The 57671-nt window shown below is 38.0% G+C and carries 59 protein-coding genes, 1 other RNA gene and 2 pseudogenes (1 of these 62 running past the window's edge); 23 read left to right on the top strand and 39 right to left on the bottom strand.

From position 1 onward, the window contains the following. The 12 genes and pseudogenes from MMP60_RS14315 to MMP60_RS14370 form a co-directional block, all read right to left on the bottom strand. Positions 1–440: pseudogene (locus MMP60_RS14315) on the bottom strand (alkyl hydroperoxide reductase subunit F); the annotation flags it as partial. Positions 441–566: 126 nt separating this feature from the next. Then, a complete protein-coding gene (locus MMP60_RS14320; protein ID WP_241337025.1) occupies positions 567–1484 on the bottom strand; it encodes a hypothetical protein in 918 nt (305 codons plus the stop codon). Between the two features lie 27 nt (positions 1485–1511). Then, positions 1512–2636 carry a toxic anion resistance protein gene (locus MMP60_RS14325; protein ID WP_241337026.1) on the bottom strand — a complete coding sequence of 375 codons (1125 nt, stop codon included), beginning with the start codon at positions 2634–2636 and terminating at the stop codon, positions 1512–1514. Between the two features lie 12 nt (positions 2637–2648). Beyond that, entirely contained in the window at positions 2649–3425 is a 777-nt protein-coding gene (locus MMP60_RS14330) for a tellurium resistance protein (RefSeq protein WP_241337027.1), read from the bottom strand. Positions 3426–3548: 123 nt separating this feature from the next. Further along, the gene (locus MMP60_RS14335) at positions 3549–3965 is read right to left on the bottom strand and encodes a PaaI family thioesterase (RefSeq protein ID WP_241337028.1); all 417 of its coding nucleotides are present in this window, start codon (positions 3963–3965) and stop codon (positions 3549–3551) included. 62 nt (positions 3966–4027) lie between these two features. Beyond that, entirely contained in the window at positions 4028–5011 is a 984-nt protein-coding gene (locus tag MMP60_RS14340) for a fatty acid desaturase family protein (RefSeq protein WP_241337029.1), read from the bottom strand. Positions 5012–5112: 101 nt separating this feature from the next. After that, positions 5113–5910, bottom strand: coding sequence for a PaaX family transcriptional regulator C-terminal domain-containing protein (locus MMP60_RS14345; protein ID WP_241337030.1), 798 nt, complete (start codon positions 5908–5910; stop codon positions 5113–5115). 105 nt (positions 5911–6015) lie between these two features. Then, positions 6016–6816 (bottom strand): undecaprenyl-diphosphate phosphatase, encoded by an 801-nt coding sequence (locus MMP60_RS14350; RefSeq protein ID WP_241337031.1) that lies wholly within the window; start codon positions 6814–6816, stop codon positions 6016–6018. Between the two features lie 131 nt (positions 6817–6947). Next, positions 6948–8837: a M48 family metalloprotease gene (locus MMP60_RS14355; protein WP_241337032.1), complete on the bottom strand. Its 1890-nt coding sequence runs from the start codon at positions 8835–8837 to the stop codon at positions 6948–6950. A gap of 103 nt (positions 8838–8940) precedes the next feature. Then, complete coding sequence (purF, locus tag MMP60_RS14360) at positions 8941–10479, bottom strand: amidophosphoribosyltransferase (RefSeq protein ID WP_241337033.1); 1539 nt, start codon at positions 10477–10479, stop codon at positions 8941–8943. A gap of 40 nt (positions 10480–10519) precedes the next feature. Further along, positions 10520–11113 carry a CvpA family protein gene (locus MMP60_RS14365; RefSeq protein WP_241337034.1) on the bottom strand — a complete coding sequence of 198 codons (594 nt, stop codon included), beginning with the start codon at positions 11111–11113 and terminating at the stop codon, positions 10520–10522. Between the two features lies 1 nt (position 11114). Then, entirely contained in the window at positions 11115–12122 is a 1008-nt protein-coding gene (locus tag MMP60_RS14370; protein WP_241337035.1) for a quinone-dependent dihydroorotate dehydrogenase, read from the bottom strand. A gap of 215 nt (positions 12123–12337) precedes the next feature. Between MMP60_RS14370 and MMP60_RS14375 the strand changes: the two are divergent. From MMP60_RS14375 to MMP60_RS14385, 3 genes and pseudogenes are all read left to right on the top strand, one after another. Then, positions 12338–13045 (top strand): annotated as a pseudogene (locus MMP60_RS14375) (hypothetical protein). 235 nt (positions 13046–13280) lie between these two features. Further along, positions 13281–13982: a response regulator transcription factor gene (locus MMP60_RS14380; protein WP_241337036.1), complete on the top strand. Its 702-nt coding sequence runs from the start codon at positions 13281–13283 to the stop codon at positions 13980–13982. Between the two features lie 25 nt (positions 13983–14007). Further along, positions 14008–15261: an ATP-binding protein gene (locus MMP60_RS14385; protein ID WP_241337037.1), complete on the top strand. Its 1254-nt coding sequence runs from the start codon at positions 14008–14010 to the stop codon at positions 15259–15261. Between the two features lie 38 nt (positions 15262–15299). Here the strand turns inward: MMP60_RS14385 and gspM are convergent, their stop codons facing one another. From gspM to MMP60_RS14410, 5 genes are read right to left on the bottom strand one after another with little or no spacing between them, the layout of a single operon-like run. Further along, the gene (gene gspM, locus MMP60_RS14390) at positions 15300–15779 is read right to left on the bottom strand and encodes a type II secretion system protein GspM (RefSeq protein ID WP_241337038.1); all 480 of its coding nucleotides are present in this window, start codon (positions 15777–15779) and stop codon (positions 15300–15302) included. Continuing rightward, positions 15779–16918: a type II secretion system protein GspL gene (gene gspL / locus MMP60_RS14395; protein WP_241337039.1), complete on the bottom strand. Its 1140-nt coding sequence runs from the start codon at positions 16916–16918 to the stop codon at positions 15779–15781. The genes gspM and gspL overlap by 1 nt, the downstream gene beginning before the upstream one ends. 38 nt (positions 16919–16956) lie before the next feature. Further along, entirely contained in the window at positions 16957–17412 is a 456-nt protein-coding gene (locus MMP60_RS14400; protein ID WP_241337040.1) for a phosphoglycerate mutase family protein, read from the bottom strand. Positions 17413–17469: 57 nt separating this feature from the next. Further along, a complete protein-coding gene (locus MMP60_RS14405) occupies positions 17470–18543 on the bottom strand; it encodes an NAD(P)H-dependent glycerol-3-phosphate dehydrogenase (RefSeq protein ID WP_018678027.1) in 1074 nt (357 codons plus the stop codon). Between the two features lie 50 nt (positions 18544–18593). Continuing rightward, positions 18594–19172 (bottom strand): nitroreductase, encoded by a 579-nt coding sequence (locus tag MMP60_RS14410; protein WP_241337041.1) that lies wholly within the window; start codon positions 19170–19172, stop codon positions 18594–18596. A 195-nt stretch (positions 19173–19367) separates the two neighbouring features. On the opposite strand from MMP60_RS14410, the gene MMP60_RS14415 reads away from it, so the two are divergent. Then, positions 19368–19754, top strand: coding sequence for a hypothetical protein (locus tag MMP60_RS14415; protein WP_241337042.1), 387 nt, complete (start codon positions 19368–19370; stop codon positions 19752–19754). A gap of 47 nt (positions 19755–19801) precedes the next feature. On the opposite strand, the gene MMP60_RS14420 is transcribed toward MMP60_RS14415, so the two are convergent. Both MMP60_RS14420 and MMP60_RS14425 read right to left on the bottom strand, forming a co-directional pair. After that, positions 19802–20044, bottom strand: coding sequence for a hypothetical protein (locus MMP60_RS14420; RefSeq protein WP_018678030.1), 243 nt, complete (start codon positions 20042–20044; stop codon positions 19802–19804). Between the two features lie 139 nt (positions 20045–20183). Further along, positions 20184–21371, bottom strand: coding sequence for a phosphoglycerate kinase (locus tag MMP60_RS14425; protein WP_241337043.1), 1188 nt, complete (start codon positions 21369–21371; stop codon positions 20184–20186). Positions 21372–21510: 139 nt separating this feature from the next. On the opposite strand from MMP60_RS14425, the gene MMP60_RS14430 reads away from it, so the two are divergent. The 3 genes from MMP60_RS14430 to MMP60_RS14440 all read left to right on the top strand — a co-directional run bounded on the left by MMP60_RS14430 (position 21511) and on the right by MMP60_RS14440 (position 24413). Then, positions 21511–21894, top strand: coding sequence for a DUF2237 domain-containing protein (locus MMP60_RS14430; protein ID WP_241337044.1), 384 nt, complete (start codon positions 21511–21513; stop codon positions 21892–21894). Further along, positions 21894–22487 carry a Maf family nucleotide pyrophosphatase gene (locus tag MMP60_RS14435; RefSeq protein ID WP_241337045.1) on the top strand — a complete coding sequence of 198 codons (594 nt, stop codon included), beginning with the start codon at positions 21894–21896 and terminating at the stop codon, positions 22485–22487. The genes MMP60_RS14430 and MMP60_RS14435 overlap by 1 nt, the downstream gene beginning before the upstream one ends. Positions 22488–22706: 219 nt before the next feature. Further along, a complete protein-coding gene (locus MMP60_RS14440; protein WP_241337046.1) occupies positions 22707–24413 on the top strand; it encodes a DUF262 domain-containing protein in 1707 nt (568 codons plus the stop codon). Positions 24414–24455: 42 nt separating this feature from the next. Here the strand turns inward: MMP60_RS14440 and MMP60_RS14445 are convergent, their stop codons facing one another. Further along, on the bottom strand, positions 24456–25955 hold the full coding sequence (locus MMP60_RS14445; protein WP_241337047.1) for an MFS transporter: 1500 nt from the start codon (positions 25953–25955) through the stop codon (positions 24456–24458). A 126-nt stretch (positions 25956–26081) separates the two neighbouring features. Here MMP60_RS14445 and MMP60_RS14450 point away from each other — a divergent pair, with 126 nt between their 5' ends. Next, on the top strand, positions 26082–26672 hold the full coding sequence (locus MMP60_RS14450) for a TetR family transcriptional regulator (protein WP_241337048.1): 591 nt from the start codon (positions 26082–26084) through the stop codon (positions 26670–26672). Between the two features lie 109 nt (positions 26673–26781). Here the strand turns inward: MMP60_RS14450 and MMP60_RS14455 are convergent, their stop codons facing one another. The 5 genes from MMP60_RS14455 to MMP60_RS14475 all read right to left on the bottom strand — a co-directional run bounded on the left by MMP60_RS14455 (position 26782) and on the right by MMP60_RS14475 (position 31546). Continuing rightward, the gene (locus MMP60_RS14455) at positions 26782–27195 is read right to left on the bottom strand and encodes a hypothetical protein (RefSeq protein ID WP_241337049.1); all 414 of its coding nucleotides are present in this window, start codon (positions 27193–27195) and stop codon (positions 26782–26784) included. 152 nt (positions 27196–27347) lie between these two features. Then, a complete protein-coding gene (locus MMP60_RS14460) occupies positions 27348–27860 on the bottom strand; it encodes an SMI1/KNR4 family protein (protein ID WP_241337050.1) in 513 nt (170 codons plus the stop codon). Positions 27861–27897: 37 nt separating this feature from the next. Continuing rightward, positions 27898–29151, bottom strand: coding sequence for a beta-lactamase family protein (locus MMP60_RS14465; RefSeq protein ID WP_241337051.1), 1254 nt, complete (start codon positions 29149–29151; stop codon positions 27898–27900). 82 nt (positions 29152–29233) lie between these two features. After that, positions 29234–30088 carry a MaoC/PaaZ C-terminal domain-containing protein gene (locus MMP60_RS14470; RefSeq protein ID WP_241337052.1) on the bottom strand — a complete coding sequence of 285 codons (855 nt, stop codon included), beginning with the start codon at positions 30086–30088 and terminating at the stop codon, positions 29234–29236. Between the two features lie 66 nt (positions 30089–30154). Continuing rightward, on the bottom strand, positions 30155–31546 hold the full coding sequence (locus MMP60_RS14475; protein ID WP_241337053.1) for a 3-oxoacyl-ACP reductase: 1392 nt from the start codon (positions 31544–31546) through the stop codon (positions 30155–30157). A gap of 225 nt (positions 31547–31771) precedes the next feature. On the opposite strand from MMP60_RS14475, the gene MMP60_RS14480 reads away from it, so the two are divergent. Next, entirely contained in the window at positions 31772–33298 is a 1527-nt protein-coding gene (locus tag MMP60_RS14480; protein WP_241337054.1) for an acetyl-CoA C-acetyltransferase, read from the top strand. 82 nt (positions 33299–33380) lie between these two features. Here MMP60_RS14480 and MMP60_RS14485 read toward each other — a convergent pair whose 3' ends face one another. From MMP60_RS14485 to MMP60_RS14500, 4 genes are all read right to left on the bottom strand, one after another. Beyond that, entirely contained in the window at positions 33381–33734 is a 354-nt protein-coding gene (locus MMP60_RS14485) for a hypothetical protein (protein ID WP_241337055.1), read from the bottom strand. A 117-nt stretch (positions 33735–33851) separates the two neighbouring features. Further along, on the bottom strand, positions 33852–34637 hold the full coding sequence (locus tag MMP60_RS14490; protein ID WP_241337056.1) for a glutathione S-transferase N-terminal domain-containing protein: 786 nt from the start codon (positions 34635–34637) through the stop codon (positions 33852–33854). Positions 34638–34648: 11 nt separating this feature from the next. Further along, positions 34649–35161, bottom strand: coding sequence for a ribonuclease E activity regulator RraA (gene rraA, locus MMP60_RS14495; protein ID WP_241337057.1), 513 nt, complete (start codon positions 35159–35161; stop codon positions 34649–34651). A 12-nt stretch (positions 35162–35173) separates the two neighbouring features. Continuing rightward, positions 35174–35839 carry an NAD(P)H-binding protein gene (locus MMP60_RS14500; protein ID WP_241337058.1) on the bottom strand — a complete coding sequence of 222 codons (666 nt, stop codon included), beginning with the start codon at positions 35837–35839 and terminating at the stop codon, positions 35174–35176. A gap of 215 nt (positions 35840–36054) precedes the next feature. On the opposite strand from MMP60_RS14500, the gene rpsT reads away from it, so the two are divergent. Then, a complete protein-coding gene (gene rpsT, locus MMP60_RS14505; RefSeq protein ID WP_018678046.1) occupies positions 36055–36321 on the top strand; it encodes a 30S ribosomal protein S20 in 267 nt (88 codons plus the stop codon). A 110-nt stretch (positions 36322–36431) separates the two neighbouring features. Here the strand turns inward: rpsT and MMP60_RS14510 are convergent, their stop codons facing one another. Together MMP60_RS14510 and MMP60_RS14515 are read right to left on the bottom strand one after the other, a co-directional pair. Beyond that, positions 36432–37163, bottom strand: a complete 732-nt coding sequence (locus tag MMP60_RS14510; RefSeq protein WP_241337123.1) for a histidine phosphatase family protein — start codon at positions 37161–37163, stop codon at positions 36432–36434. Positions 37164–37214: 51 nt separating this feature from the next. After that, positions 37215–38072: a 3'(2'),5'-bisphosphate nucleotidase CysQ gene (locus MMP60_RS14515; RefSeq protein WP_241337059.1), complete on the bottom strand. Its 858-nt coding sequence runs from the start codon at positions 38070–38072 to the stop codon at positions 37215–37217. Between the two features lie 11 nt (positions 38073–38083). Here MMP60_RS14515 and MMP60_RS14520 point away from each other — a divergent pair, with 11 nt between their 5' ends. From MMP60_RS14520 to MMP60_RS14535, 4 genes are all read left to right on the top strand, one after another. Further along, positions 38084–38788: an HAD-IA family hydrolase gene (locus MMP60_RS14520; protein ID WP_241337060.1), complete on the top strand. Its 705-nt coding sequence runs from the start codon at positions 38084–38086 to the stop codon at positions 38786–38788. Then, entirely contained in the window at positions 38772–39200 is a 429-nt protein-coding gene (locus MMP60_RS14525; RefSeq protein WP_241337061.1) for a S4 domain-containing protein, read from the top strand. The genes MMP60_RS14520 and MMP60_RS14525 overlap by 17 nt, the downstream gene beginning before the upstream one ends. A 159-nt stretch (positions 39201–39359) precedes the next feature. Then, complete coding sequence (recA, locus tag MMP60_RS14530; RefSeq protein ID WP_241337062.1) at positions 39360–40406, top strand: recombinase RecA; 1047 nt, start codon at positions 39360–39362, stop codon at positions 40404–40406. A gap of 42 nt (positions 40407–40448) precedes the next feature. Next, positions 40449–40928 carry a regulatory protein RecX gene (locus tag MMP60_RS14535; RefSeq protein ID WP_241337063.1) on the top strand — a complete coding sequence of 160 codons (480 nt, stop codon included), beginning with the start codon at positions 40449–40451 and terminating at the stop codon, positions 40926–40928. Between the two features lie 10 nt (positions 40929–40938). On the opposite strand, the gene ffs is transcribed toward MMP60_RS14535, so the two are convergent. Then, an RNA gene (gene ffs, locus MMP60_RS14540) (signal recognition particle sRNA small type) lies at positions 40939–41035 on the bottom strand. A gap of 319 nt (positions 41036–41354) precedes the next feature. Here ffs and MMP60_RS14545 point away from each other — a divergent pair. Then, positions 41355–42218: a YbgF trimerization domain-containing protein gene (locus MMP60_RS14545; protein WP_241337064.1), complete on the top strand. Its 864-nt coding sequence runs from the start codon at positions 41355–41357 to the stop codon at positions 42216–42218. A gap of 75 nt (positions 42219–42293) precedes the next feature. Here the strand turns inward: MMP60_RS14545 and MMP60_RS14550 are convergent, their stop codons facing one another. The 3 genes from MMP60_RS14550 to MMP60_RS14560 all read right to left on the bottom strand — a co-directional run bounded on the left by MMP60_RS14550 (position 42294) and on the right by MMP60_RS14560 (position 45190). Then, complete coding sequence (locus MMP60_RS14550) at positions 42294–44165, bottom strand: SurA N-terminal domain-containing protein (RefSeq protein ID WP_241337065.1); 1872 nt, start codon at positions 44163–44165, stop codon at positions 42294–42296. 129 nt (positions 44166–44294) lie between these two features. Next, positions 44295–44567: an HU family DNA-binding protein gene (locus MMP60_RS14555; RefSeq protein WP_004661469.1), complete on the bottom strand. Its 273-nt coding sequence runs from the start codon at positions 44565–44567 to the stop codon at positions 44295–44297. Positions 44568–44734: 167 nt separating this feature from the next. Then, positions 44735–45190: a phasin family protein gene (locus MMP60_RS14560; RefSeq protein WP_241337066.1), complete on the bottom strand. Its 456-nt coding sequence runs from the start codon at positions 45188–45190 to the stop codon at positions 44735–44737. 209 nt (positions 45191–45399) lie between these two features. On the opposite strand from MMP60_RS14560, the gene MMP60_RS14565 reads away from it, so the two are divergent. From MMP60_RS14565 to fdx, 8 genes are all read left to right on the top strand, one after another. Continuing rightward, positions 45400–46047: a hypothetical protein gene (locus tag MMP60_RS14565; protein ID WP_241337067.1), complete on the top strand. Its 648-nt coding sequence runs from the start codon at positions 45400–45402 to the stop codon at positions 46045–46047. A 108-nt stretch (positions 46048–46155) separates the two neighbouring features. Further along, a complete protein-coding gene (locus MMP60_RS14570; protein ID WP_004878735.1) occupies positions 46156–46629 on the top strand; it encodes an Rrf2 family transcriptional regulator in 474 nt (157 codons plus the stop codon). 1 nt (position 46630) lies between these two features. Further along, complete coding sequence (locus tag MMP60_RS14575) at positions 46631–47848, top strand: IscS subfamily cysteine desulfurase (RefSeq protein ID WP_241337068.1); 1218 nt, start codon at positions 46631–46633, stop codon at positions 47846–47848. Positions 47849–47927: 79 nt separating this feature from the next. Further along, positions 47928–48317, top strand: coding sequence for a Fe-S cluster assembly scaffold IscU (gene iscU / locus MMP60_RS14580; protein WP_018678058.1), 390 nt, complete (start codon positions 47928–47930; stop codon positions 48315–48317). Positions 48318–48342: 25 nt separating this feature from the next. Beyond that, on the top strand, positions 48343–48663 hold the full coding sequence (gene iscA / locus MMP60_RS14585; protein ID WP_004661460.1) for an iron-sulfur cluster assembly protein IscA: 321 nt from the start codon (positions 48343–48345) through the stop codon (positions 48661–48663). A gap of 81 nt (positions 48664–48744) precedes the next feature. Further along, positions 48745–49263 carry a Fe-S protein assembly co-chaperone HscB gene (gene hscB / locus MMP60_RS14590; RefSeq protein WP_241337069.1) on the top strand — a complete coding sequence of 173 codons (519 nt, stop codon included), beginning with the start codon at positions 48745–48747 and terminating at the stop codon, positions 49261–49263. A gap of 38 nt (positions 49264–49301) precedes the next feature. Continuing rightward, a complete protein-coding gene (hscA, locus tag MMP60_RS14595) occupies positions 49302–51161 on the top strand; it encodes a Fe-S protein assembly chaperone HscA (protein ID WP_241337070.1) in 1860 nt (619 codons plus the stop codon). Positions 51162–51178: 17 nt separating this feature from the next. After that, a complete protein-coding gene (gene fdx / locus MMP60_RS14600; RefSeq protein ID WP_241337071.1) occupies positions 51179–51517 on the top strand; it encodes an ISC system 2Fe-2S type ferredoxin in 339 nt (112 codons plus the stop codon). Between the two features lie 67 nt (positions 51518–51584). Here the strand turns inward: fdx and MMP60_RS14605 are convergent, their stop codons facing one another. The 4 genes from MMP60_RS14605 to mfd all read right to left on the bottom strand — a co-directional run. Then, positions 51585–52352 (bottom strand): hypothetical protein, encoded by a 768-nt coding sequence (locus MMP60_RS14605; RefSeq protein WP_241337072.1) that lies wholly within the window; start codon positions 52350–52352, stop codon positions 51585–51587. Positions 52353–52399: 47 nt separating this feature from the next. After that, positions 52400–53836: an adenylate/guanylate cyclase domain-containing protein gene (locus tag MMP60_RS14610; protein WP_241337073.1), complete on the bottom strand. Its 1437-nt coding sequence runs from the start codon at positions 53834–53836 to the stop codon at positions 52400–52402. 51 nt (positions 53837–53887) lie between these two features. Next, a complete protein-coding gene (locus MMP60_RS14615) occupies positions 53888–54322 on the bottom strand; it encodes an HIT domain-containing protein (protein ID WP_241337074.1) in 435 nt (144 codons plus the stop codon). Between the two features lie 196 nt (positions 54323–54518). Then, positions 54519–57671 carry the 3' portion of a transcription-repair coupling factor gene (gene mfd / locus MMP60_RS14620; RefSeq protein ID WP_241337075.1) on the bottom strand. It continues 309 nt past the right edge of the window, so only the last 3153 of its 3462 coding nucleotides appear in the window; its start codon lies off the right edge, out of view — the gene reads right to left on this strand; its stop codon occupies positions 54519–54521.

Raw genomic sequence — 57671 nt, forward strand, 5'->3', positions numbered from 1 at the left:
TTTGGATTGTAGATTGCAATCAAGTTCAATGCTTGAACCACATCTGGACAGTTATGGCAGCTCAATGATACAAACACATCAAAGTTTGATTTTAAGTTTAAGCCTTTGATCTGATTTAACACCTCATCAGAGACTTTAGGGGCATAACCTGACACTTGTAATAATGCCAAGATCAAAGAAGTGAACTCATGTCCCATTGGCAAACCAGCAAAGAACACACGCGGTTGTTCGCCTGCTTTAGCCACACCAAAACTTGGACGACGAGTATTTAAACCATCAAAACGTGCCGTGACTTGATCAGAAAGTTCTGCAATCTCAGTTACAAGTTCTTTGATTTTTGCAGCTTTGTCCGAGTCATCTAAAGCAGCGACCAACTCGATTGGACTTTCTAAACGTTCTAAGTCAGCTTTTAATTGCGTTTTAATATTTTGATCTAACATATATTTCTCCAAATACTCAGTAGTCTAATCAGTTAAATTCTTTCAATACGGCTATGCTACGCAAAATTATTAAATAGGTAAAACAGTATGTTTTTATGAAAATAATCGGATAAACCGAACATTAATTTATGAAGCATCCAATTTTTGGATAATTCGAACACGACGATTTTTAAAGCTTTTGGCAAGCACATATAAAACTGTACTTAAAGCAACAGCCACTATCATCAATCCACATAAAATCACCTTCACAATCTGAGAAATACGCTCGGCTTGCTGCGCACGGAGATCTAAAGGTTGTGTAATTGAGGTGATACTTTTACCGTAGAGCTGTTGCTGCATGACCCATAATTGCTCAGGCTTAAAATCATATTGTTTAAATTGAACTGGATTACTTTTTTCTGAGTTAATCAACTGGTTCACATAGATATTCGCAGTGTTACGATCAACTGGCTGATGCAGCAATGCGACTTGTGCCAAGACATAAGCCTTTTCATTTGCTGAAATGTTAGCTTGTTGTAAGTCCTGTGCAATCTGACTTTCAACAATATTATTTTGATAACTCATCCATTGCTGATAAGCCTGCTCTGTTTCATCTTTCCAGTTATATTGCAGGTAACTTAGACCCGACCAAAGCAGAATAAAAGCAATCACCCAAGCCAAGATTCGTTGTGACCATGCCTGAAAACGTTGTTGAAAAAACTTAAACTTTTTCACCCAACCAACCAACACAAAAGCCCCAATCAATGAAACAAAGATTTTTAGAAACAACCAACCAAACCATGACAGTAAATTAAAAAAATAATCGACTGGCTGTTTAAATGGCACCAACTCTTGAACATGATAAGGCAAATCTAATGCCTGAACATGCGTGGAAAGATCAAAGAAACGATAGATAAATTCTTTCTGCCAAACCAAAGATGCAACTGTGACAACAACCAAAGTACAGGTCAAAATAAACCAAATCATGAGGTGCCGCTGACGCTTTTTTAAAACATCCAAACGTTGATCAATAGGTTGTACACTAAAATCGTCTATGGGTGACAATGATCTTTCCTTCAAAAATTAGCAATATCAAGATTTAGGTGGTTGGCTATGCTCAAGCACTAAATGATTCAAATTCTCTTGCAAAGCACGTAAGCGCGTGGTGGCTTCCGCACGTTTTTGCATCCCTTCTTTCTGAATTTGAATCACATCATTTACTGTTTTAATGAGGGTATTTTGCACATGTTCAAGGGTCTCAACATCAATCACAGAACGTTGATTGGCTTTAGCAGTGTCAACCGAATTCTGATGCAACAATTCAGCATTGCGGCGCAATAATTCATTGGTGGTGTCATCAATCGCTTTGGCAAGCTGTACACTATTTTTTTGCTCTTGTAATGAGATTGCCAAACTAATCTGATTCTTCCATGCAGGTAAGGTAATATTTTTAATGGCATAAAATTTATCCACCAACATCAAATTATTGGACTGAATAATCCGAATCATCGGCAAAGTTTGCATAGCAGACTGTTGTAAAACATGTAGATCACTGACTCTCTTTTCAAGATTATTGGCAATATGATTTAAATCATAAATCTGTTGTGTGGTTTGCTGATCTTGCTCTTGAGCCGTTAGTGTTGAAATTTTTTGCTGAATGTCTTGCTGTTTCAATTGTCCCGCAGCGATATAAACACCGAGTTGTTTGTATTCATCTTGCACTGCACCAAACATTTTATCTAATGTCCCCACACGTGCTTTGAGACCTGACTGTGAGCTTTCAATCTCTTTGACCAAGACATCAATTTGTTCTTTGGTGGTATTAAAATGTTGATCGAAACTTTGTTTTGCGCCCTTAAATTTACTCAGTAACCCACCCAAGAAACCTGAGTTTTTGGATTTATTAAGAATACTAGAGGTATTCAATTGCTGAGCAACTTGTACCACTTCATTGAGTTTTTGCCCTGTCACATCCAAATCTTTATTTTGAACAAGATTCAACAATTCATCGGTATAGGTTGAAGTCTTATTGGCAATATTTTTACCGTATTCAGCTACCGCAGTGGTACTTATTTCTGCAAGTTCTTGATGTGCGTCCATGACTTCAGCAAAGTCTTGAGGCTGCAAACCTAATTCTTTTAAATTTAGTTGCTCAAAACGCTGCTCTTGCTTGAGTTCAAGCTCATTTGAGCGCTTGCTAAGTTCCGAATCTGACATCTTCTTTCCCTCTTATTTCTGTAATGATTTTTTCAAATTTTGAATTAATTCTTCTCGGCTTTTATCTAGTTGATCTAGTCTAGCCATCGAGTGCGACTCACGACTTTGTTCTAAATGATATTGCCATGCCGGAATCAATACCTGCTGTGCTTCTTTAAAACGGTCAAGAAGACTAAAAGATAAATTTTGTGATAACTGCATTTGTTTCATCGCAATATCATTACTGGTCTGTAAGGTCTGCAAAGTATTTATTTTTTTCGAAAGGCGTTCTACAAAATGATCAAGTGCTGGTTGCTTACTAAATTGGGGATATTCAGCTAAAAATTCATCAGCTGCCTGAATATAAGCAGCCATTTGCGTTCTTAAACCCAATACTTGCTGTAAGCGTGATTGTGACTTCTGAATTTCGATTTGCAATCTTTGGCTTAAATGATTTGCTTCACTGATTAAATGGTCTAAATCTTTGACATATTTAATTTGTCCCGCATCGTATTCAACATCAATACCTAACCATTTCTGCAAAGCATTAAAACGGCGACCGCCTAGGTACTTTTTTGAAGCAGATAATTGCTGAATAATCTGAGTAATCACATCACTTAGTTGCTGATTCAGCTTTGGATCAACACCCTTTAGCAAAACACACTGTGCTTGTACTAAATGATCAGCATAGCTATTCAAACGATGTGTATCGTTGAGCAAAGGCAGTAAATCATTACGTTTAATCGCTAAAATATGTTCTTGATTTGACTCAATTTGCGATAAAGGTGTTAAGTCTGGCGGTAGTGTCATATCAATCGAAAATAGTAAGAACAAATAAATTTGAACAGATTTAGTTTTAGCATGTTCTTACTCTTTCGCATACTTAAATGTTGTTATGATTTTTAAGTGTTTTTCTCAATAAATTTTCAAAACTTATCCCTTTTGTGGTAATGCATAAGTCCCAATCACATGTGCTACAGGCTCATCATCATCAAGCGAGTACAACCACACCTCGCCTGTCACCAATGTTTTACCGACTTTAATTAACTTACACACTGCTTTAATATCTTGATTTCCATTTGGCTTACGGAAAAAGTTAATCGTCATATTGGTGGTCACAGCCATGGCAATTAAGCCTAGATGTCCCATAATCGCAACATAAAGCGCAAAATCGGCAACGAGCATTAAAGTTGGACCTGATACCGTTTGCCCTGGGCGTAAATCATTCTGATCAATTTTATAAAGCAACTGTGCCCCTTTCGGACTTATTTCTTCAATACTCGTTTTTTCAAGTGCTTGTGGAAATTCTTGAGCTAAAAATTCAATGATTTCATGCTTACTTAGTGCCATATCCATTCCTCATTTATTACGCTATATTTTTTAGATTGAGAGTAGAATCTCTAAATAGGACTTCAATCAGCTTGATCTGAAAGTTCATTCAAAACTTGCCAATACGTTGGTGGCTCAGGCACATGCCCACGCTCAAGCAACATTTGATGCATTTTAGGCAATTTAAAATATGGAACTGTTGCCATCAAATGATGTTCTTTATGGTAATTGACATGGATAGGCGCAACTAAAGCACGGGCAAGATAACCAGCCTTTGTGGTACGTGTATTGGTTAAAGCACTATGACTAGTTGGCATACCCGCATGTTCAGCCATAGAACGAATACGTAATAACAATGGAAAAGGCGTTAAATATGCCAATACCCAAAGTGCATACAGTTTAGGATGACCCGCTGCCCACAATACTGAAAATAAAGCAGCATTAGTTGCAATCGCACCACCACTATTTTTTAAGAATGTTTTGGGATAATCTGTCCAATGACGCCCCTCTTGAGAAATCCAACGACGGTCATTTGACACCGTCCATTCCATTTTCTCAACATCCATTAGCACACGTCCAAGTGCAAATTTTAAGCCTGTTACCCCTGAAACATCACGAAAGAATTTACGCATCAACGATTTTTTTGAGGTTGGAAAACCTTCAACAAGCGACAAATCAGGATCATCCACAGTAGAAGTCTTACTATGATGACGTAAGTGATGCGCGCGATATTTTTTTAAATCATTCCAAATCGGGCGGGCGCAGAGCCAATCCGTTGCAATATCATTGAGCCATTTGGTTTTAAATAAACTTTGGTGTGAAGCATCATGCATGATAATAGCCAATGCCAATTGACGACCTGCCAAAATGACTAAAGCCACGATACACAACAATAATTTACCCCAATTCGGTAAATATTCCCAAAAACCTGCAACAGCAGCGAAAGTTCCACCAATCACCGCCCAAGTTGAAAAAACAGCCCAAGTTCCATGTAAATCGGACTTTGCTGTCAACTCAGTGATTTCTTCACGTGTGAATAAATCACTGATTGCTGTGCGTGTATTCATATTCTTACCCATGACTATTTTTATAAAATACATAAATCTAATTTTTATTTTAAATTAAGTAATATTTCTATCAATAGATTAAAAATAGATTTTTGGTAATATTAGGTCAAATTTACGCCATAAAACCTTTGCCATAACTCTAACCCTGTCTGATCCAATTGTTGAACACTCAGAGCAAATTGTTCTCGCAATTGTACATCGACAAAGTCTTCAGGTAACAACGGATCATTCATCAATAAGGAAATCGTTTGACGACCAAGCAATAAAGATTCTTTTGCTGCGTTATCTAAAGTCAATTGTTCAACTGTTTCTAACCATTCTTGAATCATTTGACTATATTTCTTATAGTTTTGGTTTAAAGTTTGAGTTGACCACAACTCAGGAATATTCGCTAAAGTTGTTTCATCAAAATGGCTAATTTGGCAAATTTTAGCACTTTGCTCTAAACCAGAAGCTTGTAATGCTAAAAAGATATCATTAAATGAAATTGCTAAATTGTCAGGACGAATATAAATCCCCTGCTCCAACTCTTTGAAGCCAAAATGTTTTAAGGCTCTTTCTCTGCGGTTTAAAGCTGTACGATCAACCCGCCCTAACTCTCCTGTAAAAACCGCTAAGTATTGCTGTTCCCATTGTTTAGTTTGCTTAATTCCATTTTTACGATTCAACATCACATCAGCCCACTCATGTGATTTAGCCGTGAATTGATACACACCACGTTCTATCGCCTCAATCACACCATCACTAGATAAACGAGTTACAGCGACACGAATACTATTTTCACTAATCTCAAAAAGCTTCGCTGCGATAATAATTTGTTTAATCGAGATCTCTCGACCCTGTAACCCTAAAAGTAAATCAACAATTAAATCTCGGGCATTCATTTTAGCTATTGTCATCTTGCTATCGAACCAATTCTAAAGATCAAAAGGGAAATAAAGGAAAAAGATTTTAACTTAGAATCGCTCCCTTTTAGTAATTTTTCTAAAAGGGAGATTTGATTTTTATAGAAAAATAAATAATAGAATAATACCTAGTACAATCCGATACCAAGCAAATACACGTAAGGTATGACGTTCAACAAATTTGACCAATGCACTGACCACCAATAATGCAGAAATAAAGGCAGCCACAAAACCGACCCCAATATTCAACATATTGTCTTGTGTCAGCACGTCAGCATTTCGAATCAAATCAAAGGTTGCAGCCCCAAACATTGTCGGCATCGCAAGGAAGAAAGAAAATTCTGTCGCTGCTTTACGTGATAAACCTGTAAACATTCCTCCAACAATGGTTGCACCTGATCGTGAAGTTCCAGGAATCATCGCGATACATTGCGCACAGCCAACTAGAAAGGCTTGCTTATACGTAATTTGGGTCGCATCTGTCGTTTTATGCTCAAAATTCTTCGCTTCCACCCAAAAAATCACTAAGCCACCAACAATGAGCGCAATTGCCACCACAAGTGGGCTAAATAATACACTTTTAATAAAGTCGACTGCGAATATCCCAATAATCACAGCTGGGAAAAATGCAATTAAAACACTGAAAGCAAAATGACGGGCTGCTGAATCGCCACTAAAAAAACCTTTAACTAAATCAAAAATCTTTTGGCGATATAACCAATATACAGCCAAAATTGCACCAAGCTGAATGACTACCTCAAACACTCGACCATCATCGGAATGGAAATCAATCATATGACCAAATAAAATCAAATGACCTGTACTTGAAATAGGTAAAAATTCGGTGAGACCCTCAATAAATCCTAAAAATAAAGCCTTAAAAATTTCAATATATTGCATAACTTACTCAAAAACACGTAATACAAGAATAAAATAAAAAGGCAAGCTTACCTTGAAATTAAGCAATTTTATGTGATCGTCACGTAACGTTTTTTACCATTTGCTTGGCAGCAACCCTATAAAATCAATATTTAAATAATCATCAAACTATTTTTCTTTTGCATTTGTTCAACCACTTCACGCGTATCAAAACCTAAACGCCAATATAGCAACTCCAAGACATCCAATTCATCTTGGGTAATAATCCGATCACTCCATAAACATCGTTCTGCAATCGCTAAAATATTTAGACGATCTCGCAATAACAATCCAGAGACATCGTTTAAAATTTCTGCTAAATCAAGTGGTTCATCTGAAATGTCTGCATAGATTCGCATTTCTTCAGGTGCTAAAATTTGTAGTAAAATACGCTCACGAACCTCAAGCTGATTCGGGCTATTGATTTGTTGTACATGCAATAACGCGTCAATCAAATGTACAATTTGCGATTTCACATCTTCAAATGAGGTTGGCAAATGCGCAGGCATAAGATTTAACTCACGCTTTACCCGCTCCAAAAGTAATGCATCGAGTAAGCCAACCTCGCCATCCTCTTGAATAATAGATGCTAACTTAGTCAAAAATTGACGTGCAATACTCGTCGGCATATGCCCAATATTTTTACAAGCATCATGGAAGATTTGCACATGGATTCGACCATCCAAATGCAATAATGAATCAACAATTGCATGGCTGACCGCAGCATCTTGAGGAATAAATTCACGATATTGACGAATCATCAAAATCGCGACCATCACCTCTCTCGAACCTGTTGCTGTTTGCATCGCTCTTTGTATCAATTCTGGGCGTTTTTTATTTTTCCGCATTTCAGAATTTAAAGGTTTAATTGCATCATTTAAGGCAAAACTAATTGGCGATAAGCGTAACAACGGTAAGGGTTGTGGTGAACTCCAAGGTAGGGTCATATCCGTCATTTCCTCTTCCAAAGAGCGAAACAAACTGAATAAAGGTCGGTTACGTAATTTTCTCAGGTTCTCTAATTGCAAATCTTGTAATAAGGTTGGATTCAGCTCATAGATCCTGTCTTTAATACTCGGATGAATATTCATCCAGCTTTGTGGGCTGAGTGAATTTGCAAAACACATATGTGAAATTGATTCTGAATAAGCACTATGAATTTGTGAGCCTGAATGATGTACATAAATACGCAATAAGGTTTGGATATTGGCATTATTGTTCATTAAACGCATAGTTTTTAGATCATTACGAAAGGTTCGACCACTCAAAGTTAAATATTTAATCAACCGTGTAATGAGAATACCTAAGCTACCTGCCAACCAAATAACACCGCCAATCGCAACAAAAATCGTTTCGAATTTGTTTCGATAAGACGTTGCGTAAGGATTATATCCTGCTTGTGCTAACTTACTGCCCCATTGGCTAAAAGTGGTTAAACCACTGTACAAGATTTTTAATTTGGTGTTTTCTACAGCTTCACCAGATAAAATTTGATTAAATTCATAGCTCAATAAACCATAAAGCTCTAATTCATCCAAATTTTGTAAAGCACCCCACGTTAAAATAATGACAATATCTTGAGATTTGAAGCCTGCTGTTAAAGCATTGACCCCCACTTCATCTGGAAGTACATAAACAGCGGGTGTATCTATTTTAAAACTTTGGGCAACCTGCTCTACGACTTTTAATGCAGTACTTTCTTCAGGCGTGCTTTCATCAAAAACGAGACGTCGTGCTTTTAATTGTTTTGCCAGTGAATGACCACCCTCACGCAAAACATACAGCTCAGCACCAACCGACCAAATCATCACAAAGAATAAAAGAAAGATGAAATATGGACTAAGAACATGCCACCAAATGGGTTGAGTATAATCAAAGAAATGAACAACGAGACCCAAAATCAAATTGAGAATAAAAACAGTCGACAACATTGCAAGCAAGCAGAAACTTACCGACCATGCAATATTCTTATTTTCAATTAAATAATGGCTCATTTCTTTCAATGTAAATTTTCCCGATTACATTGTTGATATTAGAGGCTTTGAAGCCTTAAGTATCATAAAATAAAAAAGCGGGAATTTCCCGCTTTTCTACAGATTAAAATGATTACTCTTCTTTAATACCCGTTAAATCAACAGAAGAAGCATCAATGTTTACATCAATATAACCATCTGCTTTCTTTTTTGCTGAGTCATTACGCTTTTGTTCAAGCTTTTTGAGATAGTCACTATCAATCCCACCGGCAACATAGATCCCGTCAAATACAGAACAATCAAATTCTCTTAAATCAGGTACTTTGCTGGTACGCACTGCATTCTTTAGATCTTCCAAATCTTGGAAAACTAAACGATCTGCACCAATAATCTCACGAATTTCTTCAACTGTACGATCTGAAGCAATTAATTCAGATTTTGCTGGCATATCGATACCATACACGTTTGGATATTTCACCATAGGTGCAGCTGAAGCAAAGAACACTTTCTTCGCACCTGAATCACGTGCCATTTGGATAATTTCGTTACACGTTGTGCCACGTACAATTGAATCATCAACCAATAGAACATTTTTGTCTTTAAACTCAAGTTCTACTGGGTTCAATTTTTGACGAACTGATTTTTTACGCTGCTGTTGACCTGGCATAATGAAGGTACGTCCGATATAACGGTTTTTCATAAAACCTTCACGGAATTTTACACCTAAAATATTTGCCAACTCTAATGCAGAAGTACGACTGGTATCTGGAATCGGAATAACGACATCAATATCGTGTTCCTCACCCCATTCTTTTAAAATCTTGTAGGCAAGTTTCTCACCCATTTTTAAACGGGCTTTATAAACTGAAATACCGTCAATCGTTGCATCTGGGCGAGCAAAGTACACATATTCAAAAATACATGGACGATATTCAGGATTTACTGCGCATTGTTTCGTAAATAATTCACCATTAGAGTTAATGAAAACCGCTTCGCCTGGTGCAATATCACGCTCAACTTTAAATCCAAGTGCTGTAATTGCAACAGACTCAGACGCAATAATATATTCGATCCCTTGCTCAGTTTCTCTAGAACCATAAACTAAAGGGCGAATACCGTTTGGATCACGGAAACCAACAAGACCATGACCTGTAATCATGGCAACAACGCCATACGCACCCTTACAACGTTCATGAACACGAGATACAGTGTGAAAAATATCTTCTGGCGTTGGATTCAAAGTACCAATTTTCTGTAATTCATGTGCAAAGACATTAAGTAGAACTTCAGAATCAGAATCCGTATTCATATGACGTAAATCTGTTGTGAACAGGTCATCATGAATTTCTGCAGCATTGGTTAAGTTACCATTATGCGCAAGCGTAATACCGTAGGGAGAGTTCACATAAAAGGGTTGAGCTTCTGCACTACTAGATGAACCAGCTGTTGGGTAACGAACATGCCCAATACCATAGTTACCAAGCAAAGCACGCATGTGACGGGTATGGAATACATCTCGCACCATACCATTATCTTTGCGGAGGAATAAACGTCCTTGATGGCAAGTTACGATCCCTGCTGCATCTTGTCCTCGATGTTGCAACATCGTTAAAGCATCAAATAACATTTGGTTTACTGGCGATTTACCGGCAATCCCAACAACTCCACACATAGCAACCTCGCGACAAGCTAGGAACAGGGTTTAACCCCAATTAATAAAAAGGATTTTTCGTTGAATGATCAGAACGTTGATCTACTGAAGCACGTTCTGACTCATCCATTTCAGTTGAAGGGCGATGTAATAACGCACCTTCAGATGTCATTTGATGTATCGCTTCATTCGCAGCATCTTTGGATAATTCGGTTGCCAAAGGCGCATAAGGCAATAAAACTTGTACAAACTTTGACTGCTTCCAATGTGGTGAACTATTCACCCAAGGACCAACACCCTGCATTGCGATCAAGACAATTAACAAACCTTTTAACGAACCAAATGCACCGCCTGCTAAACGGTTTAATGGGCCCAACCTTAAGCTTTTCAAGAGTCCATTCAGTAAAGCGGTGATAATCCAAGTACAAATCACAATCACTAATACGATAAAAGCAAAAGCTGCAATTTTTTGCACAACGGGGTCTTGGCTCAAACTGCTCATGGCAGGTGCCCATATGACCGCGTATTTTGCCCCGATGACCAATGCGAATATCCACCCGATCAAGTTCGCAAAGGCTTTTATAAATCCTTGACGCAAACCGTTCAGCCCTCCAATGAGCAAGATGATCAGGATGATGATATCAAGCGTGTTCATTTCACACTGTCATCGCATTAACACAATCTTTTATAAGTGTTGGACCTGTATAAATAAGTCCGCTATAGATTTGAACCAAACTTGCACCCGCTTCCTGTTTTACGACTGCTTGATTGCCAGACAAAATGCCACCAACGCCAATTAAAGGAATCTGCCCATCTAAAACATCGGCAAACTGACGTAAACACTCAGTACTTTTTTCAAAAACTGGTGCACCTGATAAACCGCCTGCTTCATTGCCATTCGGTAGGTTTTCAACACCTTCCCGCCCCAGTGTTGTGTTGGTAACAATCAAGCCATCAATCTTAAATTTTAATAATTGTTTGGCAATAAATGTAATATCTTCTGGCGTTAAATCTGGCGCAACTTTAAGAACTAAAGGAACATAATGATTATTTTCTTTAGCAAGTTCTAGTTGACGTTGTTTCAAAGTTTGTAATAACTCTGTAAGTGCATCACCACTTTGTAAACTACGTAAATTTTTGGTATTGGGTGAAGAAATATTAACAGTGATATAAGAAGCGTAGTTATAGACTTTTTCTAAGCAAATCAAATAATCAGAAACAGCATCTTCAACCGCAGTATCTGCATTTTTACCGATATTAATCCCTAGAATACCTTTAAACTGAGCAGCTTTGACATTTTCAATCAGTTGATCAACACCGTCATTGTTAAATCCCATGCGGTTAATAATTGCTTTTGCTTCAGGGATACGAAATAAACGTGGTTGAGGATTACCTGCTTGTGGACGTGGTGTAATGGTACCAATTTCAATAAAGCCAAAACCTAAAGCAGCTAAAGCATCAATATGCGCACCATTTTTATCTAAACCAGCCGCAAGACCAACAGGGTTTGGAAACTCAATCCCCATACAACTTACGGGTTTATGTGCAGTTTTTTGATGCATTAATCCGAATTTATGCGCTGTATCGAGCATAGAAAGTGTGAGTTCATGTGCACGCTCTGGTGCTAAAGTAAACAACAAAGGGCGAGCCAATGAATATAACATACCAATCACAGTCTACTGATTTTTCAAGTAGCCGTATTATAGGCATAGGCTCAACAAAACACCATGCTTGACACAGGCTTATTTTGTAGAGTCTTGGCTTTAGTGCTTCATGATTAAACAATTTTCTGGTTTTATTAGGATTTTTAATCTAAGTGGACTTATCTGTGATTTATCCACATGCATTTTTGATAATACAAAAAAGGAACTAAACTTGGATCAGCTTAGTTCCTTCAATTAAACGCCCCTCGACTTGGGCAACAGTGATAGCCATTGCACCTAAAATTGGCTGTACACCTGAGTCACTTCGAATATGCTATCAAAAGCATTAGATCAACAAAAACCAATGAAATATAGCATCTATTAGCCCAATAAAGTGCTGGAGATTATCGCGTGGAAAGAATAAACGTACAACACATCGCTGTTGTGATCCAAAGCAAGCAGATGATTTGGTTAAACGTAATTTCAACGTCTCCAAACCTTGCGAAGCGATACTGCTCAGAGCTGCTGATTTCACCGATATTCAAACCAATTCAGGCTAGGTTTTACAGTACTTATCATTGATGTCTTTTTACGCGCAATCATAGGATGAAAAATATCGATACGGAGAATAAACATGGTTTTGGGTAGGTTTGAGCAAGCACTCAATGGGCTTGATATACCTAAAGATACAATTCATCACAGTGACAAGAGTGTGGTATTTGTCTATTCGTTATACTGCACGACTCGAAGCAACAAATTTTAAAGCACTCATTGGTATGGCTGGAAAATTTATACAATAATGCTTTGACCGATGTGAACTGGCTACACAAAATCGGGTAGATTGGTTCAATCAAAAAAGTTACATAGCCTGATTGAATATATCTTCATTTCGGTTTCAAGCTATGTATTATGATCAACTTAATTCGTTAGCGCAGATTGCCTAATCTTTAAATCAACAAGCTCCGATAAACTATGTACGATTCATTTTTAACCCCAAGAAACTAAAGATATGACAATCTAGGAAAAATGTTTAGTTAATATTTTTAACATATCTATTTATTATGAATTAAATATCAAACTAAAATAAAAAACCATTTAATCCAATTATCTGACAAAAAAAGTAGAAAATACATAAAGGCTGTTTATAATTGAACATAGCTTCACAACTTGATAATTATTATGATTGAACAAACAATAGAAAAAGAAGCACATTTAGAAACACACATTTCCACATTCGACCTACCAAGACCTGTTTTAATCGTTGAAGATGACCATATTATTCAAAATAGATTAAAAAAATTATTAATAGAGGTTAACTATAAAAATAGTGATTTAATTTCCTCAGATACTTTAGGCAAATCGATTGCAGCAGTAAAATCACAAAATATTGCTTTTGCATTAGTTGATCTCGGCTTACCTGATGGAAATGGCACCAAGCTTATACGAATATTACGCCAAAAAAATCCCAATGTACCAATTTTGGTAATATCTGCTTGGAGTACAAGAGATGCAATATTCAAAGCAATACAAGCAGGTGCAACTGGATATCTGCTTAAAGAACGTGATGATTTTGAAGTATTGATGTCGATCAAACAAATACTAAAAGGAGGTACACCAATAGATCCCTTTCTAGCACAAATTATTTTGGCGAATATGGTAAAAAAGCCACAAAAAATAAAAAACTCTCCTGAAAATTTATCATGTAGAGAATTAGAAATATTAGAGTTTGTTACTCAAGGTCTCAATAATCAGGATATAGCTGATGAGTTAGGGCTATCACGCTATACAATAGAAGCACATTTACGCAATATTTATAGCAAACTAGCCGTTGATAGCCGCTCTAAAGCGATAAAAATTGCATATTCATTCGGTTTATTTTAATAAATTCAGCAAAGAATTCATAAAAATGTCTATTATCCAAAATTTATTTAATCTTTTTATTCCAATATTCATCATTATATTCGGTACTATCTTACTTACAACGGTATTAAGAAGATATCTACCATTATCAATTTTTTGGTTATCCCTTTTCCTCGTGACGTCAGGGGGTACACTCTTAATTTTACATTTAACACCAATCCCCCAAATACCACATTGGATTTTTACTTTCAGCCTGATGTATTTGGCTATATTTTTTTCATTTTCACAATCCATTCTATATAAATTTAACAGCCCTATTTCTTCCAAATTTGGCCTGATTTTGACCAGTATTTTTATACCCACCTTATTTTATTTTTCATATGTAAAGACAAAACTAGAGTTTATATTGGTCGTTTCTTTCTTTTTCTCCACCAGTATTGTCTGCCTGAAGCTCCCAAAAATCTTATCTAAAAATGCGAACAATCTTGTAGACCAGTCAATAAAAATTCTTTTCTTACTCTCAGGTTTAGTGGTTATTTTACCGATCATAGATCAGAATATCACTTTCCAAACAATTCACTCAGACCATGATTGGTTTCAAATACAACTTTGTTTTTTCTTTGTTGTGCTGATTTTTTCAACCTTATTAATTATTAGCAATATAAAAGATATTCTGAATATTCATCAAATTGAATTGGAAAAAATTCGACATCAGGAGCGATTGCAATTTTCTCATGACTTACATGATATTTTAGGCAGCTCCCTCGTCCGCTCTATTGGCGTTATTAGCCAAAGTAAGGAAAATTTTGATAACCAGCATTTCTTATCCATCCTGAAACTTTTGCGAGATGATCTTCGAGAAGTTATTGATAGTGGTTCAAGTATCGCCAGTGAAATTCCCCAAACTCCCATTTTATGGGGAGCACCGATTAGACATAGATTTAGTCAAATTTTCAATGAATTAGGGATTCAATCTGTTTGGGACTTTGCCGAAATCTGGCACGCTCAACCGAGTGCATTGGAATGTTTAACGTTATTAAGAATTACCGAAGAAGCGTTAACCAATGTAATCAAACATAGTTATGCAAAAAAGGTCTTCATTCGTTTATATTTTTCCGATCTCAAACAAATCATTTTAGAAATTGAAGATGATGGTATCGGGTTTAATGTTGAAGAGGTTAATAAAACCAACGTCAATATTGGCTTACGCAGTATGAAAATTCGTCTCGAAAAAATTCATTCTGTTTTAGATGTGCAGTCGAAGCATGGACAAACCATTATTAAAGTGATTCAAAACTAATAATTCCATCATTACGTTCATTCATATACGTGACTTCATCATTGAACGGTTGCGGTTAACTTGATTTGGTTATTGCTTGAGACCATGTCCATTTTTTGGATGCTTAATCCCATCTGCGATAGTTGCATTAAAAAGTTTGCAAGCACAGCATAATTTTGGTGTTCAGCAACAAGTTGTATTTGATCGCCATTTTGCTGTGAAGAAACTGCTAAACCTTGTTGTTGTGCTGTACGTTGAATTTTATCTGCTGCAGATAGTTCAAGATCATTGGCAGGTTTCATCGTTGCAGCATTACTTTGCATCCAAACCGTTAAATCTTTCAATTCATTTAAACGTTTTTGCTGTTGATCTGCCAAGGCATGCATTTTCCATAAGGCAAAGCCAATGATCACAACAACCAAGAAGATCGTCGTAAAAATCACCATTACGCGTTCACGTACAGACAAACCCTGCAAATATTGATTTAGCGCTTCAATTTTCTGATCGAAACTATTTTGTAGACTTGTTAATGCTTTCATTATTTTACTTTTACCACCCCAATCGCACCAACTGAATCCGCTTGGACATTGCCCAATTCAGCTTGGAAACCTTGTTGGTTTAGTTGTTGAGTTAATCCTTGTAAATCATCCGCAGATTTTGCTTTTAAAGACATTGCCAAAGTCGAAGCATCATAATTGACTTGCTGCGCAATAATCTGTTTTTGCATCAAAATCGGCCCAACCCTGCTTAACAGAGAAAGGGCCTGTGTATCACCAAGCTGACTCATGCGTAGTTGGCTTTCAAACTGACTTTTAATATTTTGTTCCGTGACACGACTATTTTCACCAAACCAATATTTATATTGATCCACAGCCTGAACTGCTGTCTGATCTGCAACTTTTTTGAGTTTAGACCAACGTAAGGCATCATAACCTAATTGAACCAAAATCACGGCGAATAAAACCAATGCTGAAGCTTTCCAATAGCCTGACCATTGAACTTCTGCATTCTTTGATTTAGGTAAAACATTAAAAGGATGTTGTTTCGCTTTGAGCAATGGCTGAAATTGGTAACTAAATTCAGTGTATTGATCTTGGCTTGATGCCGCTAGAACACTCGCCAATTCGCTTGAATTGAGATTTGCCAACTTATACTGGGTTTCAGGTGTTTGGAACTCTAGGAACAGACCTAAATCATCGACTGAGTTACCTGACCATTCAGATTCTCTTATCAATAAATGATCATAGAGATTTACAATAACAACCTGATTTTTTTCAGGTGTCGGCAAGATTAATAAATCAGGTAGAAATGCTGCAATTTGGATGGGCAAAAGACTAAGCGCATGCTGCCATGTTTCAATTGTAGATTGAGCAACGCCCATCACATTGAGCTGATCATTTTGAAAATGGTGAACCACTTTCATGTGATCAATCGGCAAAGTGACATATTCTTCTAAGAGATATTTAACCCCTTCTTGCCCCAATTGCTTGTAATGTGCCTTTGTCATAGGCTGTTGTAGCACTTGCGCATTTCGGCTTGGGAAATACACCACAGCTTCTTTCCCATTATGCGCTTGTAAGTCTTGAATCAATTGTTCAAGGCTGTGTGCCTGCAACCAATTTTCCCCAGCCGACCAATACCATGTTCCATTGGTTTCGGGCATCCATATATACAGCATCGGTGTTCAGTACCCTTATCCTATCGCGGATATATAAATTATAATGTTGGTGTAAAACAATTCTTTTGTGTCGATAAGCCATTGGCAATCACAGCTTGATCATAAATACGTACTTCTGCTAATGCAAATGGATTAAAGCGCTCATGAGTCAATTGTTCTGCAATGTGTGCTACAACATTCATATGACATACCACAGCAATAGATTCATAGGGTAGTTTTGATAACCACTCAATTGCATCTTTGGCATCATCATCAGGCTTAATTTTATCGCAAATTAAAACAGGAATACCGTGAAAATGCGCCTTAATATGTACCAAAGTTTCTTGGGCACGTAATAATGGGCTGACAATAAAAATTTCAGGCTGAATGACATCTTTTAAAAAATGCCCTGTTTGCTCTGCTTGCTGATGCCCACGCACTGTTAATGGACGTTGTGTATCATTGCCATTGATTGCTGGAGATGCTTCACCGTGACGAACTAAAGTTAATTGCATAAAATGACCTTATTTTTTATACCTATATCTTAACCATGATTGATGACAGTTTTTTGATTAGACTTCATGGTGCGGTAAAACAAATTCTACATCACTACGATGACCATTTTTCATCAATGATAAAGCAATCGTCATTGGTGGCGCATTTTCAAAAATGACTTCATATAAAGCATTGGTAATTGGCATATACACATCAAGTTCTTGTGCTTTGGCACGCACTTGAACAATGGTATTAATCCCTTCAGCTGTTTGACCTAATTCTTTAGTTGCTTGATCAAGTGTTTTACCTGAACCGAGTGCAAAACCAATTTGATAGTTACGACTTAATGGGCTATTACAGGTTGCAAATAAATCACCTACCCCAGAAAGCCCTAAGAAAGTTAAAGGATTCGCACCCTGCTTTACGGCGAAACGACTCATTTCAGCCAAAGCACGGGTTAAAATCATACTCTTGGTATTTTCACCAATGTTATAAGCTGCCCCCATTCCCATGGCAACCGCATAGATATTTTTTAATGCACCACCAAGTTCCACACCGTGTACATCATCACTACCAAAAACACGGAACAATGCGCTATGTAATGCATGTTGTACCGCGTAGCGAACCAATTCCGATTCACTTGCAATGACTGTTCCTGATGGCATGCCTGCCATAATTTCTTTTGCTAAATTAGGCCCTGATAAAACACCATAAGGGACTTCTGGCAGTTCATCTCGAATAATTTCACTCATAAAACTAAACGTTTTTGCTTCAATGCCTTTGGTCAATGAAACTACCGCTTGAGCCGTAATAAACGGCGCAATTTGTTTTAAAACATCACGAAATGAATGACTAGGAATTGCGACCAAAATAATATCTCGATCACGCACAGCTAACTCTAGGTCAGCAACAGCACGTAAAGCAGGCTCTAATGGATAATCAGGTAAATAACGTTTGTTGATATGAGTTTGGTTAATTTCTTCTGCTACAGCCGCATCACGAATCCAAATCATGGTATCGCAGCCATTACGCACGGCTAAATTCGCCATTGCTGTACCAAAACTACCACCGCCCAATACCGTAATTCTTAATGCTGTTTTTTGATCTACTGCCACAGGCTCAACTAAATCACTAAATTTTAACGCTGTCATTTTTTATCCTGAAACCAATTTCTTTCTTTAATCATTCACAAATAAGATTATTAAATTACTTGCCACACTTTTACAAATTCTTGGGGATCTATTTCTGCACGAGGAGCAATCGCTTTCGCTGCTGTTCCAATATAAATAATACCTGAAATTAAATCTTGCTCTTTTAAGCCCAACTGTTGTTTAAGCCAATTTGATTCTACCACGGCTCCAGAACGCCACATACTTGCAAAACCTTGTGCTTGCAAAGACAATAAAAAGTTCTGAATGGCTGCACCCGTACTTAAAATTTGTTCGAAGTGCGGGACTTTCGGATGATCCTGAATTGTCGTAAGTGCTAAAACCAAGAGTGGTGCGCGAAATGGATGATGTTTGGCTCTTTCTAATTGTGTAGGATCACTTTCACCTAAGTCAGCTAAAGCTTTTGCCAAATGCTCACCAAATGCTGCACGTTGCTCAGGTGTAATGATCACAAATCGAGTGGGTTTTAAACGATGATGATCAGGTGCAGTTAATGCTGCTTGTACCGCTTTTTCGAGTTGTTGTGTATTCGGTGCTGGCTCAATTAATTGCCCAATAGATTGACGTTGATGGATATTTTGATGAATTGTCTCTATATTTGAGTCCGTCATTGACATGAATCTAACTAACACAAGGATTTGTTTAGATTAGCATAATCTAACTGATTTCTACCACGTTTAATCCCTGCTTAATTAGTAATTTGAGAAATTTAACAGAGTCTCACTATAAACTGTACATAAGCTGCAAAGGCTATCAAAAATTATATGTTCAAATAATACAATTAGATCACGACTTGAGAAGAAGCAATGAAAAAAACGTTCATCATGAGTTTATTAGGTGGCTTGGCACTTGGACTTACTGCATGTGCATCAACACCAACCAATACCCTCGCCATTCAAAAAGAAAACAATCAATATGAAGTGACAGGAGTTGGTAAAACCAATCTGATTGCAAAAAACAATGCGATTAGTGCGGCGCAAAAAACCTGCACACGTAATACATCCCCAATTGTTGTTGATGAAAAAACGGCATATCAAGGGGTTTTAAAAGGTGTAGTCGATGAACAAACTGGAAAGTTGGTTGAGGCTGCTGCTGGTGTCATTGGAACAATTAAGGGTAAAAATGCATCTCTACTAGCCAAAGATGATGATTATCAAACAACCTTGACTTTTTATTGTAAAGCCAATTCATAAATACAAAAAAGCCGATATTCAATATCGGCTTTTTTAGTTATTGCAGCTTAGTGAGCTTCGCTCGCAGCTACTTCTGAAGCAGGACTTACCACTTCAGCAGTTTTCGTCTCTTGTAATTCTGGTTTATCAATTGCAGCAATCGCAGCTTGTTGCTCTGGAGTAGTCGGTGCTGATACATCTGAAGCTACTTGTTCTTGCTGTTCAACATTTTTCGCTTCTTCTTTCTTTCCACATGCTGTTAGCATCATCGGAGCAATAATTAAAGCGGCAAGGGTTAATTTCAATTTCATCACGGCTTTCCACAGTTACTTGCTTAAGTTAATGACAATTATATTGCAAATATATGACACTTTGATGACAAAATAAAAAGAGCCGATTTGCATCGACTCCTTTTTTATCTTTCGTTATATATCAAAGGGTAAATCTTTATTAAGCACGCTCAAGCAGTACAGCGACCGCAGGTAAAGTTTTGCCTTCTACAAATTCCAAGAATGCGCCACCACCTGTTGAGATATAACCGATTTGATCTGCAACTTCATATTTATCAATTGCTGCGAGAGTATCACCACCTCCTGCAATTGAGAAACCAGCTGACTCAGCAATTGCCAATGAAAGTGCCTTCGTCCCTTCACCAAACTGATCCACCTCAAACACACCCACTGGACCATTCCAAAGGATTGTTTTTGAAGATTTTAAAATTTCTGCAAATGCTTGTGCTGTTTCTGGACCAACATCTAAAATCATGTCGGTGTCAGTTACATCTGCAACTTTTTTCACAACGGCTTGTGCATTTGCCAAAGAACCTAAGAAGTCTTCAAAGTTAATTTGACTTGCATCAGCAACCACTACATCTGTTGGTAATGGAACACTTACTTTTGCAGCAATTTGTTTTGCAGTCTCAATCAAATCAGCTTCGTAAAGTGATTTACCAACATTAAAACCAGCAGCAGCTAAGAATGTATTGGCGATCCCCCCACCAACGATCAATTGATCACAAAGTGTAGAGAGTGAATTTAATACATCGAGTTTAGTTGATACTTTAGAACCTGCAACAATTGCCACCATTGGTTTTTCAGGTGTTTGCATTGCACGACCTAGCGCATCTAATTCAGCAGCCAATAATGGGCCCGCAGCAGCAACTTGAGCAAAACGCGCGACACCTTCTGTTGACGCTTCTGCACGGTGTGCAGTACCAAATGCATCCATAACGAATACATCGCAAAGCGCTGCATATTTTTGTGCAAGCTCTTCTTTATTTTTCTTTTCGCCGTGGTTGAAACGTACATTTTCAAGTAATACCACTTGACCCGCTTCAACTTCAACGCCATCTAAATAATCAGTGAATAATTTAACATCTTGACCCAAAGCATTACTTAAATAAGCAGCGACAGGTGCAAGTGATTGTTCTGGTTTTGGCTCACCCTCTACAGGACGACCAAGATGAGAAAATACCATCACCGCAGCGCCTTTTTCTAAAGCCGCTTTAATGGTTGGCAATGCAGCACGTAAACGTGCATCGCTGGTAATTTTCCCATTTTTTACAGGAACGTTTAAGTCTTCACGAATAAGAACACGTTTACCTGCTAAATCAAGGTCAGTCATGCGCTGAAAATTCATGGATGGCTCTCTAGTTGATTTTAAAAACGGCACAATTTTAAATGATTCTCTGAAATAAAGGTGAGTTTTTTTGCAGAAAAGCTGTCTAAAATTTCACTTTTGATTATCATAATCATCGTCATTAAATCTTTGTATTCTTATGTCTATTCATCCTGATCCAAAAATTAATCGTTTAAATGTTCTTGGCGAACCTTTATCTAGCTGTTGCTTTGACCCGATCACGGGCTATTTTCGTAATGGTTTCTGCCACACGGCGGTCACTGACTTAGGTCAGCACACTATGTGCGCGCAAATGACTTCAGATTTTTTAAGTTTTTCACAAAAAGTAGGCAATGACTTGATTACACCTTTGCCAGAAGTGGGTTTCCCTGGATTAAAACCTGGTGATTTTTGGTGTATCTGTGTCACACGCTGGGTTGAAGCATATGAAGCAGGTCACGCCCCACCGATTAAACTGAATGCCTGCCATAATGCAGTTTTGCACTATGTGCCGCTCAATATTCTTGTGGAATATGCAGTCTAATGAGTCAGTTTGAACTGATTTTGGCTTCTAGCAGCCAAACCCGTAAAGACTTAATGAATCGTTTAAGGCTCGATTATCATTGCATTTCACCCGATATTGATGAATCTGCAATGGGTGAATTGCATGCCGATGATTTAGCTAAACGTCTCGCTTTTGAGAAAGTGCAAGTTATTGCACAACAACATCCAAATGCGATTGTGATTGGTTCTGATCAAGTCGCTTGGCGTGAACACGCGCCGTATGACTTTATTGGTAAGCCTTTGAGTATTGAAAATGCCATTCAACAATTACAGGCAAACTCGGGTCAGACTGTGTTTTTTAGTACGGCGCTCAGTGTTCAACATTTACAGTCTGGCTTTGAAACCACACTGGTTGAGCATTACCAAGTGAAATTTCGTCAACTGACATTGGCGGAAATTGAACGTTACATCGAAATTGATCAGCCGTTGCATTGTGCGGGCAGTTTTAAATGTGAGAGCCTAGGGATTAGTTTATTTGAAAAAATGGTTGGTGATGATCAAACTACGTTGATGGGTTTACCAATGATTCAGCTGTGCAATATCTTACGCCAATTTGGGTTTAACTTACCTTAATATGAATTCCTTACCGAGTATCAAATAGTGTCACATTTATAATTTGATCAACTAATTAAGCATAATATTTGTGCGATTAAACTAATAATAGATCTAGGCTATAGAATTAATGATTAACCCAAGAGTTTGATACTGTTTTTACTTTTAAAATTGAAATACACTGACCTCTCAATAAAATTTTATTTACACCAATTAATTTAAAGCTACACAGGAATAAAAATGGGGCATTTTAGAGATACATCGATTAAGAACGTAATCAATGAATTAAATCAAAGCTATTTTCTTCCCGATATACAAAGGGAATACGTTTGGTTAAACCGAACTAATGAAAAAAAAATTGAAAATCTTTTTGACTCCATTCTTAGAGGTTATCCTATTGGTTCATTTCTTTTTTGGAAACTCAAAAAAAATGATATTGAAACAAACAAAGATATTCAAGAGAATTCTGACAAACTTAATTTTCAGCTTTATAAATTTGTAGAAAATTATGATTCAAGAAAAAAGCATAATGAAAAAATTAATATTGAAAAAATCAATGCCGATGATCTTTCTATTGTATTAGATGGACAACAACGTTTAACATCTTTATTTATTGGGTTAAAAGGAACAAGAACGCTACGTAGACATGGTGCATGGAAAAGCTCTCAAGATGCTTTTGAAGAAAAAAAACTGTATTTAAATTTACGTTACCATCCTGATGATAATAACCCAGATGATAATTATCATTTTGAATTTCTTACAGCGAAATCTATTCCTGACATAGATCAAAATAATTATTGGTTTAAAGTTGGTGAAATATTAGAAATAAAAAGCCCACTTGAATATACAATCAATAATAAATTATCAACTGGAGAAGCTTTCATTCTTGAAAAACTAAAAAATGCTTTATGTGTAGAAAACCTAATCTCTTTTTTTGAAGAAACTGAAAAAAATCTTGATAAAGTTCTTAAAATCTTTATCCGTGTCAATAGTGGTGGAACACAACTTTCTTATTCTGATCTACTCATGTCTATACTCACTGCAAATTTTTCTTCTGATATTCGAGATCTGATGAATAGTTTTGTGGATGAGATTCAAGAAGAAGGTTTTAATCTTATGAGTAGAGATCAGGTTTTAAAAACTTGTTTTCTATTGACCGAAAGCAACCATATTTTTCAACTTAAAAATTTCAACAAAAACAATATCAATAAAATTGAAACAAATTGGACTTCAATAACAAGTGCAATTTTTAAGGCAATCACATTATTACAAGAATTTGGGTATCGGAAACGTTTATCATCAGCTTATATATTATCCACTCTTGCCTATTATTTTTATAAAAAACCATCTATTACGCAAGAAGATAAAGATGAAATGCTACGATTTGTCAGAAATGCACAGATTACAAGCTATTTTTCTACCTCTTTAGATAATACATTGACAATCGTTGCAGATATCATAAAAAACTCAAATAGCTTTCAAGAGATTAATGAAAAACTATCTATCCATTCTAAAAAACCTCTAAAAATTTTGGAAAGTGATGTAGAAAATATGCTTTATTTACAATATGGTAATCCTGCTACCTTACCAGTGCTACAATTGTTATATCCTCATTTAGACTATAAAAATTCCACTTTCCATATAGACCATATCTATCCAAAATCAAAATTTAATACTAAAAATAAGGCATTACCTACAAATTATAAAGATCAAGCACACAATCTTTATAATTTACAACTTCTACAAGGAAGTGAAAATATAGCAAAAAGAGCTAAAGATCCTGAAGTCTGGCTAGCTGAAAACTATAGTCAAGATAAAATTAAAGGCTATAAAGAAAGAAATTATATTCATCCCGAGTTTAATTTAGCATGGGAAGACATCGCTAATTTTGAAAAAAATCGAAGCCAAGAAATTTTAGCAGCATTAAAAAAAGTGTTTGGCTTTTAAGTAGACTCTTGAGGGAGATCATTCAATGTCTCCCTCAACTTCTTATTCATTATTCTCTTCAACAACCACGACTCTCTTCGGCAATGTAAACCAAATAAATATTGCCAATACCAAGAACAATAAAGCAGCCACATTCAGCACTGAACGATGCGATTGACTAAAGGCCTGTTTCGCTGCTTGAATCAAATGTTCAGCAATTGTTGGCTGTAACTGTTTCGCCACTTGAATCGCCTCTCCAATTGAACTACTCGCCTGTTGCAACAGGTTATGCGGTATATCGATTGGAATCACAATCGAGTTGGCATAGAACCATGACAACATCAGACCAAAAAATGCGATACCCAAACCTGCACCTAGCTCGTAAGCCATCCCTTCAATCGCACCTGCGGCAGCTGCTTTACTTGGTGGAACTGAGGACATAATTGCAGAAGTTGAAGCCAATAATGCAATTTCAACACTCAGACCCAATACCACCATCCAACTCCATACCTGCATTTTCGCTTGCATAAAGTCGGTATTTGCCAAACCCCACAAACCCACAGCACTCATCAACATACCAAGCGATGCAACTGAGCGCAGACCGAAACGATTGACCAGCATACTGGCAATTGGACCACCCAAACTGATCGCAATCATAAAGGGTAAAATAAATGCCCCTGCTGCCAACGGTGAAAGCTGATAAACAAATTGTAATTCCTGTGAAATCAGCAACTCGAATCCGACTAAGGCCATCATTGATACAATTGCCATCACCACGCCTGTCGCAATCACAGGGTGTTTAAACAATTTAATATCAATCATAGGGGAAACAGATGTTAATTGTTTTCGGATGAATCCGACCAATAAACTGAAACCAACAGCGAAGATTAAAACCGACCAAATTGAAAAACCATGCATCACCGATTTAATCGCATAGATCATACTCAAAATGGCGACAACCAAAACAATCGCTTGCAACAGATTTAGATTTTGCTTTGGCTGCCCTGATTGTTTTGGAATTACAAATGCTGCGAATGCCAACACGACCAACACAATCGGAACATTAATCAAAAACACAGAACCCCAATGAAAATGCTCCAATAGAAAACCACCCAGTAATGGACCAAAGGCTGCACCGCCGCCTCCAACTGTTGCCCAAATGCCTAGAGCGAAATTACGTTGTCTTTCATCAAGAAAAGTATTACGAACCGCAGATAGAGTCGCAGGCAAAATCATGGCTGCGCCCACTGCCAACAATGCGCGTGAACCAATTAATGCCCATGCTGTTGTTGAAAATGCAGCTGCTAGTGAAGCAAAACCAAATAAGATACCACCAATGATCATGAGCTTTTTAAAACCGATACGATCACCTAGCGCACCCATAGGTAAAATCAACCCCGCCATAACCAAAGAATAAATATCAATGATCCAAAGTAACTGATTGGCTGATAATGAAAGGGACTCAATTAAAGTCGGTGTTGCGACATGGAGGACAGTTGCATCAATTGATACAGGGAGATAAATCAATACAACGATTGCAAGAATTAACCACTTGCTAGACATAAATTTCTCTAAATTGGACATACGTTCAAGTTGGCGTTATTATAGTCAGAATTGGACACTTGTCCAATTTAAAAATATACGTTATTTTGTTCGTGTTTGTGACTATCGTCTAAGGCGCTGAAAAGTATGGCTTATTTAAATAAAGAACAACGTCGTGAAATGATTCTACAAGCAGCCATGCATGTTGCCTTGCACGAAGGTTTCTCTGCGATGACCGTTCGCCGTATTGCAACTGAAGCTCAAACATCAACAGGACAAGTCCACCATCACTTTGCATCTAACTCACACCTAAAAGCAGAAGCATTTATTAAGCTTATGCAGCAACTTGATGAGATTGAAAGCCAAGTTAATACAACAAATTATTTACAACGTCTCTCATTATTACTTGGATGCGAAAATATTGAGCAGATTCAGCCCTATTTACGACTATGGAATGAAGCCGAAGTCTTAATTGATCAGGATCAAGAAATCAAACTAGCCTATAATATTGCAATGCAAGATTGGCATTGCTCTATTGTGCGTATGATTGATGAAGGTCAAACTCAAGGGGAATTTCAATTTGACACGAATAGTCATGATATTGCTTGGCGATTGATTGCTTTTGTCTGTGGGTTAGAAGGTATTTATAAACTGGGTTTGAAGGGTCTAAATGAGGTAGATTTTAAAAGACATACTGACGCGATTATTCAAGCAGAACTATTCAAAAACAAAACCTAAATAAGTGAAATAAAAATGAAAGTACCATTTTTACAAAGTCCAAGACTCGATTTGTTTCTATTTCAGATGGATGATGTTAGCAAATTAAATTCAAGATAAATGAGAAATGTTAAGTAACAAGCAAAAGTAAAGGTACTTCGCCTGCTTTTCTAAGTAAATCAGCTAACCACATCCCCTCTGTTCTTGTACCTTGAAATATCCCGTTATTCTCTTGCATACGTAAAACTAATAATGCATCTTTGGTATTAATATATAGATGATCTCTTAAAATTTTAATAACTCTTGGAATCGATTTCACATCATTCAACATAATCGTCCAAGATCCAGATATATCAAGTATTTGTTTACGAATATTTTGAGGTGGAAGCCCCAACCCATCTACTTCCATACATTGACCACATTCAGTACAATTTGTAGATACGTACCATCTCAAATCACCACTTACTATTGACTGTGCAACTCGAACTTGTTCCCCAGCACCACAACATGAACAAGGTAGTTTTATTTCTAGATCAAAAATCATTATTTTCCAAATTGTATATATTCACTGTAATTATATGTTTATGACTTATAAATAAATCTGACTTTAGTGTTTCCACTTCCCATCATACCATCTAAGTCGATCATCCGTATTTAATGGATAAATATATAAACAAAGATCCATAAGAAAATACTTTAAATTAAGTCAATTTCAGCCTCAGAAGATACTAGCTGAATTAGCCAATTTTCAAAAGTAGACCAACGCTCTGTATCATCCAACCAAGTTTCAGGATCATCTTCATGGGAAAATATAGACATTTTATCCGATATTGCTTTTCTTAAATCAAAACCTATAACATCCCCTCTACCAGTATTTGAAGCGAACAAAAATAATTGAGGAAATGGATTTTTCATCTCTAAAAAAACGTCAGAGGAAAAATTATATATTTCATCCAAAGGTATAAAATCAAAACCCAAACCAAAATTATCAACATAAAGCTGAGAAGCCCCAACCTCTGATAAAAAATACTTAAAACTATCAGGAAGTATGAGGTTAAATTTTAATTCAAAAGAGGTGATTTCTTGAAGGGTATATAATTTGATTAGATGAAACTCATAAACTACTCCTGATGGGAATTCTATGGGTTTGCCCTGACTAGCATTCAATAACACTTTTAACTGAATGCAAGCATCAACAAATTTACTCATCTAAGTACCTAATTCTATTTCGCTGATTTATCTTAAATTAAAACCAGCCTTTCCGCCCATTTAAAATAGCATCTGCACAGCGTAGTGTTTCTTGGCTTAAACCCCATAAACGATAATCACCTGTTGCAGAGGTAATATTAAAATTATGTGTATAAGCAAAACTCAATTCACGGTCTGGATCACACCATGCCCCTGAACCATTAAAACCAACATGACCAAAACCATGTGGCGCACGTTTGCCCATCGTCAAAATACGGTGATAACCTAAACGCCAATGCATTGGAATTGGCATTATTCGATCACGTGCTTTAGATTGTACGGTGCTTAACTGCTTAAACACTTCTGAACGAATCAATTGTTGACCATTCCACTGCCCTTGATTGGCAAGCATCGCATAGACTTTAGCCAAACTATCAGCAGTAAAGACACCATTTGCCGCAGGAATAACAGCTTGTAAACCCGCATCACTATAGAAGCTAAAATTACGCATGCCTTTTGGAATCATCGCATCTTGGAAATCTTGTGGGCTTTGTCCTGAAAGTTCTAAAAACTTTTCTGACAATGAGGCTTTACGCGGTTGATCTGTTTTTTTAACTTGTGGCTTAGGTGTAGATGGCTTTTTAGGTTTTTCAAGTAAACGCGCAACTCGCTGCAATTCAGAGCTTGGCGTACCAAAATATGCGCCATCCAACTCAAGTGGTTGCACTAGATAACGTTGCATTAACCAACTTAAAGGCTGTTTTGCTGCCTTTTCAATCACCCCACCCACGAGCCAACCATAAGTCAACGGTTGATAAGCAAAGCTTTGTCCTGCTGCAAAACGTGGCGTAGCAGCAGCCATTACCTCTAACATATGCGACCAATCCAACATTTCTGTTGCTGTCTCAATCGTATTACGAATATCGAATAAACCACTCTGATGCGATAAAACATGACGCAATGTCATATTCGCTTTACCATTTTGGGCAAACTCAGGCCAATAATGTGCAATTGGCTGATCATAATCAAGTAAGCCTTCACTCACTAAAATATGTGCAAGTGTTGCCAATATTCCTTTGCCTGTGGAATAGCACATTGTCAAAGTATTGGATTGCCAATCTTCTTCTTGAGATTTCTTGCCTGTAAAAATATCGACAACTTTCTGACCTTTGAAATAAACCACCAACGCAGCACCACCCTGATGGCTTCGTGCATCTTGCAAACGGCTGAATTGGGTTGCTAAGTCAATAAAACGCTCATCAACATTGCCATGATAGTTATGCGTATCGGCAAATAAAATCTCTTTAATCAATGCACATATCCTTATGATATTTATATTTTTTAGAATAACCCTCTTGCGAACAAAAGGGCTGACTCAACCATACGATTCAGTATTAAAGTGCTTTTACTGTTCCAGCAACATGCGGCTTTTTAGATTTAACGTTACGAATCAAGAAGTCAGTTTGTTTTGATTCAGCAGCTGTTAAAAACTCAACAGTTGATGGTAAATACATCGGCAATTTAAACCAAACATCTGCTTCATAAGCCGCAGGTAACTCAATACTCGCCAAAGCTTTTGCCTTACTCCACATGCCATGTGCAATCGCTTGTTTAAAACCAAAGGCTTTAGCTGTGACAGCATGAATATGAATCAAGTTAAAATCACCTGAAATCAAGGCATAACGGCGGCCAGTATTCTCAGAAATATTCCATTCTGCTTTTGGTTGATATGCAGGCTCTTTCGATTCTTTCGATTTTTCAGAAGCTTTTTTCTCAGTTTTTTGACGAGATAAATAAGTCGTCAAACTTTCCATCACCACTTCACCACCAACTTTTGCTGTGGTAATGAAGTCAAACTGTAAACCTTTATCATGTGGCTGAAGTTCACCAAATTTACATGACAAGGTAATTTGCTCATTTACACCAATTTTACGTGTTTGTTTGATTTGGTTACGAATATGTACCAAACCTAAAATTGCGAATGGAAATGCTTCGCTGGTCATCATGTGCATTTGCAAGCTTTGGGACAACACAGCTAGATAAATTGCAGGGACAAAACCATCATTTTTAAAACCACACACTTCGTTATAGCTTTCTAAATGTTTTGTATCAACTTTAAGTGTATCTACCACGTATTCAACTTGTGGCAATACTTTTTCGCCTTTTGGCTTTTTAAAAATTAAACCTTGAATGACCTTTGGATAAGCTAAATAAGGTTTTGGTAATTGACTAAAATGACGTGTATTCATAATGAACCTTTCTATATTTTTATAAAAAAGGGATGCACAAGCACCCCTCTTCAAAACGTTTAACGCTTAAGCGCCCAACAAGCTTTGACCGCATACGCGAACAACGTTGCCTGTCACACCTGTTGAACCAGTAGAAGCATACCAAGCAATTGCTTCAGCAACATCTACAGGTAAACCACCTTGGTTCATTGAGTTCATACGGCGACCTGCTTCACGAATCGCAAATGGAATCGCAGCAGTCATTTGAGTTTCAATGAAGCCTGGTGCAACCGCGTTGATCGTAATACCATTCTTCAATGTTGGTGCAGTAAATTTAACCAAACCAATTACGCCTGCTTTAGACACTGCATAGTTGGTTTGACCCAAGTTACCCGCGATACCACTGATTGATGATACACAAACGATACGACCATTTGCATTTAAACCATCATTAGAAAGTAAGTAATCGTTAACACGTTCAATTGCAGACAAGTTAATGTTGATGACTAGATCCCAAAGCTCCGGCTTCATGTTTGCCAAAGTTTTGTCACGAGTAATACCAGCATTGTGAACAATCACATCCAAACCGCCTTGTTTAGCCGCAGCAGTTTTGATTTTCTCGCCAGCGTCAGCAGCAGTAATATCAATTGCCAATACTGAACCGCCAATTGAACCCGCAACACGCTCAAGATCAGCTTGTTGTTGTGGAACGTCTAAACAAATCACATGCGCGCCATCACGTGCCAATACTTGTGCAATCGCTTCACCGATACCACGGCTTGCACCTGTTACGAGTGCAGTTTTACCTGCAAGTGGCTTAGCCCAATCTAATTTCACTGTTTCTGCTTTAGAAATACGGATCACTTGACCAGATACATAAGCAGAACGTGGCGAAATTAAGAAACGTAAAGTAGATTCTAAGTTTGCTTCAGCACCTTGGTCTACATAAACCACTTGAGCAGTAATACCTTTTTTGAATTCTTTACCAGCAGACTTCACAAAACCTTCAAGCGCACGTTGTGCAATTGCTTGTTTTACAGTCTTAGCCGTTTCAGGTGTTGTACCAATTACAATCACACGACCTGAACTTGAAATTTGGCGAGCGATTGGATTAAAAAAGTTATACAACGCTTTTAATTGTTCAGAATCTTGGATACCAGAAGCATCAAATACAACTGCTTTAAATTTAGACTCTTTATCATCCGCATTTAAAGGGCGAAGATTTAAACCTACTTTTGCAGCTGTTTGTTGTAATTCAACATTATTGCCGACATAACTATCTGCATGGATATTGCTAAGAATTTGAGCAATAGAAGCAGAAATTGTGCTTGAAGGTGCTGCGCCAAGCAATACTGCACCATTTACAACAGGTTGGGCATTTTCAAAACGATCTAAGCTAACTGGCGATGGTAAACCTAAATTTTTTACAACAAATTTACCCAAAGGTGATTGTGTAAATGCTTGGTATTGATCGGTCATGATTATTATCTCTCATACAAATGAATTTTTTACAAACACCTGAACCATGTTCGGGATATAACATGAAATTAATGTTTGATTGACTCACAGCAAATCATACTTGAGTTCATGTCTGGATGTCTTGACCTGAATGTGGTCTAAAGCGTCATTCTAGTCAATACAGCAGTATTGGAAATATGATATTGTTTACACCAAGAATATCGCAATTATGCTTGGAAAAGCCTTATGAGCAAAACAACTCAAGAAAATCCAGCAGTCGAGAATTCTGCTCAAGAAACTGTGTCAAATACATCAAAAGCAACTTCTACTACTGGTAAAAGTGCTGACACAACTTCGAAAGCAGCAAGTACGACAACTAAAACGACTCGTCCTCGTTCTACAGGTCGTAGTACGAAAACAACTGCTTCTTCTACATCTACAAAAGCAGCACCATCAAAAACAACCAAACCTTCTGTTCAACAGGATAAAACCATGAGCCAAAACACTGTTCGCCGTGTTGCCATTATCGGCGGTAACCGTATTCCTTTCGCTCGCTCTAACGGCGCTTATTTTACAGCTTCTAACATTGACATGTTTACAGCTTCGTTAAACGGTTTGGTTGAGCGTTTCAACCTCCAAGGTCAACGTTTAGGTGAAGTCGTTGCTGGTGCGGTATTAAAACACAGCCGTGATTTCAATATGACACGTGAATGTGTGTTGAATACTCAACTCGCACCAGAAACACCAGCTTTTGATCTTCAACAAGCATGTGGTACTGGTTTACAAGCTGCATTCCTTGTTGCAAACAAGATTGCTTTAGGTCAAATCGAAGTGGGTATCGCAGGTGGCGTGGATACAACTTCTGATGCGCCAATCGCTTTTGGTGATGGTTTACGTAAAGCTTTACTTGAGCTTAACATTGCTAAAACAGGTAAAGACCGCTTAAAAGCTTTAGCAAAAATCAATGTTAAAGATCTTATGGATGCACCTAAAAATGGTGAGCCACGTACAGGTCTTGCTATGGGTGATCATGCTGCAATTACCGCTTTAGAATGGAACATTGCTCGTGAAGCTCAAGATGAATTAGCTGCTGCTTCTCATCAAAAAATGGCAAAAGCATACGAAGAAGGTTTCTTCGATGACTTAATCACGCCATTCTTAGGTTTAAGCCGTGACAACAACTTACGTGCTGACTCTACTGCTGAGAAATTAGCAAAATTAAAACCAGTATTTGGTAAAGGCGAAGCTGCAACAATGACAGCGGGTAACTCTACACCACTTACTGATGGTGCATCATGTGTACTTTTAGCTTCTGAAGAATGGGCTAAAGCAAATGGTCACGAAGTTCTTGCTTACTTAACTTTCTCTGAAACTGCTGCGGTTGATTTCGTTGGTAAGAAAGAAGGCTTACTGATGGCGCCTGCTTACGCAGTTCCACGTATGCTTGAGCGTGCTGGTCTTACTCTTCAAGATTTCGACTACTATGAAATCCACGAAGCATTTGCATCACAAGTACTTTCTACTTTGAAAGCTTGGGAAGATGAGAAATTCTGTAAAGAGCGTTTAGGTTTAGATGCACCTTTAGGTTCAATTGATCGTAGCAAGTTAAACGTTAAAGGTTCTTCTTTAGCTGCGGGTCACCCATTCGCTGCGACTGGTGGTCGTATCATCGCGACTGCTGCGAAAATCTTAAACCAAAAAGGTTCAGGTCGTATCTTAGTTTCGATCTGTGCTGCTGGTGGTCAAGGTGTAACGGCTATTATTGAAAAATAATCGTTAGCTTGCATACTAAAAAGCTGAATCAAATGATTCAGCTTTTTTATTTATATATTAAAACTCATAAAAATATTTTAGCTTATCTTGGTCTTTGAAACTTCACATAATAGTCATTTAAAACTTTAATTATTTGCTTTAACTCTTTCAGATTTTCTTCTGTATTTCCCAAGCGCTCAACAAATCGCTGTGAGTGCAATTCTAAATCAATCTTTTCATTAATTTGTAGTGCAATCCTAAATAGCTTTTCTAAATCATCAAATCGGTCTAATTTTCGATTAGAAAAGTATTCCAAACGAAAGCCCAACTCATTCAACACCATGCCATTCAGAATCGCGCCCTTCTCTACATCAAATGATAAAGCATGTTCTTTTAAAAATAACTGCTCAGGCGTCTCTTTGGTGCTTTTGAATAGATTGGTCAGTTGGCTTAACATTTATAAATCACATCACTATATTTTCGATTGTATTAAACAGCTAAATACATCAGAGAAGCAACCAGCTACGACGCTGATAAAAAAAGCATCTTCTAAAAGATGCTTTTCTGTAATTCATTAACCATACTGCTTTTTCAAGTAATCGACAATCTTCGCTGACTCAAACATCTTCACACCTGTATTTGGATCAATCAAATATGGCACTTGAATATCTCGCCCCATCACTTCAACAACCTTTTCGCGTTTTCCATTCGGTAATGGAATATATTGACCAGGTTTTAAACGCAAGATTGCTGGCCCCATATCTTGCCAACGTTCTTTAGCAACATTATGCAAAATATACGGAATTTCCAACTCGGTCAGAACTTCCCGAACCAAACGTGTATAAGGACTTGCCTCAAAACTCCACAATTCGAGCAATTGTGCTGGTGCTGCTCGATCTATAATTTTTTTATTAATCGATACACCACGAGCTGCATTGGCAATCGATGCTAAAGCCGAAACATAAGGAAGTTTTGGATAATGGCTAAATTTTTTCGGCGTTTTCCCTGTTTTACCATAGTGTTTGAACAGATGATGAATGATCTCTTGTGACTCATAGAGTTGATCACCTGTATTTTCATCAATCAAAAATGGAAACTGTCTTTTACCACCTTTTTCTTTAACGATTTGGCGGTATTTTTGACCACCTTTCGGACATGGATAAATTTCCACATCTAAATTTAATAACGTAACAACTTCACGAACACGACGACAAAATGGTGAACCTTCAAACTCATAAAGCTTTAGCGCTTTCACTGGCTGGTTTGGTTGTGGTGTTCCCATCACACCTCTTCCGCTTTCAATTAGTGTGGCAACAACAGATTGTAAAACCTTGAATTGATGGTTCGCCATTTTGAGCATATCGCTATCCTTTAGCAGTCAACTAGTTTTTCTTTCGCGATCACGATGCCATTATTATCCGCATAGATATAATCGCCAGAATTGATCGTCACACCACCAAAATACAGTGTAATATCCACTTCACCTATGCCTTTACGATTACTTTTTTGTGGAATTGCTGCCAATGCATGTACACCTAAATCAAGTTCTGCAATTGCATCCACATCACGTACACAACCATAAATCACAACGCCATTCCAATGGTGATTCACTGCGGACTCAGCAATTAAATCCCCCATCAGAGCACAACGCATAGATGCACCGCCATCGACAACCAATACTTTACCTGCACCATCCGTTGCCAAAAGTTCTTTAACGCGAGAGTTGTCTTCAAAACACTTTACTGTGACAACTTGCCCACCAAAAGTTTTACGTGCACCATAACTTTTAAAAAACTTACCATCTAAAGATGGTGTTACCACTTGTAAGTCTTTCTCAGGATTATCATCTAACAAATCACAAGTTACAAAAGGAATCGTTGTCACTGAAAGTCTCCATTATTGGGTTTGTTGTATCATCAAATTATCGTACAGCTTGAATGCTGCTGTCTGAGTCTGAGCCGCACTTAGCATAGTATGCGCCAATTGCTCTGCGGTTACAGGCTTATATTTAAACGGTTTAGTCCATGTTTTTTCAACAAATTTAAATACCGTTTGTGCCATATCTTCCAATACACGCACTTCGCTTCGTTTACCAATTAACAATGAAGGCTGGAAGATTGAGAGCTTGTAAATTGACAAACTTTTTAAGTAATTCTCTAGTTCACCTTTAACCTTATTATAGAAAACTGGTGAATTAGCATTCGCTCCCAATGCACTAACAACCAATAAATGAATATTTTTATCCTGAATCAGATCAGCAAAATGAGCATTAATTTCATAGTCAATTGCATAAAATGCGTCTTTCGATCCCGCTTGTTTGATCGTGCTACCTAAGCAACTAAATGCATGTGTATGAGCGCTGACATCTTCATCATTCAACAATAAAAAATCTTCTAGAATAAGTTGCGAAACCTTACTATAAGATTTTAATTTATCAGATTTTTTTCTCACAACAACAGTAATCAAATTAAAGTCATTAGACTGTTGTAATTTATCTACAAGCGCTTCACCGACTAGACCTGTCGCACCAATAATAATTGCCTTTTTATCGCCTATGCTCATTTTTATTTATTCCAACTTATGATTAGGCTTAATGTAACGTTTTCTTATAAGATTATCACCTGTTAAATGTACTTAAAAGTGTCACAAGGCTTGACTTCGGGGCTTACTTTCCTCAAAATATGGCACTTGTTTACGGGCTGGTGAATGTTACCAATATTTCTTTGGTTTTAACTTCAGCGCCCGCCCAGACCAACTTATTTTTAAGGAGTGCACGAGTGGCAAACTCTGCTCAAGCTAAAAAACGTGCTCGTCAAAACGTTAAAGCGCGTAAACACAACGCAAGCTTACGTTCTATGGTTCGTACTTATATCAAACGTACTGTAAATGCGATCGCTGCTGGTGATTATGCTGTTGCTTCAGAAGCTTATAAAACAGCTGTACCTGTAATCGACCGTATGGCTGATAAAGGCATCATTCACAAAAACAAAGCTGCTCGTCATAAGAGTCGCTTAAATACTCAAATTAAAGCATTAGCTAACTAATTTGATGTATATAAAAAAGCCCGAATTTTCGGGCTTTTTTATTGTCTTGAATTTTTCATTCAGATGTTCGTTATTATTTATCTTTTAAAACACACTTATCAAACAGAATATTATTTGTTTTGAAAATCTTTAATAACAAGCTCTTGTTTTTGACCACGCCAAATCCATTTTAACTTACTATTACTAAAATCTTCCCCTTCAAACCACACAAATAAACCTTCCATCATCTCAGGCCAATCAGACTTCTCTATTTGATTTTGACCTGAAATCACCGCTACGATCGCAGCAAGTATCGTGTCATGACTCACCGCTAAACTTAAACCTTGATGCTGAGTCGGGTGTGTGTGATAGAGTAATTCCAATACATCAAATACACCTGTTATAGGATGTTTCATTCCTGGCAAAGCATTATTCACAAAACTATTAATAAACCCTAACGCGCCCTGCTGGCGGAAATAAGGTGCAGCCTGCTGAATATCTAATACAAAGCTTCCTGGCTCTACCAATAATCGCTGTTCAACAATTTCGATCGTATGCGTATTTACTGCCTCGTGAATACCATCTGCACCCTGAATCATTAATGCAGCAGTATCTACACAACGCTGAATCGGGCTTGAAATACAGTGCTGAATCGCTCGGTCGGTATTATTGATTAAATACTGCCCCCACGCATAAGCCAAATCTCGTCCTTGCTCCGTTAATTGCAAGTCATAACCAGCAAAACCCTGCCCATTCACCAACTCACGTAAAGAGTGACGAGTAAACAAAGTGACAGGTGTTGAAGCGTCTGGGAGTAGATCAATTGCTTCAAACATGCTCTTGGGCAATAAATGCAGGGCCATATTCACATACAAGCTTAAATTTAGCTCACTATACCATGCAGACCACAAGACTCAATCTAAAATGCCTGAATGCGCCAAGGCCTCATAAGCAATTTTTTTGCAATACTGATCTCTAAAAGCAATAAAACCACCATTCAATACCGTTTCACGCTGATTATATTGAAATGGTTTCCCATCTAAAGTCATCAAACCACCACCGATACTTTCTAACAATGCCTGCCCTGAACTGGTATCCCACTCTGAGGTTGGATGAAATCGTGGATAAATATCAATTTCACCCTCTAGCATCATACAAAATTTATAAGCACTGCCCGCTTCACGTCGCTCCACAGTCCGATGTTGCAAAATCGGCTCAATAAAATTTTTATACTTCGGATTCTTACTGTTATGACTCAAACCAATTTGAAGCGGTGTTGCCAAATCATGTTCTTCGACCTGATATTGAAACCACTCTTGACGGCTAAAACTATATTTATAAGGCAACTGTGACTGATAACCAATGTACATGACCTGCTCACATGGCACAGAAATAATTGCAAAGGTCGTCTCATTGCCTTCGATCAAACTTAAATTAATCGTAAACTCATCACGCTCATGAATAAACTCTTTCGTTCCATCTAAAGGATCAAGCATCCAACAACACTGCCACGCTTGTCGAGCTGAATAATCACTCTCCTCAGACAACACAGGTAACTCAGGTGTAAATTCAGCCAAATGCTTTAACAAAAAGCGATTTACCTTTAAATCTGCTTGAGTCACAGGTGAATCATCACTTTTTTCCTGAATATTAAAATCACCACCTGCACAATAATTTTGATATTCTTCCAATAATATTTGAGTTGCCTGCGCCATGATTGGTACAAGTTTCAAAATAAAGGAATCTTGTGGGGCACACGTTTTAATAAACATAGATCAGCCTTATGTCATATTCAGATTTACAGCAGCAACCTATTGCCATGTTTGACATGGATGGTACTTTACTTGATTTAGCCTTTGATGATTTCATTTGGAATCATTGTTTGCCTGAACGACATGCGCAAATACATCAATGCAGTTTAGAGCAAAGCCAACAGACACTATTCCAATTTTACCAACAACATAAGCATACACTATCTTGGTATTCTTCGGCGTATTGGACAGCTAAAGTTGGTGTTGATGTTTTACAACTACAATATGAGCATCGTGAGAAAATTCGTGCACGCAAAGGTTGCCATGAATTATTAGAACAACTCAAAGCTCAAGGCTATCGCTGTTGGTTACTGACCAATGCCGATCGAGCAGGCTTACAACTGAAGCTTGAAAATGTCGAACTTAGCCCTTACTTTGAAGTCATGATCAGTAGTGAAGAGCTTGGGCACGCCAAAGAAGAAATCGCTTTTTGGCAAAAGTTACAACAAGTACATCCATTTGATCCAGCTCAAGCAATATTTATTGATGATACGATTGCAGTACTCCAAGGCGCTGAGCGTTTTGGTATTACCCAACTGTTTAGCATTTTACAACCATCTAGTGCTAAACCCGCTCGACTCGCCACGGAAGTAGCGTACCCATCACTTGATCATTTAACCAATCTCTTTGATTATCTTGACACCAACTTACAGGTAACAGATGCCAAAACAGCATGAATCAGACAACATGGATGCCATGCGCATTGATAAATGGCTTTGGGCTGCACGGTTTTTTAAAACACGCTCGATTGCCAAAGCCGCCATTGAAGGTGGTAAAGTCCATCACAACAATGACCGTGTTAAAGTTTCTAGAGATGTACGTATCGGAATGGAACTCACTATTCAGCAGGGTTTTGAGAAAAAAACTGTGGTTGTGAAAGCACTCTCTACTATACGTGGTGGTGCGCCCGCAGCCCAATTACTTTATGAAGAAACTACAGAAAGTATTGAACGTAGAGAGTTGCATGCATCACAACGAAAATTGCATAATCTAGCCCGACCTGATCACCGACCAAGCAAAAAAGATCGTCGTGATATCAATCGTTTTAAACAAGAAAATGTACAATCATGGTCATATCATGATGAATAAAATTTTCTAATTTGGATGCGTCATCTTGTGTCGTACTGACACAGATCAGATGTGGAATATACAACTAGAATCTGCCACTATACCCAAGTCCCAACAAGTTGAGATTCAATACATCCACTTGGGTTAGTCGTTAAGAAGATAAAGTTTTGAGGTTATGAGATGGATGATAATAAAAGTAAGGCACTCCAAGCTGCCTTGAGCCAAATTGAAAAGCAATTTGGTAAAAATACCGTGATGCGCTTAGGTGATAATACTGTACAAGCAGTTGAAGCGGTTTCTACAGGTTCTTTAACCCTCGATATCGCATTAGGGATCGGTGGATTACCTAAAGGTCGTATCATTGAGATTTATGGTCCTGAATCTTCAGGTAAAACAACCATGACATTGCAAGCGATTGCGCAATGTCAGAAAAATGGTGGTACCTGTGCCTTTATTGATGCCGAGCATGCACTAGATCCAGAATACGCGCGTAAACTAGGTGTAGATATTGACAATCTATTGGTTTCACAACCTGACCACGGTGAACAAGCACTCGAAATCGCCGATATGTTGGTTCGCTCAGGTGCAATTGATCTGATCGTTGTCGACTCTGTTGCTGCACTCACCCCTAAAGCCGAGATTGAAGGTGAAATGGGTGACTCACACATGGGCTTACAGGCACGTTTAATGAGTCAAGCATTACGTAAAATTACTGGTAATGCAAAACGTTCAAACTGTATGGTGATCTTCATTAACCAAATCCGTATGAAGATTGGTGTAATGTTTGGTAGCCCAGAAACAACAACTGGCGGTAACGCACTTAAATTCTACGCTTCTGTACGCTTAGACATCCGTCGTATCGGTCAAGTCAAAGAAGGTGATGAAATCACAGGTAATGAAACACGCGTTAAAGTGGTGAAAAATAAAATGGCACCACCTTTCAAAGAGGCTGTGTTCCAAATCATGTACGGCAAAGGCACAAATCAACTAGGTGAATTAGTTGATCTTGCAGTTCAACAAGACATCGTACAAAAAGCGGGTGCATGGTATTCATATCAAGGCAATAAAATTGGCCAAGGTAAAAACAATGTGATTCGTCATTTTGAAGAAAATACAGCAATGGCTCAAGAAATTGAAAAAATCATTCGCGAGCAACTGCTTACCAAAAAAAGCAATGAAGCCGCACAAACTGAAGATGAAGAAGAACCAGATTTTTTAGAAAGCTAAACTGAAACGCCCTTCGGGGCGTTTTTCTTTCATGAGGATATTATGTTTCATTCTGAAAAAATAGAAAAACCAAAAACACTGACAGGCTCTAGATTACGTTCATATGCCTTCGCCCTACTCACACGTCGTGATTATTCTCAAGCCGAATTGATTGCAAAGTTAAATCTATACGCGATCAATCCCGATGAAGTTTCTCATCTTGTTGAAGAATTAGCTCAACAAAATTATCAAAGCGATCAACGTGTAGCCGAGCTAACATTAGCAAGCCAAATCAGAAAAGGAAAAGGTTTACAGCGTATTAGACAAGTACTAAAAGCAAAACAATTAGATGCTGAACTTATTACAGAAGAACTTCAAGACGTCGACTGGCTTGAACAAGCATATCAACTCAAAGTCAAAAAATTTGGAGAAGAAGTCACACATGATCCAAAAATTAAAGCAAGACAAATTCGATTCTTACAATACCGAGGTTTTGATATGGATGTGATTATGAAAACGATTGCTCGAACGAGCGAAGAATGAATGGTGGCAGCCCCACTAGCATGACCTCGGCACATCATAGTTCTACTACCGTTGCTACCTTCCGGTCCTGGCGGGGTTCGTAGAGTACAATTGCGAAGCTACCAGCAGGGCTACCATTGCCCGACCAAGTATAGAGATTTTTATTGTTGTTGCAAGACTTGTCTCTGTTTTTAAGTAGTTTTTTGATTCAATTGATTAATTCATCAGCAGAAAATATCACTTTCAGCTTTTCCAGCCTAAATTTGTACAAACCATGCGCAATAAAAAATAAATTCTATTTAAAAATGCTTGAAGATTGTAAATGCTTATTGCATTTAAATGAGTTGCTGCTTTAATGACTAAATCAAAAACATAGATCTAGTGTGCTACAAGTAAAAATGAGGACTTGTTCGCTCACGGTTTTTTCAACTTTATGGATGAATTTTTATGCTAAAAAAGTATTCTGTACTTTTTACTGCCTTACTCACTAGCGCACATTTATATGCAAATGTTCCAATTGAATCCCGTGCATTAAGTCAACCCATTGTAGACACAACCAACCTCTCCACTGCTGGTTCAAACTTAAATTGGGATCTCATTCAAAAGAACCAAAAACTCGAAGAAGAAGTACGCAAATTACGTGGTCAACTCGAGGAACATGATAATTCGATTGAACAATTGAAAAAAGAACTAGCAAATCGGTATACCGACTTAGATCAACGCTTAGAATTGCTTTCTCAGAAAATTGATCCACCAGAAGAAAACACAGAAACAGAGAATACAACGACAACTGAAGCACCCAAAGCAGAAACAACAACACCTTCAACAACACTCCCTGTAACACCCTCTACCGCACCAACTAAACAAGATTCAACAACCCAAGCACCAGTTGTACAACCAAAACCAAACAATGCCACAACAAGCAATACCAATAGCCAAATCGAGCTAGAAAAAGCAGCGTATACCGTTGCACTTGATGCCTACAAACAAGGTGGTGCTAAAAAAGCCATCCAACCGATGCAAAATTTTATTAAAAATCACCCGAATGGGATTTATGTTGGAAATGCCTATTTTTGGTTAGCTGAATTTTACTTAGCAGCTGAACCTGTAGACTATAAGGCCGCTAAACAAAATTATAATATTGTCGTTACACGCTACCCTAACTCAGCTAAGGCATCTCGTGCGATGTATCAACTGTATAGCATTGCTAAGGAAGTCGATAAAAATACAGCACTAACCAATCAATATAAAGCCAAATTGCTTAATCAATACCCACAATCTGAAGAAGCAAAATTCATCCAGAAAAAATAATCGAATATACAAACCCATAAAAAAAAGCCAGTTCTTATGAACTGGCTTTTTTTTATATTTAAGCTTAGACCAAACTTATTTGATCTTTGCCTGTGATTTTAAATAATCAGTATAGTCTTCTAGGAGTTGTTGACCACGGAACTGTTGATACAGCTTTGTTAACTCCGCCATTTGATCCGCTGGTAATTCATTTGCAGCAGTAGTGTTTACATTAGAGACCGCCACAATAACCAACTCATTTGGTAGTTTTGCTGTCGTAGCTGACCACATACCCTCTTTCGTTGGCGCAGGAATACTAAACGCAGCACGTTCAATAGCACGTCTTAAACCTTGCGAACGAGCAAATGTGCCTGCATCCTCAAAAGTAACTTGTGATTTTGCAACAACTTGTGCAGCTGGCTGTGTTTTGAAATCAGCTAAAATTTTTGCAATTTTTGCTTGAGCCGCTTTATAAGCCTTTGCTTCAATGACTTTCACTTTTACTTCAGCAGTCGCCTGATCTAAAGGCTTAATCCCAGCCGCATGGTAATTACGAACTTTAATCCAAACCGTATCACCATTTGCTAATTGAATATTAGAAGATGCGTTACGATCACCATTTTTAACATCATCATTAAACAATTTAGCTTTAACACTCAAATCACTTAAATAAGGGTTCTGAGTTGTTAAGGTGACACCATTCACAGATTCAACACGAGCACCCTTTACTTCTTGAGCAACTGCGTCTAAAGAATCATTCCCTACAACCATTTCATTTAGACTGTTCACCGTGTCACTAAACAAATTAGCCAACTTTGTTTTTTGAACTTCTGCTGTTAAACGTGGTTTTTCAGCATCGAATGATGGAACGTTCGCAACTGGTGCAGTTGTCTCAATAATATGATAACCATATTGAGTTTTTACAGGTTTAGAAATTTGACCACTTTTCAGTGCTTTCACAGCATTATCAAAATCTGCTGAAAAAATACCGGGTGCATAAGCATCAACCAAACCGCCTTGTGCCTTTGAACCTGGATCTTCAGAAAATTGAGCAGCAGCCTGAGCAAATGCCATGCCCGCCTGAATCTTAGCATACACATCATCCGCAAGTTTCTTCGCAGCAGTTGCATCACGTGCATCAGTGGTAATCAAAATATGCTTAACTTCCGGTTTGGCATCTTTCTGCTGCTTTTCAACAAATGCTTTATAAGCCTGCTGCAAATCAGCCTCAGTAACACTTAAATTGGTTTGAGGTAATAATGCTGGGCTTAGAACCACATAATCAACATCAACACTCGCAACTTGCTTAAATTCATTTTTATGCTTGTTGTAGTAATCTGTAATCTCTTGAGTTGATGCTGTTAGACCTTTCTTATGATCATCCAACTTAATACTTGCTAAATGTAAGGTACGTTGTTCTGTTTGCAAATTCGCAAGCTGATGCAAATCAGACTGACTCACCAATGCATAATCTAACAATGTCGATGAGATCATTTTTAGGGCATGGTCTTGACGTAAACTCGCAATTAAAGCTTGATTGGTCATTCCCTGTGAACGCAAGTAGTTTTCATATAACTTTTGAGAAAATTGTCCATTTTCTTGAAAACTTGGTTGTTGCGCCAACATTTGCTCAAGCTGAGTATCACTTAAAGAGATACCCAACTTTTCAGCCTGTTGTTGCAATAAAGAACGCGCAACGAGTGCATCTAAAGCTTTTTGCTGAATTACAGGCTGGTTTAAAAGAGACTCATCACCCTTAACCAATGATAAATATTGATCTTTATAGTTTTTAGTTGCACTTTCCAAGTCTTTATTAGAAATATCTCGTCCATTAACAGATTTCGCAACGTCTGCTTTATTACTGCCACTAAAATATCCTTCAATACCTACAAGCGCTAAAGGGGTCAAAAACAAAACTAATAGGACTTTGCCAAGCCAACCCTTAATGACTGTACGAAATGATTCCATAAGTATTCCAATATTTTATTTCGGGGCAATTTTAACTGAAAAACTAAAGCGAATGAATGCTGAATAAAGCATTTCATTCAATAAATAAAAAACGCACCCAAAATGGTGCGTTTTTTTGATTTAAAAAGATTACGCAACTGAATCTTTTAAACCCTTACCTGGTTTAAAACTAGGTACTTTGCTTGCTTTAATTTGAAGCTCTTCACCTGTTTTAGGATTACGACCAGTACGTGCAGCACGTTCTTTAACGCTAAATGTACCAAAACCAACTAAAGTAACCGTATCACCGCTTTTAAGTGCTTCAGTGATTGACGCAATTGTTGCATCGAGTGCCTTACCAGCATCCGACTTAGATACTCCCCCTTTTTCAGCAATCGCATCAATTAATTCTGATTTATTCATGATAAAAAATATCCTCTTAATATCGTTTGTTAAGATCCAAGGCTATAGTTTAAAAGGCCATGCCGCCTTTATAGCAATGCTTTAGGGGAGAACGCAATACTAGAAAGGCTTTTTAGCCAAAATAAATACTGAAATACGACATAAACAGACGAGCGCCAATAATTTTTTTACTTTTTATTCAATTTGCTCTTTAACTGGTTGTTTTCTTCAATTAATGCATCAACTTTGATGTGTAGTTGAACTAAAAGTTGTTCGATATGTTGGAGGTCTTTTGGTGTCACTAAACCGATACGATTGAGCGAATGATTCACACCTGTATCTAAAATTTTCTCAACTTTGTCCTTCGTATCAGTGACTGACTCTTTGGCTTTCTCAGTAACCTTCACAACAGTACTATCAGCAAAGTCAACCGTCTTCGACTCTAACTCTTCGCCCACCTTGACTAGAGAGTCAAATAATTTATTTCCTTCCTCTTCCGCACGTGAAAAAGCACCCAATCCAGCCAGCCAAATTTGTTGTGTATACTTTTTGAAATCAAGGGCAGATTTTTTAGAACTCTTTGATTTTGGCTTAGTTTTTACCTCTGCTTCCTCATTAGGATTTTCTATATTTGAGTTATCCATTGACCATTGCTCCTAAGCACTTTACAAACAGTATGTCGTATTTAACCATAAAAATGTTTTTATAATATCAAAGTTAAGACTTGATCGTTTTAAAAAACTGTTCTACAAAGCAATAAAGTCATGTAAATTATTTTTAATAATTGAGTATGGATGCTCAAATTTACAAACTTTATGAGTTTATAGTGTGATTAGCAAGGATAAAGAGAGCTATGAGTGATACGCAACAAAGACATAAACACCCACATTTGTTGCTAAACATTGTCATCATTGTTTTAGAAACTTTTTTCTCATTCATTCTTACACATGATGCAACCTTGCGCTTGCAAGCAAAAAAATTGATCGACCAAAAAGTTACCATTCGTATTAATAGTTATATTCCTTTTTTTGACTTTTATGTTCAATTTACTGAAAAAGGGATTTTGTTTGACATGCAGGCTTTGGATCGTAAAGTCGATTTGGAAATAAACAGCACACTCATTGATCTCATCAAAATTTTCGTATTTAACAATCAACGCAGCATCTACAATATGCGTATTTTAGGTGATGCAACCCTGCAAGAGGAATTAATGGACTTAATCCCTCATCTCACACTCACCAATATACTTGCCAATTGGAAACAATGGTTTAATGCTTTTGATAGTGATGCTGAGGCAATTGCTTCACAGCAACGAATTGCACCTTTACTTGATAAAATTGATCAGCAACGTTCTGAAATTAATACGTTATTGGTTGAAGTCAAACAATATCAGAACCGCATTCATCGCCTGCAAAAGCGCCAACGCTGGATTAACATCAGTTTTGTTGTATTCAGCTTTATTTTTATAGGATTTTTTGTTTATAATATGTGGATACAATAATTCCGATATATTTCACGTTTCGCCCCCATAATGCCAATTAAAAAACTTGACTATTTTAGTCGGAATTCATAAAATTTAGACATCTAGTCTAACCATGTGTACCGAATCATGCGTCTTACAACTCGCGGTCGTTACGCAGTGACTGCTCTACTTGATTTAGCTTTGCAGCCAACTGAACAAACGATCACGCTTGCGGAAATAGCAGCACGCCAGTCCATCTCAGTCGCCTATTTAGAACAGTTATTCGCAAAACTTAAGCGACATGGGTTAGTTTCAAGTGTTCGTGGTGCAAATGGTGGATATCATCTTGCACGTAATGCAACTGAAATTACTGTGCTAGAAATTATCGAAGCTGTAAATGAAACTGTTGATGCAACACGTTGTGACCATAAAGGCAACTGCCAAAATGGTGCGATGTGCTTAACGCATGACTTATGGCAAGAACTCTCCCACCATATTGCCGATTATCTCGCAAAAATCTCTCTTGCAGACTTGATTGCTCGTGACAATGTTCAAACTGTTGCACTCCGTCAAAACTCAGTAAGTTTAGATTCAGCTCTTCTATCGGTTACAGGTATTTGACATGAAACGTCCGATTTATCTTGATTACGCAGCAACCACCCCTGTACTGCCTGAAGTTGCAGAACGCATGATGGAATGTTTAACGTTCGAAGGAACTTTTGGTAATCCTGCGTCACGTTCACATGCTTATGGTTGGCAAGCCGAAGAAAAAGCTGAATATGCACGTGAGCAAGTTGCAAACTTAGTTAAAGCAGATCCACGTGAGATCGTTTGGACTTCTGGTGCAACTGAATCTGACAACTTAGCACTTAAAGGTATTGCTCAGTTCTACGGTTCAAAAGGCAAGCACATCATTACTAGTAAAATCGAACACAAAGCAGTGTTAGATACTTGTCGTGAACTTGAAGAACAAGGTTTCGAAATTACTTATTTAGAACCAGAACCACGTACAGGTTTAATTACGCCTGAAATGGTTCAAGCTGCTTTACGCCCAGATACAATCCTTGTTTCACTCATGATGGTGAACAACGAAATTGGTACAGTCACTGATGTTGCAGCAATTGGTGAATTAACACGTGCAAATAAAACATTCTTGCATGTTGATGCTGCTCAAGCCGCAGGTAAAGTTGAAATTGATCTTTCAACCATGAAAGTTGATTTGATGAGTTTCTCTGGTCACAAAATTTATGGCCCTAAAGGCATCGGTGCGCTTTTCGTTCGTCGTAGCCCACGTGTTCGCTTAAAAGCACAAATGCATGGTGGTGGTCATGAGCGCGGTATGCGTTCTGGTACTTTAGCAACTCATCAAATTGTAGGTATGGGTGAAGCTTTTGAAATTGCTGGTAAAACCATGCAAGCAGAACAAGAGCGTCTTCGCCACCTACGTGACAAACTCTGGAATGGCTTCCAAGACCTTGAGCAAGTGTTCTTGAATGGTCACCCGACTGAAAACGTTGCAAACTATCTTAATGTCAGCTTTAACTTCGTTGAAGGTGAGTCATTGATGATGGCGTTAAAAGATCTTGCAGTATCAAGTGGTTCAGCATGTACATCTGCAACTTTAGAGCCTTCATATGTATTACGTGCTTTAGGTTTATCTGATGAGTTGGCACACAGCTCTATCCGTTTCAGCTTTGGTAAATACACGACTGAAGCAGATATTGACCACGTGTTAACGATTACCAAAGCTGCTGTTGAGAAATTACGTGAGCTTTCTCCGCTTTGGGATATGTATAAAGAAGGTATCGACCTTTCAACAGTTGAATGGGCTGAACACTAATTCATTGAATGCTCAATTGAAAAACGTGTTTTAACCCTCATATTAATATTAGGCTGACCCCGAGTTTTGGAGAAGCGACATGGCTTATAGTGAAAAAGTAATCGATCATTACGAAAACCCTCGTAATGTTGGTATTTTAGACAAAAATGCAGAAAACGTAGGTACAGGTATGGTCGGCGCACCAGCTTGTGGCGACGTAATGCGTTTACAGATCCAAGTTGATGACAATGGCGTAATTGAAGAAGCTCGCTTCAAAACTTACGGTTGTGGTTCTGCAATTGCATCAAGTTCGCTTGTCACCGAATGGTTAAAAGGCAAGACCCTTGATGAAGCTCAATCAATCAAAAACATTGATATTGCAACCGAGCTTGCACTTCCACCAGTAAAAGTACACTGTTCTGTATTGGCTGAAGATGCAATTAAAGCTGCGATTGAAGACTATCGTGGTAAAAAAGCGAAAGCTGTGTGATTACTGAAAAATTATTGGAGTTTTCATGATCCATTTAACTGAAAATGCTGCGACTCACATCAGCAATTACCTGCAAAATCGCGGTAAGGGTGAAGGCATTCGTATTGGTGTGAAAACTTCGGGTTGTTCTGGATTGGCTTATGTACTTGAGTTTGTTGATGATATCGACACACATGACCAAGTATTTGAACAACTCGGCGTTAAAGTCTTCGTTGACCCTAAAAGCTTGGTCTATCTCAATGGTTTAGAGATGGATTATGTTAAAAATGGTCTCAATGAAGGCTTTGAGTTTAACAATCCAAATCAAAAAGGTGAATGTGGTTGCGGCGAATCATTTACCGTTTAACGACAACCACCCTTTTTTCTTGTCAAAACAGTGTGTTCCGCACTGTTTTCACATATTTATCAATAGCGGAATTCATCTCCCATGAATCATTTTGAGTTGTTCCAACTACCCGAAGCACTCGATATAGATTTAGCGACTTTAAAAAAACAGTTTTTAAGTTTGCAACAGCAATATCACCCAGATAAAGCCAGTGATAAAGATCAAGCTTTGATCAAGTCAAGCGAAATCAATCAAGCTTATAAAGTATTATCACAAGTTGATAGTCGTGCTGCTTATCTACTTGCCCTCAAAAAACAAGACCATCATCTTGATCAATCTATTAGCGATTTTGAGTTCTTGCAATCTGCACTCGAAATGCGTGAACAACTTGACGAAGCCACTTCGACAGAACAGCTTCACACATTAAAAGTTGAAGTTCAGCAATGGATTGATGGTTTAATCCGCGAATTCAAAATCGATTACGCAGATGAAGACTGGGCTGAGGCACGTGATACCGTTCGTAAACTACGTTTTTTCCAACGTGTCATGAATGATATTGATAAAGCTGAAGATCGTATGTTGGATGAAGAAGATAGCTTCAACCTAAACGATGATTTTTAATCCGCTGTTACCAATTATTTTCAAGGGATATCTCACGCATGGCACTTTTGCAAATTGCTGAACCTGGTCAATCTACTGCTCCACATCAGCACCGTATTGCGATTGGCATTGACTTAGGGACAACCCACTCTTTAGTGGCGACAGTGCTATCGGGAAAACCGAAAGTTCTACAAGATGACAAAGATCGTGTTTTACTTCCATCTATTGTTCATTACACCAAAGATTTAACGACGTTTGGTTATGAAGCCAAACCCTTTATGATGACTGACCCTAAAAATACCGTCGTTTCAGTGAAACGCTTTATGGGTCGCTCACAAGCAGATATCAAGTTTCAACACCCCTACACACTTGTTGGCGCAGAAAATGAAATGCCGGCATTTGAAACTGCTGCTGGTCGTAAAACACCTGTTGAAATTTCGGCTGAAATCTTAAAACAATTGAAAGATCGTGCAGAAGCTAGTCTAAATAACCCTGTAAATGGTGCAGTGATTACTGTTCCTGCTTATTTTGATGAAGCACAGCGTCAAGCGACACGTGATGCAGCGCAACTTGCAGGCTTAAATGTTCTACGTCTATTGAATGAACCAACTGCCGCAGCAGTTGCTTATGGACTAGATCAAGAAGCCAACCTCAGCACAGATCGTAACTATGTGATTTATGACCTAGGTGGTGGGACGTTTGACGTATCAATCTTACGTTTTTCACAAGGCGTATTTGAAGTTCTCGCAACAGGTGGGCATACTGCGCTTGGTGGTGATGACCTTGATCGTTTAATCGTGAAATGGGCGAAAAAACAGCTCAATATCGATACTTTAAGTGATGAAGAATATGCCGTATTTGTTGTCGCTGCACGTCAAGCCAAAGAATATTTAACTGACCATGACACTGCTGAATTAACGTTATTGGATGATCGTCTCACTTTAGACCGTCCAACATTTGAATCAATTATTCAAGTTGCACTCGATAAAACCATGAGTGTCTGCAAGCGTGTATTACGTGATGCCAAACTTAACCTCGATGAAATTGAACATGTCGTTCTAGTCGGTGGTTCGACTCGCTCTTATGCAGTTAAAAAAGCAGTGCGCGAATTATTTGAACGTGAACCACTATGTACGATCAATCCAGATGAAGTGGTTGCGATTGGTGCATCAATTACTGCAAATCAGTTAATTGGCAATAGCCAAGATGGTTCTTTACTGCTTGATGTTACCCCTCTATCTCTTGGTCTAGAAACCATGGGTGGCTTGGTTGAACGTTTGATTTCACGTAATACTGCAATTCCAGTCGCACGTCGCCAAGAATTTACCACGTATCAAGATGGTCAAACTGCCATGTTGATTCATGTGGTACAAGGTGAGCGTGATTTGGTTGAGCATTGTCGTTCATTGGGTCGCTTTGTATTGCACGGTATCCCTCCAATGACCGCAGGTCAAGCACGTATTGAAGTCACTTTTCAAGTCGATGCAGATGGTCTACTCACCGTAGCAGCAAAAGAAACTACATCTGGTGTACAAGCGCAGATCGATATCAAACCATCATATGGTTTATCAGCAGCAGATACTGAACGTTTACTCGTTGATGGTTTCAAACATGCCGAGGAAGATAAACAACTTCGCCATTTGCAAGAGACCAAAGTTGAAGCACAACGTGAGTTAGAAGCATTAGAGCAAGCGTTAAAAGCAGATACTGACTTACTTTCTCAGCAACAGGCGCGTGACTTGATTCTTGCTGCTGAAGCATTAAAAGCTCGCCTTAAAACCGATGAGCTTGAAGCGATTGAAAATGCTGTTCAACAACTTAAAATTCACAGCGATGCCTTTGCGGCACTTCGTATGAATCGACATATTGACCATGCCTTAAAAGGTACAAAACTTGAAGATTGGTCAAACTCAAACTAAAGGTATAGGTGATCAATATGCCACGTATTAAAGTTCTTCCTCATGCACAAATTTGCCCTGAAGGCGCAGAATTTGAAGTCGAACAAAATGCCAATTTATGCCAAAGTTTATTAAAACAAGGTATTAAAATTGAACATGCTTGCGACATGTCTGCTGCATGTACAACCTGCCATGTAATCGTGCGTAAAGGCTTTGATAGCCTTGACGAAATGAATGATATTGAAGCAGATTTACTTGACCGCGCATGGGGTTTAGAGCCTGACTCTCGCCTGTCTTGCCAAGTTGCAATTATTAATGAAGATTTAGAAATCGAAATTCCTAAATACACCATCAACCATGCTTCGGAAAATCATTAATTGATTATCTGAATTTGGCGTCATAAAAAACTCCTCTACAGTTCACCTATAGAGGAGTTTTTTATTTTCAGGCAGAATCCGATTCTAAGTCGTCATCATCAAAATAATCCCACACATCATTGATACTATCTCGATAAGCCCCTCGATCTACAGGTAAATCATATAATAATTGTAGATCAGCATCATATTTTAGTAATTGTGCCATATGTACGAGTTGAATATTATTTTCATAATCTTGACTATGTTCAGAAAAATCATGAGCATCAACATGGCAATACATCTGCCAATCTCCACCTGCATGAGAAACCCAACGTACAGGCAACTGCCCTTCGATTACACAACGACAAGCAATCACACCTAAATAATTTGGAAATTGAGCATAAGCCTGAGGACTAAATGTGCGCATCATCGGAGTAGCCGTCAATACTTCACGATATCCTGTAAAATTTACATTTCGTTCAGCAAAAAAATGCTCAATACTATCTTGCTGACGTTTAGCTGTTTTAAGCCAAGCGACTTGCCACTCTGTTAAGCGTTCACCATGATTTGCAACAAAAATACCTGTCTCAGGTTCATCAATCCAATAACATTGACGCACCAACACTAACGGTTGCTCAGCACCCTGCATTTGCTCTGAAAATATTCGTGCTTGCTCAAAACTTACAAAAGTACGGTAATAGTCTTGACCATCATATTCATCGAGTGCCCCACGTTCAGGATGACACCAAACACGATATTCCAAGACATCATCATAGAAATAGCCTGCTCCAGATTTAACCAATGCGGGATATTCACCCACCATGTTTGCATCAATCGCAAGTGGGTATTGGGACATCTGTTTATCCATAAGACATAACCTTTGTGCAGGTCAAAATAGTAAAATTATTTAATTTCATCATCCAAGGTGAGTTTTGGAACACCTTGAGCATTGGTTATTTTTTGTTGTGTTTTTATTCGTTGAGTCATTTTTTCCAAAATTTCAACCAACTCTGGATACTCATAATTCTGTACTTCTTCCAAATTCAAGACCAAATGAAAACCTTGATATTCGAAGTCAAACCATTTTTGCGTATCCGATTTTTTGCCTGTGAATTTCTCCATAACCTGCCAAGTTTTAACAGGCCCTTGAATTCCTTTCAAGTAAATTGGGACTTTCGGCACACATAGGAATTCATTTTTGATTAACTGATGTGTATCATCTGCAATCAGAATTTCATCAATTTCAGCGGCATATTGTAATCGTGCTGCCAAATTGACATCGCGGCCAACAATGGTATAAGCCATACGATGTGATGCACCATAGTTCCCTACGTGGCAATAACCTGTACTAATTCCCATACGAATATGTAAAGCGGGATAACCCATTTTCTTCCAACGCTCACGTAACAATTTCATTTGTTGACGCATCGCAATTGCCATTTCTACACAAGATTTTGCATCTTGCTCAACACCTTGCGAATTTGGATCACCGAAGAAAATAAGAATCGCATCGCCCATAAACTTATCGACTGTTGCTTCGTACTGCTTTGCGATTTCAGTCATATGACTCAAATAATCATTCAGTAAAAAAGCTAAATCGTCAGGGATGAGACTTTCGGAAAGCTCAGTAAAACCTTGAATATCAGAGAAAAAAACCGTTAATTTTTTACGTTTATATTCAATCTTCGCTTCAGCCTCACCACGCATAATCGACTGCCATAATTGCAGTGGTGCATAACGACTCAATTGATTTGCAAACGCAATATAACGTGTCATTTGATTATGATAATGCTGACGTTGTTGCCCTAATATATTGATTCTACGATGCTGATAATAGTTACCTATCACAATAAACATCATGAGACCCAATAAACTGACGACAGTCAGTTCGGGGTTGGTTGGTTCGAAGTATGCTTCAGCACCAAAAACAAAAAATGTACAAAAATAGAATGTTAGGACACCAAACAAACCAATTAAACAAGCAACTGGTAATGTAATTTTGTTGTTTAAACCAACATAAAGTAGCGCGAATAATACTGTAAAAGTAGGAACCAAACTTAAATGTAAACCTGCAAGAACGATAGAAACAATGATAGCTTCACAGGCAAAAAGTACATTTTTTTCAGTATTTTTATCATATTTATACTGCAGCCATTTTTCTAATTTTGGACAAATAAGAAAATGGATCAACAAAAAAGGAAGGATGTAAAGTTGATAGTTAGCACTGGGAGAGGTAAACGTATAAATTACCAGAATAAGCGACAATATCGAATATCCCATCAAACGATGAAAATAAGCGAACTGTCTAGGTTCTTTATCTATTAACCTGTCTAGTGACACCCTACCCTCCTTCCTTGTTATAGAAGACTGTTTTTTATTCTATTTTCTAAATCAGTCCATACGCCAGTCAAATGGCATATCGCCTTGACCACGTAATGCAAGCATTAATGTCTGACGCATATGAGCGAGTACATCATTGCTATAAGGTACGGCTGGCGTTCCCCAAACTGGTTTAGGCCATGCAACATCATTTTGATAGCGTACAACATGATGGAAATGCAGTTGTGGCACAACGTTACCAAGTGCTGCAACATTCATTTTGTCTGCACGGAATACACGTGATAATTGGCTCGATAACCAGCTTGATTCACGTAAGAACTGTTCCTGATCAGCTTGGCTAAGCTCATATAACTCAGTGATTCCTGGTACACGTGGTATAAGAATCAACCATGGAAATTGCATATCATTCATTAAACGACATGTTGAAAGCGGAAAGTCGCCTACAAAAAATGTATCTTGAGCAAGTTGTGGATGCAAACTAAACATATCTTTATAAATGATGCATAATAATGATGATCAATACTATCACATCAGTTTTGATGTGAATATTATTAGTCGCCTGTTTGATTACAAATAACAATGATTTTCCTTATTTATTACATCGACATCCGACAAAAAGCAAATTCTTTGCTTAAAGGGAATCCAAGCTGTTCAATTAGTCAGCAAAAAATATACTTTTCAACTAACTATGTAGCTCATTTAGCAATTTATTTAACAAATCAACAATAAACTGAATCCGCTTATCATACTCAACCAATTGCACTGTGACCTTCAAACGCTGTCCTCCTTCCATACGATAATAGGTTGGATTTTTTTGCATTAACTGAATAATGCTGATCGCTTGTACAGGAGTATCTGGTGAAAACTCGATATAGCCACCATTACTGTTCACATCAATTTTGGTAATCCCGAGTTGTTCTGCTCTCAAACGTAATTGATGCACACTAAACAATTGTTTGACCGACTGTGGTGGAATACCGAAGCGATCAATCAACTCCATACGGATGTTGTCGAGTTTCTCTTGTGTATCAGTATTACTAATGCGCTTATAGAACAACAAACGCTGATGCACATCACCCAAATAGTCATCTGGGATCAAGGCTGGCATATGTAGATTAATTTCTGCGGTCAATGACAAAGGTGCGTCAAAGTTTGGCGTTTTGCCTTTTTGGATGGCTTTGGTCGCTTTCTCGAGCATTTCCATATACAAGCTATAACCAATCGCTTGCATCGAACCACTTTGCTGCTCACCGAGTAATTCACCCGCACCCCGAATCTCCAAGTCTTCAGTTGCAAGCATGAATCCTGCGCCCAGTGTTGAAGCACGTTGAATGGCATCTAAACGTTTTTCAGCATCACCTTTGAGATGTTTAAGTGATGGAACGAGTAAATAAGCATACGCTTGGTGATGTGAACGACCGACTCGACCACGTAATTGATGTAGTTGTGCTAAGCCCAACTTGTCGGCTCTTTCAATGATAATAGTATTGGCATTCGGTACATCAATACCCGTTTCGATAATGGTTGAACACACGAGAACATTATATTCTTTGTGATAGAACTGCTGCATGACCTGCTCAAGTTCACGTTCGCGCATTTGTCCATGTGCAACTGCAACACGTGCCTCTGGGACTAAATTACGAATCGTTTCTGCTGCTCGTTCAATGGTTTCAACTTCATTATGTAATAAATAAACCTGACCACCACGTAACAACTCACGCAAAATCGCTTCTTTGATTGAATCATCCGTATGTTCTTGAACAAAGGTTTTAACAGCTAAACGACGTGCGGGTGGCGTTGCAATAATCGAAAGATCACGCATTCCAGAGAATGCCATATTCAAGGTACGTGGAATAGGTGTTGCCGTGAGTGTCAGCATATCCACATCGGCACGTAAGGCTTTAATCCGTTCTTTATCACGAACACCAAAACGATGCTCTTCATCGACAATCATCAAACCTAGATTTTTGAATTGAATGTTTTCTTGCAGAATTTTGTGCGTTCCCACCACGATATCAACTTTGCCTTCAGCTAAGTCTTCAATCGTTTTCAGATGCGTTTTATTACTACCAAAGCGAGACAGCACTTCAATACGCACCGCTGTATCAGCAAAACGATCTTTAAAGGACTCATAATGCTGCTGTGCCAATAGCGTAGTAGGAACTAATACCGCCACTTGCTTGTTGTTTTGTACTGCAACAAAAGCTGCTCGCATCGCCACTTCGGTTTTACCAAAACCAACATCACCACAGACCAAACGATCCATTGGTTTCGCCAACTGCATATCATGGAGGGTTGCTTCAATCGCATTGGCTTGGTCTAAAGTCTCTTCATAGGCAAAGCCACTGGAGAATTGCATATATCCCGTATGGTCTAATTCAAAGGCAAAACCCGGTTTCGATTGACGGCGTGCCTGAATATGTAACAACTCAGCGGCAACATCATGGATTTGCTCTAAAGCTTTCCGCTTGGCTTTACTCCATGTATCTGTACCCAATTTATGTAAAGGTGCTAAGTCAGGATCGCCACCACTATAACGACTAATCAGATGTAAATTGGTGACAGGCACATAAACTTTTGCACCATCCGCATAATCGAGCTGTAAAAACTCGTGATCCTGTTGATCAATTTCTAAGGTAATTAATCCAGCGTAACGCCCAACCCCATGATCGATATGTACCACGGGCGCACCAATACTCAGTTCGGTTAAGCTCCGAACAAGAAATTCTTCAGAAACTTCCTGCTGACGCTTACGGCGACGCTGCATTACACGATGTTCGTAGAGCTGATTTTCAGAAATCACTGACAATTGATTGGTCAGCAACAAACCTCGATCTAATGGCGCGCTTGTGATTGCAACTTGTAGCTTGTCTTTCTGAAATTGAACAAAACTCTCTACATTTTGGATTTCACCTAGAACTGAACGTAATGCATCTTTTAAGGTTTCACGCCGACCTGCACTTTCCGCGACCAATAAAACAGGATGTTTAACTTGGTCAATATAATGTTTAACTGCTTCAAAGGGCTGTTCTTTTTTAGGATCAACTGCAAGCTTAGGCGGTTGTTCTGCTGCAAGATTCAGAACCCCAGCTTTTTCATCAAATACTTCCGCAGAAGCCAAAATTCTTGGAAATTGATTTAATGCCTGTAACACATGATTTGGCATTAAAAAAAGCTCTTCAGGCGGAAGAATTGGTTGGTCGATGTTATGACGGCGATCTTCATAACGACGCACCACTTCTTTCCAGAAATTTATTAATTCATCTTCAACTTCGTTATTTGTAATGACAACGCAATGCTTTGGTAAGTATGTCATAAGCATACTTTGCGCTTCCATTACCTTTTTCTCAAAGAATAAAGGTAAATAGAACTCTAATCCCGGTGTTGCAATTCCTTCAAGTACATCTTGATAAATTGGGTTTTTCTTAGGATTCGCAGTTGGAAAACTTTCTGCGTAACGATCTCTAAAGGTAGAACGCCCCTCTTTTAAAGGAAATTCTTTTGCTGGTAAAACGGTGAAGTTTTTTAAAGATTCAGTGGTTCTTTGCGTTTCTGGATCAAAAAATTTTAAGCTTTCAATTTCATCATCAAATAAATCAATTCGAATCGGTTGATCTTGTCCAGATGCATAAATGTCCATGATACTGCCACGAACTGCAAATTCACCATGATCATAAACAGTATCAACCAAACGATAGCCTGCTTGTACTAATTGCTTTTTCTGTGCTTCTAAATCGAGTCGTTGTCCAACTTTAATATCAAAGTGTTCACCAACCACCCATGAATATGGTGCAACACGTTGCGCTAAGGTACTGGCAGAAACCAGGAGAATACC

Source organism: Acinetobacter sp. ANC 4805, assembly GCF_022549495.1.
In the GTDB taxonomy this organism is placed as follows: Bacteria; Pseudomonadota; Gammaproteobacteria; order Pseudomonadales; family Moraxellaceae; genus Acinetobacter.

Excerpts from the sequence above, each read along its gene's own strand:
- MMP60_RS14475 (WP_241337053.1), bottom strand. The coding sequence starts at position 31,546 with ATGACCGATCAATACCAAGCATTTACACAATCACCTTTGGGTAAATTT.
- MMP60_RS14470 (WP_241337052.1), bottom strand. The coding sequence starts at position 30,088 with ATGAATACACGTCATTTTAGTCAATTACCAAAACCTTATTTAGCTTAT.
- MMP60_RS14385 (WP_241337037.1), top strand. The coding sequence starts at position 14,008 with ATGTCTATTATCCAAAATTTATTTAATCTTTTTATTCCAATATTCATC.
- gspM (WP_241337038.1), bottom strand. The coding sequence starts at position 15,779 with ATGAAAGCATTAACAAGTCTACAAAATAGTTTCGATCAGAAAATTGAA.
- MMP60_RS14525 (WP_241337061.1), top strand. The coding sequence starts at position 38,772 with ATGCCAAAACAGCATGAATCAGACAACATGGATGCCATGCGCATTGAT.
- MMP60_RS14485 (WP_241337055.1), bottom strand. The coding sequence starts at position 33,734 with ATGTTAAGCCAACTGACCAATCTATTCAAAAGCACCAAAGAGACGCCT.
- MMP60_RS14535 (WP_241337063.1), top strand. The coding sequence starts at position 40,449 with ATGTTTCATTCTGAAAAAATAGAAAAACCAAAAACACTGACAGGCTCT.
- MMP60_RS14480 (WP_241337054.1), top strand. The coding sequence starts at position 31,772 with ATGAGCAAAACAACTCAAGAAAATCCAGCAGTCGAGAATTCTGCTCAA.
- purF (WP_241337033.1), bottom strand. The coding sequence starts at position 10,479 with ATGTGTGGAGTTGTTGGGATTGCCGGTAAATCGCCAGTAAACCAAATG.
- MMP60_RS14440 (WP_241337046.1), top strand. The coding sequence starts at position 22,707 with ATGGGGCATTTTAGAGATACATCGATTAAGAACGTAATCAATGAATTA.
- MMP60_RS14445 (WP_241337047.1), bottom strand. The coding sequence starts at position 25,955 with ATGTCTAGCAAGTGGTTAATTCTTGCAATCGTTGTATTGATTTATCTC.
- MMP60_RS14420 (WP_018678030.1), bottom strand. The coding sequence starts at position 20,044 with ATGAAATTGAAATTAACCCTTGCCGCTTTAATTATTGCTCCGATGATG.
- recA (WP_241337062.1), top strand. The coding sequence starts at position 39,360 with ATGGATGATAATAAAAGTAAGGCACTCCAAGCTGCCTTGAGCCAAATT.
- MMP60_RS14545 (WP_241337064.1), top strand. The coding sequence starts at position 41,355 with ATGCTAAAAAAGTATTCTGTACTTTTTACTGCCTTACTCACTAGCGCA.
- MMP60_RS14435 (WP_241337045.1), top strand. The coding sequence starts at position 21,894 with ATGAGTCAGTTTGAACTGATTTTGGCTTCTAGCAGCCAAACCCGTAAA.
- hscB (WP_241337069.1), top strand. The coding sequence starts at position 48,745 with ATGAATCATTTTGAGTTGTTCCAACTACCCGAAGCACTCGATATAGAT.
- MMP60_RS14510 (WP_241337123.1), bottom strand. The coding sequence starts at position 37,163 with ATGGCCCTGCATTTATTGCCCAAGAGCATGTTTGAAGCAATTGATCTA.
- MMP60_RS14575 (WP_241337068.1), top strand. The coding sequence starts at position 46,631 with ATGAAACGTCCGATTTATCTTGATTACGCAGCAACCACCCCTGTACTG.
- MMP60_RS14345 (WP_241337030.1), bottom strand. The coding sequence starts at position 5,910 with ATGACAATAGCTAAAATGAATGCCCGAGATTTAATTGTTGATTTACTT.
- MMP60_RS14490 (WP_241337056.1), bottom strand. The coding sequence starts at position 34,637 with ATGCTCAAAATGGCGAACCATCAATTCAAGGTTTTACAATCTGTTGTT.
- MMP60_RS14350 (WP_241337031.1), bottom strand. The coding sequence starts at position 6,816 with ATGCAATATATTGAAATTTTTAAGGCTTTATTTTTAGGATTTATTGAG.
- MMP60_RS14570 (WP_004878735.1), top strand. The coding sequence starts at position 46,156 with ATGCGTCTTACAACTCGCGGTCGTTACGCAGTGACTGCTCTACTTGAT.
- MMP60_RS14380 (WP_241337036.1), top strand. The coding sequence starts at position 13,281 with ATGATTGAACAAACAATAGAAAAAGAAGCACATTTAGAAACACACATT.
- MMP60_RS14515 (WP_241337059.1), bottom strand. The coding sequence starts at position 38,072 with ATGTTTATTAAAACGTGTGCCCCACAAGATTCCTTTATTTTGAAACTT.
- MMP60_RS14325 (WP_241337026.1), bottom strand. The coding sequence starts at position 2,636 with ATGTCAGATTCGGAACTTAGCAAGCGCTCAAATGAGCTTGAACTCAAG.
- MMP60_RS14460 (WP_241337050.1), bottom strand. The coding sequence starts at position 27,860 with ATGAGTAAATTTGTTGATGCTTGCATTCAGTTAAAAGTGTTATTGAAT.
- gspL (WP_241337039.1), bottom strand. The coding sequence starts at position 16,918 with ATGCTGTATATATGGATGCCCGAAACCAATGGAACATGGTATTGGTCG.
- MMP60_RS14370 (WP_241337035.1), bottom strand. The coding sequence starts at position 12,122 with ATGTTATATTCATTGGCTCGCCCTTTGTTGTTTACTTTAGCACCAGAG.
- MMP60_RS14340 (WP_241337029.1), bottom strand. The coding sequence starts at position 5,011 with ATGAATACACGCACAGCAATCAGTGATTTATTCACACGTGAAGAAATC.
- MMP60_RS14400 (WP_241337040.1), bottom strand. The coding sequence starts at position 17,412 with ATGCAATTAACTTTAGTTCGTCACGGTGAAGCATCTCCAGCAATCAAT.
- MMP60_RS14520 (WP_241337060.1), top strand. The coding sequence starts at position 38,084 with ATGTCATATTCAGATTTACAGCAGCAACCTATTGCCATGTTTGACATG.
- MMP60_RS14410 (WP_241337041.1), bottom strand. The coding sequence starts at position 19,172 with ATGACGGACTCAAATATAGAGACAATTCATCAAAATATCCATCAACGT.
- MMP60_RS14605 (WP_241337072.1), bottom strand. The coding sequence starts at position 52,352 with ATGTCCCAATACCCACTTGCGATTGATGCAAACATGGTGGGTGAATAT.
- MMP60_RS14565 (WP_241337067.1), top strand. The coding sequence starts at position 45,400 with ATGAGTGATACGCAACAAAGACATAAACACCCACATTTGTTGCTAAAC.
- MMP60_RS14425 (WP_241337043.1), bottom strand. The coding sequence starts at position 21,371 with ATGAATTTTCAGCGCATGACTGACCTTGATTTAGCAGGTAAACGTGTT.
- MMP60_RS14500 (WP_241337058.1), bottom strand. The coding sequence starts at position 35,839 with ATGAGCATAGGCGATAAAAAGGCAATTATTATTGGTGCGACAGGTCTA.
- iscU (WP_018678058.1), top strand. The coding sequence starts at position 47,928 with ATGGCTTATAGTGAAAAAGTAATCGATCATTACGAAAACCCTCGTAAT.
- hscA (WP_241337070.1), top strand. The coding sequence starts at position 49,302 with ATGGCACTTTTGCAAATTGCTGAACCTGGTCAATCTACTGCTCCACAT.
- MMP60_RS14455 (WP_241337049.1), bottom strand. The coding sequence starts at position 27,195 with ATGATTTTTGATCTAGAAATAAAACTACCTTGTTCATGTTGTGGTGCT.
- MMP60_RS14335 (WP_241337028.1), bottom strand. The coding sequence starts at position 3,965 with ATGGCACTAAGTAAGCATGAAATCATTGAATTTTTAGCTCAAGAATTT.
- MMP60_RS14430 (WP_241337044.1), top strand. The coding sequence starts at position 21,511 with ATGTCTATTCATCCTGATCCAAAAATTAATCGTTTAAATGTTCTTGGC.
- MMP60_RS14555 (WP_004661469.1), bottom strand. The coding sequence starts at position 44,567 with ATGAATAAATCAGAATTAATTGATGCGATTGCTGAAAAAGGGGGAGTA.
- fdx (WP_241337071.1), top strand. The coding sequence starts at position 51,179 with ATGCCACGTATTAAAGTTCTTCCTCATGCACAAATTTGCCCTGAAGGC.
- MMP60_RS14615 (WP_241337074.1), bottom strand. The coding sequence starts at position 54,322 with ATGTTTAGTTTGCATCCACAACTTGCTCAAGATACATTTTTTGTAGGC.
- MMP60_RS14365 (WP_241337034.1), bottom strand. The coding sequence starts at position 11,113 with ATGAACACGCTTGATATCATCATCCTGATCATCTTGCTCATTGGAGGG.
- MMP60_RS14405 (WP_018678027.1), bottom strand. The coding sequence starts at position 18,543 with ATGACAGCGTTAAAATTTAGTGATTTAGTTGAGCCTGTGGCAGTAGAT.
- MMP60_RS14415 (WP_241337042.1), top strand. The coding sequence starts at position 19,368 with ATGAAAAAAACGTTCATCATGAGTTTATTAGGTGGCTTGGCACTTGGA.
- iscA (WP_004661460.1), top strand. The coding sequence starts at position 48,343 with ATGATCCATTTAACTGAAAATGCTGCGACTCACATCAGCAATTACCTG.
- MMP60_RS14550 (WP_241337065.1), bottom strand. The coding sequence starts at position 44,165 with ATGGAATCATTTCGTACAGTCATTAAGGGTTGGCTTGGCAAAGTCCTA.
- MMP60_RS14560 (WP_241337066.1), bottom strand. The coding sequence starts at position 45,190 with ATGGATAACTCAAATATAGAAAATCCTAATGAGGAAGCAGAGGTAAAA.
- MMP60_RS14450 (WP_241337048.1), top strand. The coding sequence starts at position 26,082 with ATGGCTTATTTAAATAAAGAACAACGTCGTGAAATGATTCTACAAGCA.
- MMP60_RS14330 (WP_241337027.1), bottom strand. The coding sequence starts at position 3,425 with ATGACACTACCGCCAGACTTAACACCTTTATCGCAAATTGAGTCAAAT.